Origin of the sequence: Aquibium oceanicum (assembly GCF_001889605.1) — a bacterium.
GTDB lineage: Bacteria > Pseudomonadota > Alphaproteobacteria > Rhizobiales > Rhizobiaceae > Aquibium > Aquibium oceanicum.
The window spans coordinates 2082482-2136417 of sequence record NZ_CP018171.1; the positions used below are offsets into that span (position 1 = coordinate 2082482).

At 65.2% G+C, this 53936-nt stretch carries 60 protein-coding genes (2 of these 60 running past the window's edge); 34 read left to right on the plus strand and 26 right to left on the minus strand.

Annotation, left to right across the window (positions count from 1 at the left end):
• The 3 genes from BSQ44_RS10300 to BSQ44_RS10310 all read right to left on the minus strand — a co-directional run.
• Positions 1-270: the 5' portion of an MFS transporter gene (locus tag BSQ44_RS10300; RefSeq protein WP_072603738.1), read on the minus strand. 969 nt of this gene lie to the left of the window's left edge; only the first 270 of its 1239 coding nucleotides appear in the window; it begins with the start codon at positions 268-270; the stop codon falls past the left edge of the window.
• Between the two features lie 201 nt (positions 271-471).
• Entirely contained in the window at positions 472-732 is a 261-nt protein-coding gene (locus BSQ44_RS10305) for a DUF1344 domain-containing protein (RefSeq protein WP_072603740.1), read from the minus strand.
• A 250-nt stretch (positions 733-982) separates the two neighbouring features.
• The gene (locus BSQ44_RS10310) at positions 983-1861 is read right to left on the minus strand and encodes a mechanosensitive ion channel family protein (RefSeq protein WP_072607985.1); all 879 of its coding nucleotides are present in this window, start codon (positions 1859-1861) and stop codon (positions 983-985) included.
• Positions 1862-2155: 294 nt separating this feature from the next.
• Between BSQ44_RS10310 and BSQ44_RS10315 the strand changes: the two genes are divergently transcribed.
• Positions 2156-3262 (plus strand): GNAT family N-acetyltransferase/peptidase C39 family protein, encoded by a 1107-nt coding sequence (locus BSQ44_RS10315; RefSeq protein ID WP_072603742.1) that lies wholly within the window; start codon positions 2156-2158, stop codon positions 3260-3262.
• Positions 3259-4722 (plus strand): RimK family protein, encoded by a 1464-nt coding sequence (locus BSQ44_RS10320; protein ID WP_072603744.1) that lies wholly within the window; start codon positions 3259-3261, stop codon positions 4720-4722. Before BSQ44_RS10315 ends, BSQ44_RS10320 begins: the two co-directional genes overlap by 4 nt.
• A gap of 19 nt (positions 4723-4741) precedes the next feature.
• Here the strand turns inward: BSQ44_RS10320 and minE are convergent, their stop codons facing one another.
• The 10 genes from minE to BSQ44_RS10370 form a co-directional block, all read right to left on the minus strand.
• The gene (gene minE / locus BSQ44_RS10325) at positions 4742-5011 is read right to left on the minus strand and encodes a cell division topological specificity factor MinE (protein WP_072603746.1); all 270 of its coding nucleotides are present in this window, start codon (positions 5009-5011) and stop codon (positions 4742-4744) included.
• The gene (gene minD / locus BSQ44_RS10330) at positions 5008-5823 is read right to left on the minus strand and encodes a septum site-determining protein MinD (protein ID WP_072603748.1); all 816 of its coding nucleotides are present in this window, start codon (positions 5821-5823) and stop codon (positions 5008-5010) included. The genes minE and minD overlap by 4 nt, the downstream gene beginning before the upstream one ends.
• 21 nt (positions 5824-5844) lie before the next feature.
• Entirely contained in the window at positions 5845-6570 is a 726-nt protein-coding gene (gene minC / locus BSQ44_RS10335; RefSeq protein WP_114579949.1) for a septum site-determining protein MinC, read from the minus strand.
• Positions 6571-6750: 180 nt separating this feature from the next.
• Positions 6751-7218 (minus strand): hypothetical protein, encoded by a 468-nt coding sequence (locus BSQ44_RS26860; RefSeq protein ID WP_157894573.1) that lies wholly within the window; start codon positions 7216-7218, stop codon positions 6751-6753.
• Between the two features lie 377 nt (positions 7219-7595).
• Positions 7596-8216, minus strand: a complete 621-nt coding sequence (locus BSQ44_RS10345) for an HD domain-containing protein (RefSeq protein ID WP_072603752.1) — start codon at positions 8214-8216, stop codon at positions 7596-7598.
• Positions 8216-9130: a CAF17-like 4Fe-4S cluster assembly/insertion protein YgfZ gene (gene ygfZ / locus BSQ44_RS10350; RefSeq protein WP_072603754.1), complete on the minus strand. Its 915-nt coding sequence runs from the start codon at positions 9128-9130 to the stop codon at positions 8216-8218. The genes BSQ44_RS10345 and ygfZ overlap by 1 nt, the downstream gene beginning before the upstream one ends.
• Before the next feature lie 81 nt (positions 9131-9211).
• On the minus strand, positions 9212-10087 hold the full coding sequence (locus BSQ44_RS27275) for a hypothetical protein (protein ID WP_072603756.1): 876 nt from the start codon (positions 10085-10087) through the stop codon (positions 9212-9214).
• A gap of 79 nt (positions 10088-10166) precedes the next feature.
• Positions 10167-10424 (minus strand): hypothetical protein, encoded by a 258-nt coding sequence (locus tag BSQ44_RS10360; RefSeq protein ID WP_072603758.1) that lies wholly within the window; start codon positions 10422-10424, stop codon positions 10167-10169.
• Positions 10425-10559: 135 nt separating this feature from the next.
• Positions 10560-10934 carry a TIGR02301 family protein gene (locus BSQ44_RS10365; protein ID WP_072603760.1) on the minus strand — a complete coding sequence of 125 codons (375 nt, stop codon included), beginning with the start codon at positions 10932-10934 and terminating at the stop codon, positions 10560-10562.
• A gap of 47 nt (positions 10935-10981) precedes the next feature.
• Positions 10982-11425 carry an NUDIX hydrolase gene (locus BSQ44_RS10370; protein ID WP_072603762.1) on the minus strand — a complete coding sequence of 148 codons (444 nt, stop codon included), beginning with the start codon at positions 11423-11425 and terminating at the stop codon, positions 10982-10984.
• A gap of 207 nt (positions 11426-11632) precedes the next feature.
• On the opposite strand from BSQ44_RS10370, the gene BSQ44_RS10375 reads away from it, so the two are divergent.
• Positions 11633-12403, plus strand: a complete 771-nt coding sequence (locus BSQ44_RS10375) for an SOS response-associated peptidase (RefSeq protein ID WP_072603764.1) — start codon at positions 11633-11635, stop codon at positions 12401-12403.
• Positions 12404-12407: 4 nt separating this feature from the next.
• Here BSQ44_RS10375 and BSQ44_RS26565 read toward each other — a convergent pair whose 3' ends face one another.
• Positions 12408-12584: a transcriptional regulator gene (locus BSQ44_RS26565; protein WP_114579950.1), complete on the minus strand. Its 177-nt coding sequence runs from the start codon at positions 12582-12584 to the stop codon at positions 12408-12410.
• A gap of 441 nt (positions 12585-13025) precedes the next feature.
• Between BSQ44_RS26565 and cysS the strand changes: the two genes are divergently transcribed.
• The 8 genes from cysS to BSQ44_RS10410 all read left to right on the plus strand — a co-directional run bounded on the left by cysS (position 13026) and on the right by BSQ44_RS10410 (position 21363).
• On the plus strand, positions 13026-14555 hold the full coding sequence (cysS, locus tag BSQ44_RS10380; protein ID WP_072603766.1) for a cysteine--tRNA ligase: 1530 nt from the start codon (positions 13026-13028) through the stop codon (positions 14553-14555).
• Between the two features lie 300 nt (positions 14556-14855).
• Positions 14856-15281, plus strand: coding sequence for an endonuclease domain-containing protein (locus tag BSQ44_RS10385; protein WP_072603768.1), 426 nt, complete (start codon positions 14856-14858; stop codon positions 15279-15281).
• Positions 15278-15772: a GFA family protein gene (locus BSQ44_RS10390; RefSeq protein WP_072603770.1), complete on the plus strand. Its 495-nt coding sequence runs from the start codon at positions 15278-15280 to the stop codon at positions 15770-15772. The genes BSQ44_RS10385 and BSQ44_RS10390 overlap by 4 nt, the downstream gene beginning before the upstream one ends.
• Entirely contained in the window at positions 15769-16728 is a 960-nt protein-coding gene (gene pip, locus BSQ44_RS10395; RefSeq protein ID WP_072603772.1) for a prolyl aminopeptidase, read from the plus strand. The genes BSQ44_RS10390 and pip overlap by 4 nt, the downstream gene beginning before the upstream one ends.
• Positions 16725-18338 (plus strand): citramalate synthase, encoded by a 1614-nt coding sequence (gene cimA / locus BSQ44_RS10400; RefSeq protein ID WP_072603774.1) that lies wholly within the window; start codon positions 16725-16727, stop codon positions 18336-18338. The genes pip and cimA overlap by 4 nt, the downstream gene beginning before the upstream one ends.
• A 78-nt stretch (positions 18339-18416) precedes the next feature.
• A complete protein-coding gene (locus BSQ44_RS26865) occupies positions 18417-18935 on the plus strand; it encodes a hypothetical protein (protein WP_157894574.1) in 519 nt (172 codons plus the stop codon).
• Between the two features lie 807 nt (positions 18936-19742).
• Positions 19743-20675: an EamA family transporter RarD gene (gene rarD / locus BSQ44_RS10405; protein WP_072603776.1), complete on the plus strand. Its 933-nt coding sequence runs from the start codon at positions 19743-19745 to the stop codon at positions 20673-20675.
• 1 nt (position 20676) lies between these two features.
• Entirely contained in the window at positions 20677-21363 is a 687-nt protein-coding gene (locus BSQ44_RS10410; protein WP_072603779.1) for a glutathione S-transferase family protein, read from the plus strand.
• A gap of 230 nt (positions 21364-21593) precedes the next feature.
• On the opposite strand, the gene BSQ44_RS10415 is transcribed toward BSQ44_RS10410, so the two are convergent.
• Positions 21594-22073 (minus strand): tautomerase family protein, encoded by a 480-nt coding sequence (locus tag BSQ44_RS10415; protein WP_072603782.1) that lies wholly within the window; start codon positions 22071-22073, stop codon positions 21594-21596.
• A gap of 99 nt (positions 22074-22172) precedes the next feature.
• Between BSQ44_RS10415 and BSQ44_RS10420 the strand changes: the two genes are divergently transcribed.
• From BSQ44_RS10420 to BSQ44_RS10430, 3 genes are all read left to right on the plus strand, one after another.
• Complete coding sequence (locus tag BSQ44_RS10420; RefSeq protein WP_072603784.1) at positions 22173-23042, plus strand: LysR substrate-binding domain-containing protein; 870 nt, start codon at positions 22173-22175, stop codon at positions 23040-23042.
• 163 nt (positions 23043-23205) lie between these two features.
• Positions 23206-23766, plus strand: a complete 561-nt coding sequence (locus BSQ44_RS26870; RefSeq protein WP_162276738.1) for a hypothetical protein — start codon at positions 23206-23208, stop codon at positions 23764-23766.
• Between the two features lie 265 nt (positions 23767-24031).
• Positions 24032-24685: a hypothetical protein gene (locus BSQ44_RS10430; RefSeq protein ID WP_072603789.1), complete on the plus strand. Its 654-nt coding sequence runs from the start codon at positions 24032-24034 to the stop codon at positions 24683-24685.
• A 246-nt stretch (positions 24686-24931) separates the two neighbouring features.
• On the opposite strand, the gene BSQ44_RS10435 is transcribed toward BSQ44_RS10430, so the two are convergent.
• Positions 24932-25420 carry a cupin domain-containing protein gene (locus tag BSQ44_RS10435; protein ID WP_083534680.1) on the minus strand — a complete coding sequence of 163 codons (489 nt, stop codon included), beginning with the start codon at positions 25418-25420 and terminating at the stop codon, positions 24932-24934.
• Between the two features lie 200 nt (positions 25421-25620).
• On the opposite strand from BSQ44_RS10435, the gene BSQ44_RS10440 reads away from it, so the two are divergent.
• Together BSQ44_RS10440 and BSQ44_RS10445 are read left to right on the plus strand one after the other, a co-directional pair.
• On the plus strand, positions 25621-26259 hold the full coding sequence (locus tag BSQ44_RS10440) for a winged helix-turn-helix domain-containing protein (protein WP_072603792.1): 639 nt from the start codon (positions 25621-25623) through the stop codon (positions 26257-26259).
• A gap of 82 nt (positions 26260-26341) precedes the next feature.
• On the plus strand, positions 26342-27169 hold the full coding sequence (locus tag BSQ44_RS10445) for a tetratricopeptide repeat protein (protein WP_157894577.1): 828 nt from the start codon (positions 26342-26344) through the stop codon (positions 27167-27169).
• A 353-nt stretch (positions 27170-27522) separates the two neighbouring features.
• Here BSQ44_RS10445 and BSQ44_RS10450 read toward each other — a convergent pair whose 3' ends face one another.
• Positions 27523-28134, minus strand: a complete 612-nt coding sequence (locus BSQ44_RS10450) for an LOG family protein (protein WP_072603797.1) — start codon at positions 28132-28134, stop codon at positions 27523-27525.
• Positions 28135-28248: 114 nt separating this feature from the next.
• On the opposite strand from BSQ44_RS10450, the gene BSQ44_RS27490 reads away from it, so the two are divergent.
• From BSQ44_RS27490 to BSQ44_RS10470, 4 genes are all read left to right on the plus strand, one after another.
• Positions 28249-30390, plus strand: a complete 2142-nt coding sequence (locus BSQ44_RS27490) for a LysM peptidoglycan-binding domain-containing protein (RefSeq protein WP_072603799.1) — start codon at positions 28249-28251, stop codon at positions 30388-30390.
• Positions 30391-30496: 106 nt separating this feature from the next.
• Positions 30497-30823, plus strand: a complete 327-nt coding sequence (locus BSQ44_RS10460; RefSeq protein ID WP_072603801.1) for an ArsR/SmtB family transcription factor — start codon at positions 30497-30499, stop codon at positions 30821-30823.
• 44 nt (positions 30824-30867) lie between these two features.
• Positions 30868-32763 (plus strand): ABCB family ABC transporter ATP-binding protein/permease, encoded by a 1896-nt coding sequence (locus tag BSQ44_RS10465; protein WP_072603803.1) that lies wholly within the window; start codon positions 30868-30870, stop codon positions 32761-32763.
• A 400-nt stretch (positions 32764-33163) separates the two neighbouring features.
• A complete protein-coding gene (locus BSQ44_RS10470) occupies positions 33164-33475 on the plus strand; it encodes a hypothetical protein (RefSeq protein WP_072603805.1) in 312 nt (103 codons plus the stop codon).
• 181 nt (positions 33476-33656) lie between these two features.
• On the opposite strand, the gene BSQ44_RS10475 is transcribed toward BSQ44_RS10470, so the two are convergent.
• From BSQ44_RS10475 to kaiC, 3 genes are read right to left on the minus strand one after another with little or no spacing between them, the layout of a single operon-like run.
• The gene (locus tag BSQ44_RS10475; protein ID WP_072603807.1) at positions 33657-35144 is read right to left on the minus strand and encodes a sensor histidine kinase; all 1488 of its coding nucleotides are present in this window, start codon (positions 35142-35144) and stop codon (positions 33657-33659) included.
• Entirely contained in the window at positions 35141-35440 is a 300-nt protein-coding gene (locus tag BSQ44_RS10480; RefSeq protein ID WP_072603809.1) for a circadian clock KaiB family protein, read from the minus strand. The genes BSQ44_RS10475 and BSQ44_RS10480 overlap by 4 nt, the downstream gene beginning before the upstream one ends.
• Entirely contained in the window at positions 35440-37125 is a 1686-nt protein-coding gene (kaiC, locus tag BSQ44_RS10485; protein ID WP_072603811.1) for a circadian clock protein KaiC, read from the minus strand. The genes BSQ44_RS10480 and kaiC overlap by 1 nt, the downstream gene beginning before the upstream one ends.
• Positions 37126-37465: 340 nt before the next feature.
• Here kaiC and BSQ44_RS10490 point away from each other — a divergent pair, with 340 nt between their 5' ends.
• Together BSQ44_RS10490 and pssA are read left to right on the plus strand one after the other, a co-directional pair.
• Entirely contained in the window at positions 37466-38161 is a 696-nt protein-coding gene (locus BSQ44_RS10490; protein WP_072603814.1) for a phosphatidylserine decarboxylase, read from the plus strand.
• Positions 38162-38164: 3 nt separating this feature from the next.
• Positions 38165-38971, plus strand: a complete 807-nt coding sequence (pssA, locus tag BSQ44_RS10495) for a CDP-diacylglycerol--serine O-phosphatidyltransferase (RefSeq protein WP_072603816.1) — start codon at positions 38165-38167, stop codon at positions 38969-38971.
• A 15-nt stretch (positions 38972-38986) separates the two neighbouring features.
• Here pssA and BSQ44_RS10500 read toward each other — a convergent pair whose 3' ends face one another.
• Entirely contained in the window at positions 38987-39868 is an 882-nt protein-coding gene (locus tag BSQ44_RS10500; RefSeq protein ID WP_072603818.1) for a DMT family transporter, read from the minus strand.
• Between the two features lie 209 nt (positions 39869-40077).
• Between BSQ44_RS10500 and BSQ44_RS10505 the strand changes: the two genes are divergently transcribed.
• Both BSQ44_RS10505 and BSQ44_RS10510 read left to right on the plus strand, forming a co-directional pair.
• Entirely contained in the window at positions 40078-40422 is a 345-nt protein-coding gene (locus tag BSQ44_RS10505) for a RidA family protein (protein ID WP_072603820.1), read from the plus strand.
• Between the two features lie 73 nt (positions 40423-40495).
• Complete coding sequence (locus tag BSQ44_RS10510; RefSeq protein ID WP_072603822.1) at positions 40496-41431, plus strand: MBL fold metallo-hydrolase; 936 nt, start codon at positions 40496-40498, stop codon at positions 41429-41431.
• Positions 41432-41435: 4 nt separating this feature from the next.
• Here the strand turns inward: BSQ44_RS10510 and BSQ44_RS10515 are convergent, their stop codons facing one another.
• From BSQ44_RS10515 to BSQ44_RS10525, 3 genes are all read right to left on the minus strand, one after another.
• A complete protein-coding gene (locus BSQ44_RS10515) occupies positions 41436-42533 on the minus strand; it encodes a YeeE/YedE family protein (protein WP_072603824.1) in 1098 nt (365 codons plus the stop codon).
• Positions 42534-42598: 65 nt separating this feature from the next.
• Complete coding sequence (locus BSQ44_RS10520; RefSeq protein ID WP_072603826.1) at positions 42599-42946, minus strand: ArsR/SmtB family transcription factor; 348 nt, start codon at positions 42944-42946, stop codon at positions 42599-42601.
• Between the two features lie 19 nt (positions 42947-42965).
• A complete protein-coding gene (locus BSQ44_RS10525; RefSeq protein ID WP_072603828.1) occupies positions 42966-43337 on the minus strand; it encodes a thioredoxin domain-containing protein in 372 nt (123 codons plus the stop codon).
• 105 nt (positions 43338-43442) lie between these two features.
• Here BSQ44_RS10525 and BSQ44_RS10530 point away from each other — a divergent pair, with 105 nt between their 5' ends.
• From BSQ44_RS10530 to BSQ44_RS10570, 9 genes are all read left to right on the plus strand, one after another.
• Positions 43443-44177 (plus strand): cytochrome c biogenesis CcdA family protein, encoded by a 735-nt coding sequence (locus BSQ44_RS10530; RefSeq protein WP_072603830.1) that lies wholly within the window; start codon positions 43443-43445, stop codon positions 44175-44177.
• A 14-nt stretch (positions 44178-44191) separates the two neighbouring features.
• Complete coding sequence (locus BSQ44_RS10535; protein ID WP_072603832.1) at positions 44192-44776, plus strand: thioredoxin family protein; 585 nt, start codon at positions 44192-44194, stop codon at positions 44774-44776.
• Between the two features lie 152 nt (positions 44777-44928).
• Positions 44929-45390 (plus strand): sulfur oxidation c-type cytochrome SoxX, encoded by a 462-nt coding sequence (soxX, locus tag BSQ44_RS10540; protein ID WP_072603834.1) that lies wholly within the window; start codon positions 44929-44931, stop codon positions 45388-45390.
• A gap of 24 nt (positions 45391-45414) precedes the next feature.
• Positions 45415-45870, plus strand: coding sequence for a thiosulfate oxidation carrier protein SoxY (soxY, locus tag BSQ44_RS10545; RefSeq protein ID WP_072603837.1), 456 nt, complete (start codon positions 45415-45417; stop codon positions 45868-45870).
• 21 nt (positions 45871-45891) lie between these two features.
• On the plus strand, positions 45892-46218 hold the full coding sequence (gene soxZ / locus BSQ44_RS10550) for a thiosulfate oxidation carrier complex protein SoxZ (protein WP_072603839.1): 327 nt from the start codon (positions 45892-45894) through the stop codon (positions 46216-46218).
• A gap of 65 nt (positions 46219-46283) precedes the next feature.
• Entirely contained in the window at positions 46284-47126 is an 843-nt protein-coding gene (soxA, locus tag BSQ44_RS10555; protein WP_235633383.1) for a sulfur oxidation c-type cytochrome SoxA, read from the plus strand.
• Positions 47127-47239: 113 nt separating this feature from the next.
• On the plus strand, positions 47240-48931 hold the full coding sequence (gene soxB / locus BSQ44_RS10560; protein ID WP_072603844.1) for a thiosulfohydrolase SoxB: 1692 nt from the start codon (positions 47240-47242) through the stop codon (positions 48929-48931).
• Positions 48932-49032: 101 nt separating this feature from the next.
• Complete coding sequence (soxC, locus tag BSQ44_RS10565; RefSeq protein WP_072603846.1) at positions 49033-50313, plus strand: sulfite dehydrogenase; 1281 nt, start codon at positions 49033-49035, stop codon at positions 50311-50313.
• Positions 50297-51403: a c-type cytochrome gene (locus BSQ44_RS10570; RefSeq protein WP_072603849.1), complete on the plus strand. Its 1107-nt coding sequence runs from the start codon at positions 50297-50299 to the stop codon at positions 51401-51403. The genes soxC and BSQ44_RS10570 overlap by 17 nt, the downstream gene beginning before the upstream one ends.
• Positions 51404-51408: 5 nt before the next feature.
• On the opposite strand, the gene BSQ44_RS10575 is transcribed toward BSQ44_RS10570, so the two are convergent.
• Entirely contained in the window at positions 51409-52503 is a 1095-nt protein-coding gene (locus BSQ44_RS10575) for a YeeE/YedE family protein (RefSeq protein WP_072607988.1), read from the minus strand.
• A gap of 216 nt (positions 52504-52719) precedes the next feature.
• Positions 52720-53481: an SDR family NAD(P)-dependent oxidoreductase gene (locus tag BSQ44_RS10580; protein WP_072603851.1), complete on the minus strand. Its 762-nt coding sequence runs from the start codon at positions 53479-53481 to the stop codon at positions 52720-52722.
• 175 nt (positions 53482-53656) lie between these two features.
• Here BSQ44_RS10580 and sugE point away from each other — a divergent pair, with 175 nt between their 5' ends.
• A protein-coding gene (gene sugE / locus BSQ44_RS10585; protein WP_072603853.1) for a quaternary ammonium compound efflux SMR transporter SugE crosses the window boundary here: on the plus strand, positions 53657-53936 show its 5' portion. 38 nt of this gene lie beyond the right edge of the window; only the first 280 of its 318 coding nucleotides appear in the window; its start codon is at positions 53657-53659; the stop codon falls past the right edge of the window.

The following is a 53936-nucleotide window of genomic DNA, read 5'->3' on the forward strand; positions in this document are numbered from 1 at the left end:
GACGCCCGAAAGCGCGAGGATGCGCCAGGTGCCGAACTTGTCGGCCAGCGCGCCGAACACCGGGGTGCCCAGGCCCCAGGCGAGGTTCTGGATCGCCATGGCGAGGCCGAAGGTGGTGCGGTCCCAACCTTTCTCTGCGAGCATCGGTAGCTGGAAGAAACCCATCGCCGAACGCGGTCCGAAGGTGATCGCGGCAATCAGGCAACCGCAGATGATGATCAGCCAGGGGAGGGAGGGGGCGGTGCGGTGCGGAACGGCGGCCTGCGACATGTCTGGTGCTCCTCGAAGGCGCGCAGACTAGGAGGACCGCCCGATGCTGAGAAGCAAATTCTTTGCGAAGGATCGTTCAAGCTTGTTGATGGATCGCCGTTCCTTGGGGGAGTGCCGAGGAGAGAGAATAAACGGATGCGGCGGGAGTTTCGGTTCCCGCCGCCCGGCGTCGATCGGGGCACGGCGCCAGCGGTGACCGGCCTACTTGAGGATGGTCACCTTCTGTGCGGAGTGCATCCCGTCCTTCATCTGCCAGGAGATGCGAACCCGCTCGCCGCTCTTCAGGGCCGGATTCTCGTAGCCGGGGGCGAGGTGGTAGATCACGCCGTCATTGAGGGTCAGCGTCTCCGCCTTCTGGTCGAAATTGCGGACGACGCCGGTTGTGTCCTGCGTCGCGGCGAGCGCGAACGGGGCGGCGGCGAGAAGGGTTGCGACGGTGGTGGGGATGAGAAGAGCACGCATTGGTGACACTCCTTTTTCTCGGATGTTGAGGGAGTGGAAACTCCCTGGGAAGCCGTCCGAAAGCGTCGCGTCGCGGCGTTGATCGTCGCCGGCGCTTCCCGGCTTCGATAGGAAGGCTAGCCCCGCGCTCCCCGCCCTTCGAGTTAAAAAAAGATAATGTTGCGAGCCCCGGTCCTTGCCATGATTGCCGCAATCGGCAGCCCTCTGGAGCGGAAGCGCGGCATGAGCCACCCGCTCACGGTGGCCATGTCTAACCGCGAGCCTGGCGAGCCGTCCCCCGCGATTTGGACGGGAATTTGGGAGCCGCACCCTCGCCGATGAAATGCAGGTCCCGCTGCGGGAAGGGAATGGTGATGCCGTTCTCGTCGAAGGTCAGCTTGGCGGCCTTGGTGAAGTCGAGCTTGGTGGGGAACCAGTCCGGCGACTTCGTCCAGTAGCGGATCGACACGATCACCGAGCTGTCGCCCAGGCTGGAGACGAAGCAGTTGATCGGCGGGTCCTGGAGGATGCGCTCGTCCTTGGACGCGAGATCGGCGTAGATCGATAGCGCCAGCGCGATGTCGTCGGCGTAGCCGATGCCGATGGCGATCTCGTTCATGCGGACAGGATTGCGCGAATAGTTCGTCACCGGCGAGTTCCACAGCTCGCTGTTGGGCGCCAGAACGAACAGGCCGTCATAGGTCTTCAGTTCGGTGGCGAAGAGTCCGATCTCCTGGATCGTGCCGGCGACGCTGCCCGCGTTGATGTACTCGCCGACCCGGAACGGCCGCAGCACGAGCAGCATGATGCCGGCCGCGATGTTCTGCAGCGTTCCCTGCAGCGCCAGGCCGATCGCCAGGCCGACGGCGCCAAGCGCTGCGATGATGCTCGTGGTCTGCACCCCGAACTGGGCGAGCACCGTGACGCCGACGAGCACCAGCGCGCCGTAGCGCACCACCTTCGCGAAGAATTTTCGCAGCGTCTCGTCGAAGGCCTTGAAGCGGCCGAGACCCCGATAGGTCGAGCGCTCCAGGAAGCCCGACAGCATGTAGCCGACCACGAGCACGATCAGCGCGCCGAGGATCGAAAACGAATAATAGATGATCAGTGAGCTGGCGTCCGTCCAGATGGTCTGCGCTGCATTCACCATCCGGCCGGCACCGTCTTCGAGATTTCCGATGGGGTCCAAATCATCTTCTCCGTTGAATCGCCCGCATTAGAACGCAGCGCCGGTCATTCACAAAGAGGCCCCGCGAAAAAGATGCGGATACGGCTGCTAGCCGCTTGCGTGGGCGATGGCGTTCTGGCCAGATGATCCGCGGCGAAAGCCACAATTCCGTCATCTTTCGGGCGCGATGGCAATCCGGACCCGTGGCCGGAAGGCTCGCCGCGGGTGCCCCGGCAGTGGCGCACCAGCCTTCATCCAAGGGATTTCCCGCCACCGATGTCCGTTCGCATCCGTCCGGCCCATGCCAGCGACATCGGCGCGCTGGTGGCGATCGAGAATGCCGTGTTTTCGACCGACCGCATCTCCCGCCGGTCCTTCCGACAACTGATCGAGCGCGAGACCGCCGAGACGCTGGTCGCTGAGGCCGACGGCGCGATCGCAGGCTACTGCATGGTGCTCTTTCGCAAGGGCAGCGGCGTGGCGCGGCTCTATTCCATCGCGGCCGGTCCGCACTTTGCCGGAAGCGGCATCGGCCGGGCACTCCTTCTTGCCGCCGAGGAAGCCGCCTTCGAGAACGACCGCCTGATGCTGCGGCTCGAGGTGCGCGAGGACAACGCCCGCGCGATCTCCGTGTACGAGCGCAACGGCTATCGCCGCATCGGCCGCGAGACCGACTACTACGCGGACGGCATGGCGGCCCTGCGCTACGAGAAGACGCTGCGCGGCAACGTGCCGGTCAACACGCGCGTGCCCTTCTACGAGCAGACCTGCGAGTTCACCTGCGGCCCATGCTGCCTGATGATGGCGATGGCCTATTTCGATCCCTCGTTCGTGCCCGATCCGGTGCGCGAAATCCGCCTGTGGCGCGAGGCCACCACTGTCTTCATGATGTCGGGACCCGGCGGCTGTGAGCCCTTCGGTCTCGCGGTCGCGGCGCGAGAGTTCGGGCTGTCGGCCGAAATCCTCGTCTCCTTCCATGGCGCGCTCTTCCTGCAATCGGTGCGCAGCGAGGAGAAACGCCGGGTGATGGAACTGGCACAGGTGGATTTTCGTTTGCGCGCCGAGGAATTCGGCTTGCCCGTTAGCTATCGCTCATTCACCTTGGATGACGTTCGCGGGGCGCTCGGGGAGGGGAAACTGGTGATCGTGCTCGTGAGCGGGTTCCTCATGTTCGGCAAGAAGGTGCCGCACTGGGTGCTTGCGATCGGCGACGACGGCGACCACATCATGCTGCACGATCCCTGGGTCGAGGACGAGCGCGGCGAGACCAAGGCGGATGCGGCCAACATTCCCGTTCCCTACGACATCTTCATGAACATGGCGCAGTTCGGGCGCGACGGCCTGCGCGCGGCAATCATCATCGGGAAGCTCGACAAGACATGACCTGGGTCATCCTTACCGGACGCCAGAACGACATCGACCCGTTCGCAACCCCGCACAAGATCATCACCAACCGCGATTACCTGGCCCATCCGGCGTTGTTCAAGGGGCAGCGCCCGAAGGTCATCAACCTGTCCAACAGCTACGCCTACCAGACCCGCGGGTACTACGCCTCGCTGCTCGCCTCCTCGCGCGGCCACAGGGTCATCCCGACGGTCGAGACCATGATCGACCTCTCGGAGCGCAAGCTCTACGAGCATGCGCTGCCCGAACTCGAGGTGGCGCTGAACAGGTGCCGCAAGGATCTCGGCGGCAGCTTTCCGGGCAAGCTTGCCGTGTTCTTCGGCATCGCGCCCTCGCGCGCGACCGACCGCTTCGGCCGGCTGCTCTTCGACTGGTTCCGTGCCCCCGCGCTGGAAGTGACGATCGCCGACGACGGCAAGTGGGCGACGATCCGCAAGATCGGCTTCCTGCCGATCGGTCGCATGAAGCCGGAGGAAGAGGAACGCTTCCTCAAGTGCCTTGAAACCTATACGCAGCGCGAATGGCGCGATTCGAAGGGCCGCACCCCCTCGCGCTACAGCTTCGCCACGCTCGTCGATCCCAACGAGGAACTGGCACCGTCCATGGTCTCCTCGCTGCGCCACTGGGCCAAGATCGCCGAAAAGATGGGCGTCGAGGTGGAGCCGATCGGCAAGCGCGACCTCGCCAAGCTCGCCAACTACGACGCGCTCTTCATCCGCGAGACGACGTCGATCTCCAACCACACCTACCGCTTCGCCCGCCGCGCCCAGCAGGAAGGGATGCCGGTCATCGACGACCCGCTGTCGATGATCCGCTGCACCAACAAGGTCTACCTGAACGAGCTGATGACGGCCAACAAGGTGCCGGTGCCGCCGACTGTGATGATCGCCGGCCCGGCCGATTTCGAGGTCGCCGCCCAGACGCTCGGCTTTCCGCTGGTGCTGAAGATCCCGGACTCCTCATTCTCGCGCGGAGTCAAGAAGGCGGCCAGCCTGGCCGAGCTGAAGACGCTCGCCACCGAGTGGCTGGAGGATTCCGACCTCCTGATCGCGCAGAAATACCTGCCGACGGAATACGACTGGCGCGTCGGGGTGCTGGGCGGCCAGCCGCTCTTCGCCTGCCATTACCTGATGGCCAAGAAGCACTGGCAGATCGTCAACCACGACCGCGCCGGCAAGCCCGACCAGGGCGGCATCAAGCCGTTCATGCTGAAGGACGCCCCGCAGGCGGTGGTGGACACGGCCATGCGCGCGGCGCGCTGCATCGGCGACGGGCTCTACGGCGTCGATCTCAAGGAGACGCCGGACGGCGTCTTCGTCATCGAGGTCAACGACAACCCCAATCTCGACCACGGCTACGAGGACGCGGGCGAGAAGGACGAGGTCTGGGTCCGGCTCACCCAGTGGTTCCTCGACCGCCTGGAACGCACCGGGCGGTAGAGGACGTCACCCACAACCCTTACATCGCCATCGCGAGGGCGTGTTTGTCGTTGGGAATCTGGATGTCGATCTCCAGGGTCGACATGGAGGCACCGCGATCCATGCTGACCTGCACCTGGTCGTGGTCGACCTGCACGTGCCGGGCGATCACCGCCATGATCTCCTCGCGCAGGACGGCCACGAGGTCCGGCTTGTCGCGGTTGGAGCGCTCATAGGCGAGCAGGAGCTGCAGGCGCTCGCGGGCGACGGGAGCGGAGCCCCGGCGCTTGAAGAGCTCGAAGATGTTCATGCCGCTTTCCTTCTGAACAGTCGGTCGAAGATACCGCGCTTGTCGAAGGGAAGGACCACCGGCAGGACCTCTCCTTCGAGCCGCCTCGCCGCATCGATGTAGGCGCGGGCAGCCGCATTCGTGGGTTCGCTGAGCGTCACCGGCGAGCCGACATTGGAGGCGCGCAGGACACCCTGGCTCTCGGGAATGATGCCGAGCAGGGGTACCGAGAGAATCTCGAGCACGTCGTCGATCGCCAGCATCTCGCCCCTGGCGGCGCGCTCGGCGTCGTAACGCGTCACGAGCACGTGCTTGGCCATCTCCTCGCCGCGCTCGGCCTTCATCGTCTTGGCGTCCAGCAGGCCGATGATGCGGTCGGAATCGCGCACGGAGCTGACTTCCGGGTTGGTGACGATCACTGCCTCGTCGGCGAACCGCATGGCGAGCTGGGCGCCACGCTCGATGCCGGCCGGGCTGTCGCACAACACGTAGTCGAACACCTGCTTGAGCTTGGCGATCACGTCGGCCACGCCTCCCTCGGTCAGTGCGTCCTTGTCGCGCGTCTGCGAGGCCGGCAGCAGGAACAGGGTCTCGATGCGCTTGTCGCGGATAAGCGCCTGCGACAGCTTCGCCGTGCCTTGGATGACGTTGACGAGGTCGAACACGACCCGCCGCTCGGCACCCATGACGAGGTCGAGATTGCGCAGCCCCACGTCGAAATCGACCAGCGCCACCCTCTTGCCCGTCTGTGCCAGCGCCGCTCCCAGCGAGGCAGTGGAGGTCGTCTTGCCGACGCCTCCCTTGCCCGACGTGACCACTATGACCTTCCCCATCTCGGTGTCTCTCCAGTTCGGTTACTTGATCGGCGCGACCCAGAGCGCGCCATTGTCCAGATAGGCCTGCGCCGGAATGCCGCGCGAGGACGCTTCCATGTCCTCCGCAGTCCGGTACCAACCGTTGATCGCCACCAGCTCGGCCTCGTTTCGGCGGCAGAAGATGCGCGCCTTCTCGTTCCCCTCGGCCCCGGCGAAGGCGCTGCCGCGCAACGTGCCGTAGACGTGGATCGATCCCCCTGCCACGATCTCCGACCCCGAGGCCACGTGCCCGAGCACGATGACGTCGCCTGCCAGATGGATGATAGACTGGCCGGAACGCACCGGCGAATGCACAGTCAGCGTCTCGCCCGTCCTGCGGTCCTCGACCGGCGCCGGCTCATCCTGATCGGCGCCGGCTTCGACGCGTGGCAGCAGCCCTTCGATTGTCGCCTCGCGCGCGCCGGTCAGAAGCGGCGGAAGGTGCGGCTCAAGCGTCTCGATGCCCTCGGCCTCGATCGCGTAGACCCGGATCTCCCGCGCCGCGAGCTGGCCAACCAGCTCCCCGATCGCCTCCGCTTCGGGGCGCAGGAGGCTGAGATCCAGGATCACCGGACGCCCCTTGAAGTATCCCGGCGAGTTGTCGATCCAGCGGTCCAGCCCCTCCAGCCAGTCGTCCAGCGGCGCCTCGGGCGTCAGCGCGAACGCGACGAAGGAGCGGGCGCGAAAGCGGATCGATTTCTTCTCGATGGGAGCGACACAGTTCACGATGGGCGAATCCTTACCGGCTCGTTAAGGTTTGGACCCGACGTGATTAACAAAAGGTTAACGGACTGGCGCCCGGATGATAGGCACTCCGGCGAAGAGCGACCCGCGCGCCTTCTTGCATTTCATGCATCGCGCGCGTACGGGTCGGATACGATGCACGCGAGAAGGTGCGGTTAATTTTTAACGTGTACTGTAGAAGAAATACACTTTATACGGGAATACTCCGGGGTCTATTTCTCGAAAATCTAAGGCGAATGTGCCCCGAGAGAGACATCGCTTGAGAATATCGCCCGTCGTTATTTCAAAAACATCTAATCTTCTGTTGTCGGCCTGCTGACCTGCCGCTAAGGAACCCGCGGGGCACTTCAGCGCCATTTCATCGGGTGGACAATGAAAACATATGCGATAGCGGTTTATTACCGCTTCGACGGCAGCTATTTGGAACGATACGACAGGCTGTTGAAGCTTCTCGCCACCTATCCCGACGTATGGATGGAAGCGCCGTCCCTGTTCATCCTGCGAACGGACGAGCGGATAGGCGTTGTGGAAGGCAAGGCCCGCGCCGCCGGCTTCCAGCCCGGTACGGATATCATCCTGGTCATAGACGTGACGGGACAGGAGGCGATGTTCGCCGGTCAAATCGAGCATCTGGTACAGCTCCAGAGCATGCTTCCGGCGGGGATCCCGGTACCGGCAAAGAAGGCGGAGCACCCTTCGGGAACATCGGTTCTCGAATCCTGGAGAGCGCTCGCTGGCGGAAAGCCGATACAGGCCGGATTCCTGACGCCTCCCCGGCCTGAATTCGGATTCAAGGGTTTTCGCCGTCCGACGTAGTGCCGTCCGCGCATCGTCGCGGGCATTGGTCGAGTAGGCCATGCGCCGGCGAGAAGCAGTTCGATATCGGCCCCCGCGAGCGGTAGGTTCTTCACGCACACTCCTCGCGGGGCCGGGTGTGCCCACGTCGGAGCGCGGGTCGGTGACATGGCGCGTCACACGGCACACCGCTGCGCCGAGGTGGATCGAGCCTATCCGGCCCGAACACCCTCGACCAACGCGAGAATCTCCGCGAATCGCGCCAGGAATAGCTCCTGCACCGCGCCCGCCGGCTTCGGTTCCAGGTCCAGCTCTCCGTCCGCGATTCCCCGCGGCCGGCCGAAGAACCGCGTCGCCTCCTCCTCCGAAAATCCGGCGAGCTGCGTAGCCTCGTAGTAGGCCGCCACCATGTCGGCCTTCTTGATAAAGGCCTTCACGCGCTCGGCGCGGCCCGGCAGGGCGAAGCGGATGTGGATGGCGTTCTGCAGCCGCTCCTCCACCGCCTTGTACCCGCCGCCCACGACCGCCTTGAACGGCGAGATCATGTCGCCGATGACGTATTCGGCCGCGTCGTGGAGCAGCGCGGTCAGTTGCGCCTGCGGCGTCGCCGAGGGATTCTGGAGGCCGAAGATCCGTTCCACCAGCAGCGAATGCTGGGCCACCGAGAAGGCATGGTCGCCGCGCGTCTGCCCGTTCCAGCGCGCCACGCGCGCCAGCCCATGCGCGATGTCGGCGATCTCGACGTCGAGCGGGGAGGGGTCGAGCAGGTCGAGCCGCCGCCCCGAGAGCATACGCTGCCAGGCGCGCGGCGGCGCCCCCGCGCGATCGGCCATCACGCGTCCCCGCCGGAAGCGGCCTGCGGGAACGAGAACCCCATTCCGGGCGGGATCGACAGGCGGAGCGCCACGTCGCCCGCCGTGATCGCCTGGCCGGCGTCCAGCGCGTCCTTCACCTTGTCGATGCGCACCAGCGCCAAGCCTTCATGGCCTAGTACCGTGCCGAGCGCGCCGACAGGGCGGCCGTCGACCAGCACCGGCGTCCCCGTTGTCGGCAGGTCGGCATCGGCTTCAGCGATCAGGATGCGCCGCCGCGCGGTGCCGCGATGCTGCATGCGGCTGACCACCTCCTGGCCGACGAAGCAGCCCTTGCGCAGGCCCACCCCGCCGTTCTGGTCGAGCAGCACGTCGTGCGGAAAGGCGTCGCCGAGCTCGTAGTCGGCCCCGCTCTCCGCCACGCCATGGCGGATGCGCAGCCGCGTCCACTCGTCCGCTTGCCCGCCGTCGCTGGAGAAGTCGCCCCACCGGCGGCGCACGTCGAGCACTTCGGGGAAGCGAGTATCGCGCACAGGCTCGGCCCCGGTTGAATCGATGCTCGAAGATGCTGAAGCAGTGCCCGAGCCCGTTGAATCACTTCCTGACGTCACGGAATCATCCCGCCACGAAACGGCCGCAACACCTTGCTCCCGCTTCGTAATCTCAGCTTTGGCCCGCAGCTTGTACATCGTCAGCCGGCGGGCGAAATCGTCCGCCACGTCCGCCCGGCACTCCAGTGCGAAGCTCTCGGGGCCCGTGCGCCAAACCAGGAAGTCGAAGAGGATCTTGCCCTGCGGCGTCAAGAGCGCGCCGGGTTTGGCCGCGCCCTTCGGCAGGGCGGCGAGGTCGGTCGTTACGATGTTCTGCAGGAGATGCTCGGCATCGGGACCGGCGACTTCGATGACGGACCGGCCGTCCAGGCGAACGAGGGGCATTGTCTTCGACCTGTTTCGGTGTGGAGGAAGGTTACCTATGTGGCCCGCGCGGCGGGAGCAAGAGCGGCCGCGTCGCTCCTGCTAGTCTCCCGCCACGAAGAACAGCCAGCGACCGTCGGGCGCGATGCCGACACGGTAGAAATTATAGGCGCCGTAGAGCTTCATCTCCTCGTAGTCGCCGGCCGTCACGATCTCGAAGAGTTCCACCCGCTGGCGCGGCGTCAGCGTCTCCACCGGCACGGCGAAGAAATACGGCCAGCCGTAGATCTCGTTGGGCGTGCCTGGCTCCAGGTGGACGTAGCCCGCCTCCAGCACCTCGAGCAGGATCGCGAGGATCTCCTGGCCCTCGTCGTCGCCGGAGATGTCGCGCAGATAGGCGATCGGGTCGTCCACCGGGCCGCCGAATGAAAGCTGCGTCGCGCCGTCGCCCGTGCCGATCAGCGGCCGCAGTCGTTCCAGGTCGCCGCTCCGCGCCGCGTCCATCAGGAGCGCACGCATGCGCCGGACCTCCTCGGGAAGCCGCTCCAGGTCGTATTGCACTTCCGGAGCGGGCTGTGCGGGCACAGGCGCGGGCGTGTCGGGCATCGCGTCGTCGATCGGATCGGATATCCCGGGTTCCTGCTCCTGCTCCTGCTCCGGCCCCGGCTCCTGCGGAGCGGCATCCTCGATCAAGTCGGGTTCACCCGGTTCGGGCGAAGCGCTGGGCACGTTGGGGGTATCGGGCAGCGGCAGGCGCAGGACGGGATCGGGGAAGGGCACGGTGTCGCTCGGTGCCGGCGCGGCATCGTCTTCCGGCTGGGCCTCGTCCTCGACGGGAAGCTCCTGCTGCTGGATCTCGCTCAGCGCGAGCAGCACCCGCGCCGCGTTCGGTTTCGCGAGAGCCGGCGAAGCGGCTCCGGCCGCAAAAAGGCAGGCTGATACAAGGAAGACGAAGATCGTCGCGAAGAGCCTGCTCATGGCCGTGCTCCTCGAGCTGCTGTTTTGTGCATGTGGTGTGGGGCGAAGTTCCGCAAGCCCGCCGCCGGTCGGTCCGGCCTCAGTGATGATAGGGGTTCACGTCGAAATCGCCGCCGATGACCTTTTCCCGCATGACGTCCAGAAGGGTCAGGGCCGCTTCTTCGCTGCAGGAGCGCAGCAACTCCGCGAAAGCGGTGGTGAGCGCCGCCTCGGCGATGATTTCCGGTTCTATCCCGGCAGAGAGCCCTTCGGCCCAGGCCTCGGTCTGGCTTTCCACCGCGGTCAGGCGTTTCTCTTCGCGGATGAGCGCGTCGATCTGGCCGATACCTTGTCCCATTGGTTACACCACCCTTTTCGGCGGCTGTGCCGATTTGAGCGACGCGCCGCCTCTAGTCCCTTAATGTCCCGTTAAGCGTTCTAGCACAGGTAGCGCGGCTTGCACGCCGCCTTTCCGATAAAAGTTAACACAAACCTAATTCCCGAACGTGGCGGCGGTCTCCCGCGCCAGCGTCTCGCCCTCCTTCATGTAGCGCGCGATCGCCTCGGCGGCGGCCGGCGTACAGGCGATGTGGATCTCGGCATAGCTGCGATAGCCGCGGTTGAAGCTCGCCACCAGCCGCTTGCGTTTTTCGGGCGACGGATCCTCGCTGACGATCAGCGCTTCCATCTGCTCGCGCCATGCATTGCCTTCCTCGCCGCACAGGTTGCGCAGATAGTGCAGAGAGCCCAGAATCTCGCCCAGCCTGTAGAGCCGCGCCTCGTACGGCGCGTCCACCGCCCGTGCCGTGCCGGGCAGCGTGGCGAAGAGGGCGAGCGCTACGGCGAGAATGCGCGGTTTCGGGGCCATGATCGCCTTCCTGTCGCAGGATTTTGTCGCGAGCAAGACCGTTGTCCTCACGTCTCGCGGTCGATGTCGACCCAGGAGGCGGGCGACACGCCCGTCAGGATTTCCCGCGCCGCGGCGAGCGTCGACCGCGTGATCGGGATCGTCTCCATTTCGTCCAGCGTGAACCACCCCGCTGCCTCGGCATCATCCCCGGCCACCGGTTCGCCCGATACATGATCGGCCCGAAACACCGTCAGCCGGTAGACATTGTCCCGCGCCGTGCCTTCCAGTTCGAGCTCCAGGTGCAGCGACAGGGGCCCGGCGCGCAGCCCCGTCTCCTCGAAGAGTTCCCGCGCCGCCGCTGCCTCCAGCGTCTCGCCCGGCTCTACCCGCCCGCCCGGAAAGGCATGCAGCCCCTTCGACGGCGCGCGTCCCCGCCTGACCAGCAGCAACCGGTCGCCGCGCCTCATCGCCACCGATACGGCCGGAATCGTCGTCTTTCGTGCGTCCATGGAGAGCAGTGCTAAGCCCCACCGCCCGCTTCGGCAACGCCCGAACGCACAACCCAATACGAGTTTCCTCTCCCCCGTCGATCGGCGGAGAGGTGGCTCGCGATGCGAGACGGAGTGGGGGTCGACCCTGCGTCTCAAACCTGAGATCGCCCAAGTCCCGCACATCCCCGCTTGACCTTCGCCGCTTCCGCCGCCAACTCTCTACCCATGTGCGGACGTTTCACATTGGCGGCGACGCCCGAAGAGGTAGCGGCTTTCCTGGCGCTCTTCGATCTGGAGGATTTCCCGCCGCGCTACAACATCGCGCCGACGCAGCCGATCCTGATGGCGACAGCCGGCCCGCCACGCGAGCCGGGGTCCAACCTGCCGGACCGCATCGCGCTGCTGGTGCGCTGGGGCCTGATCCCCTCCTGGTGCAAGGATCCGAAGAAACTGCCGCTGCTCATCAACGCGCGTTCCGAAACCGCGGCGGAGAAGAACGCTTTCCGCGCCGCCATGCGCCACCGCCGCGCGCTGGTGCCGGCGACCGGATTCTACGAATGGAAACGGCAGGGCGCGAAAAAGCAGCCCTATCTCATCCGTCCGAAAGGGGGAGGGATCGTCGCCTTCGCCGGCCTGACGGAGACATGGTCGGAGCCGGGCGGCTCGGAAATCGACACCGGCGCCATCCTGACCACGGCGGCCAACGAGCAGATCGCGCACATCCACGACCGCATGCCGGTGGTGATCCGTCCGGAGGATTTTTCGCGCTGGCTCGACTGCCGCACGCAGGAACCGCGCGACGTCGCCGATCTCCTGCGCCCGGTCGAGCCCGGTTTCTTCGAGGCGATCCCGATTTCCGACAAGGTCAACAAGGTCGCCAACATGGGTCCCGAAATCCAGGAACCCGTCGATCCGGCGATATCCCCACCGCCGCCAACTTCTCCCGCCGCGAAGCGCCAGCCGCGCGGCGAGGAGGATCAGTTGAAGCTCTTGTAGGCGATCACGCCGCCTCGGCGGAAAGCGGCTTCTGCGCGGGCTCGGCCTGCGTCTGTGCGGACTTGCGATGAGCGCAAACCAGTGCCGCGAGAATGGCGGCCGGTCCGATCTCCCTGAACTTCTGGGTCAGGTGGCCGGACTTGGCTCGGTCGCGTTCGGCCTGCATTGGGGTAGGCTTCATTTCATGATCCCCTGTGGGTTCCTCTCTGGTCGCGGGCGCCTTGGCCTGCGGGCGGCGCAAGTGCTGCCCGATTTGGACCGAAACATGGCTTCTCGCGCCATCGTTCCCAATAAAGCGACATCTAATGGTCTTCAGTGAAATCTTGCACTGAGCTGTTGCAGCACTGTCACAGATTCGGTCCCCTGCGGCTCGTGCGAACGCGGGGCGGCAACGTCAGGTGACACCGGCGGACGCTTGACGCGGATGCGGACCGGCGGCATAAGACGCGCCATGAAAACGTCGTTCGCCATTATCGGCATCAGGATTTGTGGCTAGCGCACGCGCTGGTCCGGACGTTTTCGCCCTTCTCCCAGGAATAGAAAAACGCCCCGGCCAGCCGGCTGGGATTTTGTCTGGCCGCCGCCCGCGCGGCCGGGCCTCTGAGGGAACGGGAAGGATCGCATGTCCGAAGGACTTCGCCTCTACAACACCCTGACGCGGACGAAGGAGCCCTTCGCGCCCATCGATCCGAAAAACGTGCGCATGTATGTCTGCGGCCCGACGGTCTACGACTTCGCCCACATCGGCAACGCGCGGCCCGTCATCGTCTTCGACGTCCTGTTCCGGCTCCTGCGTCACCTATACGGCGCCGACCACGTCACCTACGTCCGCAACATCACCGACGTCGACGACAAGATCAACGCCCGCGCCCTGCGGGACTTCGGCGACGACATCGCATCGGGAAAGCTTTCGCTCAACGAGGCGATCCGAAAGGTCACCGAAAAGACCGCCAACCAGTACCACGCCGACGTCAAGGCGCTCGGCTGCCGGGAGCCCACCGTCGAGCCCCGCGCCACCGAGTTCGTCATGCCGCGCGCCGACGGCAAGGCCGACATGATCACGCTGATTCAACGCCTCATCGATCGCGGCCATGCCTATGTCGCGCAAGGCGAAGTTCTCTTCGACACCGCCTCGATGAAGGACTACGGCCAGCTCTCCAAACGCCCCCTCGACGAGCAGCAGGCCGGCGCCCGCATCGCCGTCGACGCCCACAAGAAGAACACCGGCGACTTCGTCCTGTGGAAGCTCTCCTCTGCCGAGGAACCCGGCTGGGAAAGCCCCTGGGGCCGCGGCCGCCCCGGCTGGCACATCGAATGCTCCGCCATGAGCGCCGCCTATCTCGGCGAGGTCTTCGACATCCACGGCGGCGGCCTCGACCTCATCTTCCCCCACCACGAAAACGAAATCGCCCAATCCCGTTGCGCCCACGGCACCGACGTGATGGCGAACGTCTGGATGCACAACGGCTTCGTCCAGGTTGAGGGCCGGAAGATGTCGAAGAGCGAGGGCAACTTCGTCACGATCCACGATCTGCTGCACACGGAGAAGTTCGGCGGGAGGAAGTGGCCGGGCGAGGTGCTGCGGCTGGCGATGCTGATGACGCACTATCGCGAGCCCATCGACTTCAGTGTGAGGAGACTGGAGGAGGCGGAGGTTAGCATCCGGAAGTATCAGCAGACGATCGATGAATTGGTGCGAAGGGGGATTGTATCGATAGATGGGAGTGCACGAGCCTACGTGCTAAACGATCGATTTTCTGTCGTAGAACCAGCCAGTATCTATGCAACTCATATAGGGTTGACTCTGCTGGACGACCTCAACACGAGCGGATTGAAGGCAGTACTTGATCATACCGGGAGAGGTATACGTGAGGGGCATTTTACCGAATCCGACGAAAATACCTTTCTCAATCACATCGTGTTCCTGAAGGCGATGGAACTGCTCGGCCTTTTCCTCCATTCCGAAGATCTCGGATTGGACGAAGTTGCAATCAGCGACTCTATCCAACGCCGCCTCGCCGTCATCCGTGAAAAGAACTGGCCCGAGGCCGACAAGATCCGCGACGAACTCCTCGCCCAGGGCATCCAGCTCAAGGACGGCAAGGACCCCGTTACCGGAGAGCGGGTCACGACGTGGGAGGTGAAGCGGTGAGGGCGGCAACAGAAAACGCGCAATATCTCGCGAGGCGCCCCCCTCTGTCGGCTGCGCCGACATCTCCCCCACGAGGGGGGAGATCGGCAGCGTCGATGTCCCCGCTTCTCCTGCAAATTCGAAGGCTGGCGCCAATAGTCGCGACGCCTGATCTCCCCCCTCGTGGGGTAGATGCCCGACAGGGCAGAGGGGGGCGCCTCGCGAGATGTTTCTACACCCGTCGCCTAAAGGAGTCCCTTGCGAGAGGCATGAACATAGACATGCCTCCAGCGCAAACCCTTGTGACTTCGGAGGCATGACATGCCGCACACACCTCCGCCTCCAAGCAACCGTTCCCGCGCCCGGTCGATGCGCAAACGCATGACCGACGCCGAACTGAAGCTCTGGAACGAAGTCAGGGCGCACCGACTGATGGGTCTGGGCTTTCGTCGCCAGTTTCCGATCGGCTCCTACGTGGTCGACTTCGCCTGTCCGCCGAAGCGGCTGATCGTGGAGATTGACGGCTCGCAGCACGGCGAAGATGAAAACGCGCGCCGGGATGCGGTCCGCACGCGGTTTCTGGAGCAGGACGGCTGGACCGTGCTCCGCGTCTGGAACTACGACGTGCTGCGCGACATCGACGGCGTCTGCATGCATATTGTGACGATGGCCGGCCTCGCAGCACCGCGACTGCCCGGCGGCCGTCCTTCCCCCGAGGGGGAGGGGAACAGGGAGAGCCATCCATGAGCCTCGACAACACCCCGCGCTATTCCGGCGGCTGCCAGTGCGGCGCGGTGCGATTTCGCGTCACCGGCGCGCTCGGCGATGCCTCGGTGTGCCACTGCCGCATGTGCCAGAAAGCCGCCGGCAATTTCTACCTGCCGCTGGTGGCCATCGGAAAGGCCAGGCTCGAATGGACGCGCGGCGAGCCGAAGAAATTCCGCTCCTCCAGCGAGGTCTTCCGAGGCTTCTGCGCCGAGTGCGGCACGCCGCTCACCTTCGAGGCGCCGGACGGCGTCGCCCTGGCCATCGCCGCCTTCGACAAGCCCGAGGAGATCGCGCCGACGATCCAGTGGGGCACGGAGGGCAAGCTGCCCTACGTCGACACGATCCACGAACTGCCGGGAAAGGACACGATGGCCGACCTGCCGTCAGCCCACTACCTCAGCGATCTCGTCTCCTACCAGCACCCCGATCACGACACCGACGAGGGCTGGCGCCCCGGAGACGACAAATGACCCTGCGAACGCTCTATCCCGAGATCGAGCCCTTCGAGACCGGCATGCTGGAGGTCGGCGACGGCCACACCATCTACTGGGAGCGCGCGGGCACGAAGGGCGCCAAGCCCGCCGTCTTCCTGCACGGCGGCCCCGGCGGCGGCATCGCGCCGGCGCACCGTCGGCTCTTCGATCCCGCTCGCTACGACGTCATCCTGTTCGACCAGCGCGGCTGCGGCCGCTCCACCCCGCATGCCGAGCTCGAGGCCAACACCACCTGGCGGCTGGTGGCCGACATCGAGCGCCTGCGCGAGATTGCCGGCTTCGACAAGTGGCTCGTCTTCGGCGGCTCCTGGGGCTCCACGCTGGCGCTCGCCTATGCCGAAACCTATACGGAGCGGGTCAGCGAACTCGTGCTGCGCGGCATCTATACGCTGACGCGCGCGGAACTCTCCTGGTACTATCAGTTCGGCGTCTCGGAAATGTTCCCCGACAAGTGGGAGCGCTTCCAGGCGCCGATCCCGGAAGACGAGCGCCACGACATGATGGGCGCATACCGAAAACGCCTCACTAGCCCCGACAAGGCCGTGCAGCTCGAAGCCGCGAAGGCCTGGAGCCTGTGGGAAGGCGAGACCATCACGCTGCTGCCGGAGCCCGCGACCAGCGGGAAGTTCGGCGAGGACGACTTCGCCATCGCCTTCGCCCGCATCGAGAACCACTTCTTCGTCCATTCCGGCTGGCTGGAGGAAGGTCAGCTGATCCGCGACGCCCATAGGCTCGCCGGCATCGCAGGCGTCATCGTCCACGGCCGCTACGACATGCCCTGTCCGGCGCGCTATGCATGGGCGCTGCACAAGGCCTGGCCCGACGCCGAGTTCCACCTGATCGAAGGCGCCGGCCACGCCTACTCCGAACCCGGCATCCTCGACCGGCTGATCCGGGCGACGGACGAGTTCGCGGGGAAAGGCTCGGCATGAAATCCCGCCTCTACCTCTTCGACACCACCCTCCGGGACGGCCAGCAGACGCCGGGCATCGACTTCTCCGTCGAGGACAAGATCGCCATCGCAGCCATGCTCGACGCCTTCGGCATCGACTATGTCGAGGGCGGCTATCCGGGCGCCAACCCGACCGACACGGCCTTCTTCTCGGGCAAGCGCACGACCCGCGCGAAGTTCGTCGCCTTCGGCATGACCAAGCGCGTCGGCGTGTCGGCCTCCAACGATCCAGGGCTCGCCGGCCTCCTCCAGTCGCAGTCGGACGCGATCTGCTACGTCGCCAAGAGCTGGGACTATCATGTCCGCGTCGCGCTAGGGTGCACGGAGGACGAGAACCTCGACGCCATCCGCGCCTCCGTCGAGGCCGCGCGCGACGCCGGCAAGGAGGCGATGGTCGACTGCGAGCACTTCTTCGACGGCTACAAGGCCAATCCCGGCTATGCGCTCGCCTGCGCCAAAGCCGCCCATGAGGCCGGCGCGCGCTGGGTGGTGCTGTGCGACACCAATGGCGGCACCTTGCCGTCGGAGGTGCGCGCCATCGTCGCCAGGGTGATCGCGGAAGGCATTCCGGGCGAAAACCTCGGCATCCACGCCCATGACGACACCGGCCAGGCGGTGGCCAATTCGCTGGCCGCGGTCGAGGCCGGCGTGCGCCAGATCCAGGGCACGCTGAACGGCATCGGCGAGCGCTGCGGCAACGCCAATCTGATCACGCTGATCCCGACCTTGGTGCTGAAGCCCGCCTTCGCCGACCGCTTCACCACCGGCATTTCGGCCGAGGCGCTGAAAGGCATCTCGCGCCTGTCGCGCGCCTTCGACGAACTCCTGAACCGCGCACCCGACACGCAGTCGCCCTATGTCGGTTCCTCCGCCTTCGCCACCAAGGCCGGCATCCATGCCTCGGCCATCCTGAAGGAGCCGGAGACCTACGAGCACGTGCCCCCCGAGACGGTCGGCAACCGCCGCCGGGTCATGGTCTCGGACCAGGGCGGCCGCGCCAATTTCGTCGCCGAGCTGAAACGCCGCGGCATCGAGGTCGCCCGCGCCGACCATCGGCTCGACACGCTGATCGCTCTGGTTAAGGAGCGCGAAGCGCAGGGCTATGCCTACGAGGGCGCCGACGCCTCCTTCGAACTCCTGGCGCGGAATACGCTCGGAACGGTGCCGAAATTCTTCGACGTCACGTCCTTCCGCTGCATGATCGAGCGCCGCTTCGACGCCAACGGCCAGCTGAAGACGGTCTCGGAAGCCATCGTGAAGATCGAGGTCGATGGCGAGGAGCGCATGTCGGTCGCCGAAGGCCACGGCCCGGTCAACGCCCTCGACATTGCGCTGCGCAAGGATCTCGGAAAACTCCAGGCCGAGATCGAGGACATGGAGCTGGTCGACTTCAAGGTCCGTATCCTCAACGGCGGCACCGAGGCCGTGACCCGCGTCCTCATCGAATCCCGCGACGCCACCGGCGCCCGCTGGTGGACCGTCGGCGTCTCCGACAACATCATCGACGCCTCCTTCCAGGCCCTGATGGATTCGATCGTCTACAAGCTGATGAAGAACCGCGAGATGGCGGGGCTGGTCGCGGCGGAGTAAATCAGCCTTGTTGTTAGACTTGAAAATACGTGATAATCTTTTCTGATATAAAAGAGTTCCCTATGGAGGTGATTTACGATGCGCATCTGGAGACTTATCTTATTTGTCGCCGTTGCGATCATTAGCTCGATTGATATCGCCTCCTCGCAGGATCGCGTTGCAGTGATCGTAGACGCGACTGGCCTGTACAGCTCGGCGAACAGATACAACAGAGTAAAGGAGCTTTGCTCCGAAGCGCAGATAAATTGCTCCATCATCGATACGGGGTCAGATATCAAACTTTTATTTCAAAACATAGAGGAGATGAAGCACGAAGGGTGGTCTCCGAGTTTGATCATTTTTGACTCGGTTTTATCAAGCATTATTAGTAATTCTCAGAAAGAGTATTTTTTGGAACAAGTTTCACGTGGAACTCCACTTATATTTATTAAAGACGCTGGAGTTTTTCGGACTATTGGGCAGATGGATGATGCTAATGATGCCCGGAAGGTCATAGAAGTAATTAAAAAGGGGCCATCTGTTCTTCAGTGTAATAAGGATTCGTGCGATTGCGGAGATAACACATGTGATTCGAATTGTTGCTTTTTAATAGAATAGGGATGATATTTACATGATAGCTGTTTGGAAATGGATTGGTAAAAATAAAGATCAAATCGGTCTGGTATTTATAGTAGTAGGAGGAATTGTTTTTATCTTTGAGTACTATTCAAATAAATATTCTGAAAGAATTTCAAGGGCATTCGAGACTGTTTCAATTTTAGACCGCTCTGAATATATTGTGTCTTCCTCGTACATGCAGAATTTTTGGATAAAAGGCGACAACGCCGAGTATTTTAGAGGAAAAAACAATCTCGAAGAATTGTATGATTTTATATACGAGAAAGCTACAAAAGATGAGGGGTACTTGAAAAATTTCTTAATCATGCATGATGCGTTTAGGGATATTTCTTGGTGCGCTAGATTGGGTTTGTGTGATTGGCAAACAACGTGCCGGCTGATCCGGTCACGGCTAATCCCGTTCCTCAATGAGAATGCTGCCGTCTATGGGTATTATCAAGAGATCAAAAAGACAGATCACAGAAACGTTTTTAAGCCATTTGAGGATCAATGTAGAAAGAATAATGTCCTATTCGTAGATTCTGCGCAGAATGATTTTATCTGCAGAAATTCTATATACATCAGGGGATTACTTAATCGTACACCGGGCGACTCGTGTCGTCGCTAAGAGTTAGCCGTGTCTCCGGGGCGATTGTTGGCTGGCGCAAATCCGGTTAGCTTCCTGCTCGAAGGAGGCGGCATGGGAACTTGCTGCGGCGAATAGGTTACTCCCAATCACCGCAAAATCCGTCCCCCTCTAAAAAAATCCCATTGGCGGCCGCCGCCCGCGCGGCCCATAGGAAGCCCATGACTGCCGAAACATCCTCCGAAGGCGCCGCGCGCGGCTTTGTCTATGCCCTTTTCGCCTATGGCTTTTGGGGCGCGCTGCCGCTCTTCATGAAGCTATTGGCCCATATCCCGGCGGTCGAGGTGGTGGCGCACCGCATCGTCTGGTCGGTGCCGATCGCCGGCGCGGTGATCCTGGCGCTGGGCCGCACCGCCGACCTGAAGCGCGCTTTGCGCTCCCCGCGCACCATCGCGCTGGCGGCGCTGACGGCGGGGCTGATCACCGTCAACTGGGGGCTCTACGTCTGGGCGATCGCCGTCGACCGGGCGGTGGAGACCTCGCTCGGCTACTACATCAATCCGCTGGTCAGCGTCGTTCTGGGTGCCGTGCTGCTCAAGGAGCGGCTGAGCCGGGCACAGATCGCCGCCGTGGCACTCGCAGCGGTCGCGGTTGTGATCCTGACGGTGGAAGCCGGCGGCCTGCCGTGGGTATCGCTGGCGCTCGCCTTCTCCTTTGCCGCCTACGGCTTCCTGCGCAAGACCCTGCCGATCGGTCCGAGCCAGGGGTTCTTCCTCGAAGTGCTGATCCTCGCTTTGCCGGCGCTCGCCTACGTGGTGTGGCTGGGCGCGACGGGGCAGGGGCATTTCGTGTTGTCGAACCCGAACGACGTCGCGCTGCTCCTCCTGTGCGGACCGACGACCGCCGTGCCGCTCCTGTTCTACGCCTTCGGCGCCAAGCTGCTGCGGCTCTCCACCCTGGGCATCATGCAGTACGTCGCGCCGACAGGCATCTTCCTGATCGCTGTCTTCGTCTTCGGCGAACCGTTCGGCCAGGCCCGCGCCGCCGCCTTCGGGCTCATCTGGATCGCGCTCGCGATCTACACCTGGTCCATGGCCACGCAGGCGAAATCGAACCGCGACGCCGCGCAGGCCTTCGAACATCGTGGAGGATAAAGTGTACGAACTCGTCATCGCCAACAAGAACTACTCGTCCTGGTCGCTGCGCCCCTGGGTGCTCATGCGGGCGAGAAACATCCCCTTCACCGAGCGCCAGATCCCGTTCCCCGGCGGCGACAGCTACCCGACCTACAAGCCGCTTTCGCCAAACGGCCGCGTGCCGTGCCTCATCGATGCCGGCCGCCCGGTCTGGGATTCTCTCGCCATCGTGGAATACCTCGCCGAGCGGCATCCGGGCCTCTGGCCGCAAGACGCGGAAGCCCGCGCCTGGTCGCGCTGCGCCGCCGCCGAGATGCACTCGTCCTTCCAGACGCTGCGTGATATCTGCACCATGAACTGCGGCATCCGCGTAAAACTGAACGACCGTCCCGCCGCGCTGGAGCGTGACGTCGCCCGCATCGGCGAACTCTGGAACGAGGGCCTGTCGCGCTTCGGCGGCCCGTACCTTGCCGGCGACACCTTCACCGGCGCCGACGCCTTCTACGCCCCCGTCGCCTTCCGCGCGCTCACCTACGGCTTGGCCTTCGAAGGCGCCGCGTCGGCGTATGTCGAGCGCATGCTCGCCGAACCGGCCATGCGCGAATGGTACGAAGCGGCGCTGGCCGAAACCTGGCGCGAGGAAGCCCATGAGGAGGAGGCGCACGCCGTCGGCGAATGGATCGAGGATCTTCGCGCGACGGCGTGAAGCGCGGGAGCGGCGGCCGGTCGTTCGCCACGAAACCACCGACGCTCACAGTGTTATTTTCGGGCCGCCCGGAATTTGGGGGAGCCGATCCCTCATCGCTCCGTTGCGAAAGGACTGCCGAGCGCAGCGCCGGCAGCCGTTTCCGCAACCCATTCCGTAGTGCAGGCGGGATAGCCGTTGCGTTGTCTGGCGATTTCACCGGCTTGATCTCGGTTCAACCTTCTCAACGGTTAGAAGGTCAGCAACCGCATCGCATCCCCCATCACAGCGGCGATGGCGAACAGGTCGTTCATGCGCGACCGTTCCGGCCGCGTCACCACGCTGTCCGCGGCCTTCTTGCGGGATGCTTGGGTGCGGCCATCATAGCCCCATGCGTCGGGGGCGATCTCGTCGACCACGACATAGGTCGCGACGGGCAGGGTCTTGCCCAGCACTTGCCCCAACAGGCGATGAGCCTGCTCGACGAACCGCGCCTTCTCGTCTTTCGTATTCGTGCCGGCGGTGACCTTCACCTCCAGATGGGCCTCAAGGAAAACGGGAACGCCGCCGATGCTCCAGCCGCCGACCTCCGGCTGCTCGACGAGAACGGCCGTGAGTTCGACTTTCTTGCGCATGATGTCGGCCATCAGCGTCGTCGCGCCGGCCTGAAGAACCCGTGTCTGATTTGACGAAAGCGGGCTTCCCGCGATGCGGATGTGGACGAAGGGCACGGCATGATCTCCTGCTCGATTGCTTGACGCCGGCAAGTTGGCAGAGCATGATCGTTTTGATAATCGCTTAGTTTACAACAGTTAGTTTTGGAAAACAGGATGGTTCGACCGTTCCTCAATCTCGATATGGATGTGCTTCGCACGTTCGTGACCGGCATGGATTTGGGAAGCTTCGCCAAGGCCGCCGATCGCCTTGGCCGTTCCACCTCCGCTATCAGCCTTCAGCTCCGCAAGCTGGAGTACCAGGTCGGTCAGCCGCTCGTGCGCAAGCAGGGGCGCCATCTCGTCTTGACCGAGGCGGGCGAAACGCTGATGGGCTATGCGCGCCGCATTCTCAGTCTCAACGACGAAGCGAGGCTGGCTCTGAGCGGGGTGGGTGCCCTGGAAGGATGGATCCGGGTCGGTGTCCCCCAGGATTTCGCGGAAACCTGGCTTCCGGCGCTCCTTGCCCGTTTCGGGGGGGCGCATCCGAAGGTTCGGGTCGAAGCGCGGGTTGAGCGTGGCTCGGTCATGGTCGAGGCCGTGCGTTCGGGAAAGCTCGATTTCGCGCTGACATGGGGTCGGCTGGACGACCCCGATTGCGAGATCATCGGCCGGCGCGACATCGTCTGGATCGGTGCGCGGGATGATTGGAAAGCGCCGGAGGGGCCGTTGCCGCTCGTGGCCTTCGATCCGCCCTGCGCCTTTCGAAAGGCCGCCACGCCCGCCCTGGATGCGGCGGGGCTGGAGTGGAGACACGCTTTCGCCAGCCCCAGCCTCGCGGGGCTCTGGGCGGCGGTCACCGCGGGGCTCGGTGTTACCCCCCGCACCATCGAGGGAATGCCGCGCCACCTCGGCGTTCTCGCGCACGAAACCTCGGGGCTGCCCGAACTGGGATCGATCGAACTGGCAATCCATCGCCACCCTGAAGGCATGAGCGAGCCCGCAGCGGAGCTGAGGGAACTCCTGGTCGACGTGATCAAGCGCTGACGTCGAGTGCTCATGGCTCTTGCAGGTCCCCACCCCGCCTGGGCAACTCTGGGGCTATCTCTCTGAGCGAGCGGGGTTTTTATCAGAATTTTTCCCAAGAACTTCCGCTTTTTCCGATTTCGACGATGACGCACCGGATGCCTGCCACCTAGCATGACGGAACTTGCTCGCCGCGATCGGGAAGGATGCGAAGCGACATGCGACTGACGATGTTCTCCGCGGTTTTTTGCGCGGCGCCCAAAAGGAGAGAAAAAGCATGAACGTGTTCCGAAGTGTCATCGGGCTCTCGGCCGCAGTTTTTCTGGCCGGCTGCGTCAGCGAGGGCGGCTCGCAAAACGCGCCGGCGACAAGTGTTGCGGCGTCGTCCGCCTTCAGGATTACGGGCGTCAGTGTTCCTTCCCTGAAAAAGGAGAACCTTTGCGCCTCCCTCGGTGGCGGAGGCGCAACGCCGTCGGTCGTGGTGCGTCACAGCGCAGTTGCGGGAGTTCCGATCCGGGTGCGGATGTACGACGTCCTGTCGACTGGCCGAGTGTTCGAACATGGGACCACGCGCGTCATGTCGAATGCCTCGGGCACCACGACGGTCACGCACCGGTTCCGACCGCCATGCAACACGAGCGGCGGGCGTCGCAATTCCAGCTATCGCTTCGATGTGACTGCGAGTGGCCAGACCGTGACGGAGCGCTGGGGCACGTACAATTCGGGAACGGGCAAGATCAACTGATCTTTCCGAAGCGCAGTGTGAGAGCAAAAAGGCCCGTCTGAAGCCATCCTCAGCCCTTGGGCGGAGCATGGCGAGGGCTTGCTGAACCGGCGACGCGCGAATGGTACGAGACGGTCCTGGCATAGCCTTGGCGCGACATGGAGGCGCGCGCCGTCGGTGATTGGATCGAGAACCTTCGCGCTAAGCCATAAAGCATCGTTGTCGTCGGTCGCGTTGCCGCGCGAAACTGCTATGTTTCCTGGCCACATTCCTCGGACCGACCTCGATGTGCCACCTTGCATCCTTCCGGACATTCCTGTCGTCGGGCGCGCTGGGTCCGCTGGATGCGGGCCGCACCCTGCTCGAGACCGCCGAACTTCTCGGTCCGCCGCAGGGGTGGATCACCGGTCAGGACGATCCAATTCCGCTCTACTGGCAATACGAGGATCCCGACGGAGGACCGTTGCTGGAGATTCGTTTCGGTGTCGAACCGCCCCACCGAATGGAATGGTACCAGCTGGAACATGCCAATCTGCTGTCCCGCGACGTTCACCTTTTCGGCGCGCATCTGGCGCTGGCCACGGACGGTTTCCATGGCGCGAGCAAGGCCTCGGAGCTTCTGGGCAGCGGCGTCTGGGACAAGGAATCGACCCGCATCTGCTTCGATCCGGAGGATCTCACCCTGACGATCACCGCGGGAAAGATCGTGGTGATCATGGCGGCGGTCGAAACCACGGGTATCGAAAGCGGTCGGCGCGGCGAACTCCTCGATGCGTTCGGCACGGACCCGCTGTTCCTGGAGTTCGAACGGTCATGCGAGATCGACAGCATCTACGCCCATGCGCAAGAGCAGGACCGGAGCGCCGCCAGCACGGGCGCCAAATGCTGTTCCGGCGAACAGTATCTCGCATCGCTCCGCGCAGTTGGCGGAGTGCCATGAAACGTGGAACGCGCCGATTTCCTCACTAGGAACTGTGGCTCCGCGGATGTCTTAAGGGGCGTCGATGCCGGACTGACCGGTTCTGAAGAGAGGTACCGCGAAGGCGGCCTGTCGGGTGAGCGGAGCGCTTCGGCCACCACGCGCCCTCATATATACCGGCTGCTGTTTTAGTCAGAGTATCCCAAAGTATTCGTTCCCGGTATTGAAGGCGGCCCCGAAAGAACGCGGCCGCCGCCAGGAACTTCTCTATTCCGCCGACAACGGTGGGGCGATGTTGCGCATATTGTAGTCGGCGGCGAGTTCGTTGATGCGCTCCATGTCCTCCGGCAGCTTCAGGCCTTTCGCCGCGACCTGCGCGAAAAAGCCTTCGAAGCCGGCTGGCGTGACGATGATGAGCAGCTTCCCGCCTTCCTTGCTTGTCACCCGAAAGGTGTGTTCTGCCCCCTTCGGCACGAAGGCCAGTTCGCCAGTCTTCAGATTGCTTTCATGGCCGTCAGCAAGGACGCGCGCTTCCCCCTCGAGCAGGTAGAGGATCTCGTCGGCGTCGTGGTGAACGTGGACGGGCGGGCCGGCGGGCGCCGGCACAGTCTCCGTGAAGATGCCGATACTGCCGCGGCTTTCGTCCGCGTCGAGCAAGACCTCGAATTGCGACCCGTTCCAGGAAAGCGGTTCGTGCGCCAGCGCGGGGGCGCTCGCAGCCAGAGCGCAGGAAAGTGCAGTGAGGATTGTTCGCATGGATGGTCTCCTTTCGGTTTGTCGGCGCCGCAGCCGCGGGCCGGCCGGCTATATTGACCCCGTCTCGCTCCGGGAAAGGCAGATTTGCCGGTCCGGACGCGTGCTATAAGGTCACGTGGAGGAGGCTATCGGGAGTGGCGCCAATCAAACGAAATTCCCTGAAATCTTCTGAAATTCGCCTTGGCGGCTGCGTTCTCGACATGGATGCGCGCACGCTGACGGGCGCGGCGGGTGAGCCGGTGGACCTGCGCTACCAGTCGATGAGCGTACTGCTGGCGCTCGCACGCAGGCGCGGCGAGACTCTGTCGCGGCAGGCGCTGATCAAGACGGTATGGCCTGCAGCGCATGTGAGCGACGACAGCCTGTCGCAATGTATCGCCGATATCCGCCGGGCGATTGGCGACGACGGCAGGCGGCTTTTGGAAACGGTGCCGCGCGAGGGCTACCGCCTGAACGAGGAGGTCGTGACAAATCCACGCCGATGGCGCCTCGCCGCGATTGCGACGGGCGCGATGCTGGTCGTCGTCGCGGCAATTGTCGGCGACCGGTTTGACTTCGGCCCGGCCGCCGACAGGGGGGCGGCCGTCGTCGCGGTCCTTCCCTTCGACGATGTGAGCGACGCCGACCATGTCGGATTTCTAAGCGACGCGCTCGCCGAGGGGATCATCACCGACCTGGCGCGGTTTCCGCAGTTCAGGGTCATCGCGCGCAATTCGAGCTTCCAGTTTCGCAAGGGTCGACGGACATCCGCGACCTCGGCGCGAAGCTTGGCGCTGACTACGTGGTCGAAGGCAGTCAGCAGTATGACGGCACGTCGGTGCGGGCTACCGTTCAGCTGATCGAAACCGACAGCGGCACGCATGTTTATTCGGGCCGCTTCGACCGCGCACTGACCGGCCTGTTCGCCGTCCAGGACACATCGTGCGCCAAGTCGCCTCGGCGGTCGGGGGAATGGTGCTGGGCCAGATACCCGCACGGAATACAAGGGGACAGGTCGGCGCGATGTTGCGCGGGCTGCATGCGCGCAACCTGATGACGACGCCGACACGGGAGCATTGGCAAGAGGCATTCGCGCTGGAACAATCCTCGATGCGCGACTTTCCGGATTCGCCATGGGGTTACATCGGGTCGGCCCTGATGCTCCTCAACGGCTCTTTCCAAGGCTTTATCGACCGGCCGCGAGACGAAGTTCTCGATGAGGCAGAAGACCTCGCGGAACGGGCACTTGCCATGGCGCCGGATAACTACATGGGCCACTATACGGCAGCACGGGTGCTCGCCACGCGCGGGCACTTCCGCGAGGCGCTGCGGCAATTCGAAGAAGCGGCACGGCTCAACCCATCCGATCCGCTCGTCCTGATCGCGATGTCGATGCCGCTGCTGTTCACAGGCGACACGGAGCGGGCGAAGGCGATCCTCGAGCACGCGCGTTCCGTCGACCCGCTGCACGGCGACTGGCTGCTCGTTCAGCTCGGATGGGCGCATTGGCAGGCGGGCGAATGCGAAAAGGGACTGGATGCCATGCACCGGATGGCCTCTCCGCCTGTCTCGTCACTGACCATGCTGGCCAGTCTCCAGATTTGCACCGGCGATACGGCTCAGGCGCGCGAAACGATCGCGGCATTGCTTGAGGCGCGGCCCGACTACTCCATTCAGGAGGAGATCAGGATCAACCCGTCCGACTGGAAGCCGGACGGCACGTTGGAACGCTGGCTCGACGGTCTGCGCCAAGCCGGCCTGCCCGGCTAATTGGAGGAAGCAAGTCAAAACACCGTATGCTGCTGCTCGCATAGGCGAGGACGGCGGGACGCCGAAGTCTTCGAGGTAGTCTGATCAATGCTGTTCCGGTCGCTCGACAGAGCCCCATGGGACCGAGTCCTTCCGAGGTGTGAGCGTGGAGATCAGATCGAGCGCTGGTGTGCCACAGCCAACAGTCCGCAATCGGCCCCGTTCCAAGCCAAAATCCGAATGCTCTTCGAATGGCCGTTTCGAGCGGCGGCAGCAGTACGAACGGCCGCAAGGGGGTCGAAACGCGACCCTCACCTCGTTCCTACCCGACCCGCCGCCACACGACCTCGGCGCCAGTGGCTCTCCCGCAGCCCTCAAAGCCGCTCGATCACCGCCTCGTCCCCTTCCGCCTCGTCCGCGATCGGTCGCCCCGCCGCGATCAATCCCGGCACGATGTCCTCCACCGCGTCGATGATCAGCGGCTGCACCAGGTGGCCGGTGTGGACGAAGCCTTCCTCGCGCATGTGGTCGAGCAGCGTGATCATCGGGTTCCAGAAGCCGTCGATATTGGCGAAGACGATCGGCTTGCGGTGCCGGCCGAGCTGCGCCCAGGTCATGATCTCGACGATCTCCTCCAGCGTGCCGATGCCGCCGGGCAGCGCGACGAAGGCGTCGGATCGTTCGAACATCAGGTGCTTGCGCTCGTGCATGTCCTCGGTGGTGATGAGTTCGTCGAGCCGTTCGAGTTCGTCGGCCGTGCGTTCCTTGTTGATCAGGAAGCGCGGGATGATGCCGGTGACGCCGCCGCCGGCCGACAGCGCGCCCTCCGCCACCGCGCCCATGATGCCCTTGGTCCCGCCGCCGTAGACGAGGCGCATGCCGGCCTCGGCCATTGCGCGGCCCAGCGTATGGCCGGCCTCGGTGTAGACGCCGCCCCTGCCGGGGGAGGAGCCGCAGTAAACGCAGACGGATCGAATCGTGTTCATGAAACTCACTGGTGGTGCAGCCCGTATATCGGGTCAAGGCCCTCCGGGCTTTTTCTTGTGGCACTGCAAAAAACGCGCTAGACGGAAGCAAATCGGCAAAGGAAAGTTCCCGCGATGGTGATTTCGCCCTGGAAAGCGCTGCTTTTCATAGCAGGAGGCACGGCCGCCGCGGCCGTTGCCGGCTATGCGATCGGCGCGTTCGACGGTGTGTTTGCACCTGCGCCGCCCATGGTGGCCGCGTTGCCCGAAAAGACGGCGCCGGCAGTCGGCGAATCGGCGCCCGCCGCGACGGACGTTCCGCTCCCCGGGACAGAGAAGCCGGCGGAAGGATCGAACCCCGTCGCGGACGCCAAGGTGTCTCCGCCCACCTTCGACGTGCTTCGCGTGGAGAAGGACGGCTCGGTCGTCATCGCCGGCAAGTCGGCTCCGCAAGCGAGCGTGGAGATCATCAACGGCACGGCTGTGATCGCCCAGACGGTATCGACCGGCGATGGCGATTTCGCCGTGGTGCTCGACGAACCGCTGAAGCCCGGCGACTACCAGATCGTGCTGCGCGCCACCACGCCGGCCAACGTCGCCGCGACCTCGGTGGAAACCGCGCTGGTCTCTGTCCCCGATTCGCCCGAAGGCGAGGTGCTGGCGCTGGTCGAGGAACCCGGCAAGCCGAGCAAGCTGATCACGGTACCGGAAGGCGGAGACGTTCTGGCGGACTTGCCGGAGGGCGACATCGCCCCGGCCGGATCCACGGACACCGCATCGCAGGAAAGCAATGTCGCTGTCGCGGAGCCATCGTCGGGATCGGCTTCCGACGCCGTGACCGGCGCAGGGACGAACGGCGAATCGTCCGTCACGACCGACGTTGCCGGATCGCAGGCTCCGGCCGGGGGTGACGTTGCCAGCCAGCCCGCGAGCCAGGACGTCGCCACCCTGCCTGCGGGTGGGCAGGATGCCGCTGCGACCGCGCGCGAAGACGTCGCCATCCTGGACGAGAACGCCGCCGCACCCACTGATGGTGGCAGCGCGCAGCCGGCACCCGCCGCCGCGTCTTCGTCCGAACCCGGCGCTGCCGCGGCCGAGCAGACCATGGCTTCCGCCGACGGCACAACGGATCAGCCCTCCGCCTCAGCGGCCCAGGACGCCGCCGCGTCGGCCGCGGGCGCACCCGACAACGCTCCGGCGGCCGGCACCGCCGATCCGGCCCGGACGGTAGCCGAGAATGCTCCTCCCGTTGCCGGTTCGCCCGCCGAGGCGAGCGACGGACAGGCAACGGCTGCCAAGCCCGCCACCGCCAGCGAAGGCCGGGAAGAGCAGGTCGCGCTCGCGACGCCTTCAGAACCGGCCATCGACCGCGCCGCCCAGTCGGCTCCGCGCGCGACCGCACCGGCGCCTTCCGCCAACCAGCCCACGGTCCGCGTCGAGGCAGTCGAGATCGAGGGACGCAAGGTGTTCGTCGCCGGCCAGGCCTCCCCCCGCATGGTGGTGCGCGTCTACGCCAACGAATACCTGCTCGGCGAGACGGTGGCCTCCGAGGGCGGCCGCTTCCTGATCGAAACGGAGCGCGACCTGCCCGTCGGCGACTACATCATCCGCGCCGACCTGCTCGACGACGGCGGCCGCAAGGTCGTCGCGCGCGCCGCCGTGCCGTTCCAGCGCGAGGAGGGCGAAGCCATCGCCGCCGTCGCGCCCGCCGCTCCCGTGGCGGACGCCGCGGAGCGGCCCTTGCCGCCGCCGCTGCCGTCGAACGCGCCCGCCGACGCGCCGGAGCAGACCGCCGGCCAGCCCTCCGCGCCGGTCGCATCCGCTCCGGCCTCGGAGACCCCTGCACCGGCCGTCGCTGAAGCCGCGCCGCCGGCCGCCACGACGAAGCCCGCCGCGACCGAAGATCTCGCCGCTGCCAACTCGGCGGAGAAACCGCCTGTCGCGCAGGACGCCGAGCCCGCGCCGGCGCAGCGGACCGCCTCGGCCGACAGCGGAAGCACGCCCGGAACCGCCGCGAGCCACGAGATCACCGCGCCAAAACTGCAGTCGGTGCAGGGCGCCGTCATCATCCGCCGCGGTGACACGCTGTGGCGCATCTCGCGCCGGGTCTATGGTCGCGGCGTGCGCTACTCCACCATCTACGTCGCCAACCGGGACCAGATCGCCGACCCCCACCGCATCTGGCCGGGCCAGGTCTTCCGCGTCCCCGAGAAGTCGACGGAAGGCGAGGCCGCCGATCTGGAAGCGATGGGCGAACAGATGACCACGGTGGAATAGGCGGCCGCGCGCGTCCGTCAGCCTGCTTCCCGCTCCAATGTCCTTTCACCGCTAGGCCGAGCATAGACTTGCATGAGGTGAATTCATCGTATATCGACGATGAACGATGAACCTAGCAACACTCAACGATCCGGCCAGCCCTGACGTGCGCGGCGAAGCGCTGGCCCGCGAACTCGCCGCGCTCGCCCATCCGGCCCGTCTCAAGATCCTGCGTCATCTCTCCGCGCAGGATGCCTGCTGCTGCCGCGAGATCGTCGAGCAGATCGACCTCGCCCAATCCACCGTCTCGCAGCATCTGAAGGTGCTGGTGGAAGCCGGCCTGGTGCTCTACGAGCCTCAGAACCGCCGCTCGCGCTACACGGTAGACCGGCCGGCGCTGGCGCGGCTGTCGCGGGAGGTGGGGTCGCTCCTGTCCTCCTGCTGCCAACGCTAGCAACTAAAAAGACCACCCGAGGAAAACGACCCAGGGAGCCAGAATTGGCCGAAAAGACCGTCTCCGCCGATACCGGCTCGATCACTTCGACGCTGGCCAACCTATGGCCCTATATGTGGCCGGCCGACCGCGCCGATCTCAAGATGCGCGTGGTCTGGGCCACCGTCTTCCTGGTGGTCGCCAAGCTCGTGCTGGTCATCGTGCCCTATTTCTTCAAATGGGCGACCGATGCTCTGTCGGGCGACGGCGCGCCGCTGCCGGACCTGCTGCCGACCTTCCTGCTGGCACCCGTCATGCTGGTTGTGGCCTATAATGTCGTGCGCATCGTGCAGGTGGGCTTCAACCAGCTGCGCGACGCGCTGTTTGCCCGCGTCGGCCAGCACGCGGTTCGCCAGCTCGCCTACAAGACCTTCGTGCATCTCCACGGCCTGTCACTGCGCTTCCACCTCGAGCGCCGCACCGGCGGCCTCTCGCGCGTCATCGAACGCGGCGTCAAGGGCATCGAGGCGATCGTGCGCTTCACCATCCTGAACACGCTGCCCACGGTGTTCGAGTTCGTGCTGGTAGCCATCATCTTCGGCTTTGCCTACGGCCTCGTCTACGTCGTCGTCATCGCCGTCACCGTCGCGCTCTACACCTGGTTCACCGTGCGCGCGAGCGACTGGCGCATCACCATCCGCCGCGAGATGAACGACTCTGACACCGACGCCAACACCAAGGCGGTCGACTCGCTCCTCAACTTCGAGACGGTGAAGTACTTCAACAACGAGGCCATGGAGGCGCGCCGCTTCGACCGCTCGATGGAGCGCTACGAGGCCGCCGCCACCCAGATCTGGACCTCGCTCGGCTGGCTGAACTTCGGACAGGGCGTCATCTTCGGCACCGGCATGGCCATCGTCATGTGCCTGTCGGCCTGGGAGGTGACGCGCGGCACTCAGACCATCGGCGATTTCGTCTTCGTCAACGCCATGCTCATGCAGCTTGCCGTGCCGCTCAATTTCATCGGCTTCATCTACCGCGAGATCCGCCAGGGCCTGACAGACATCGAAAACATGTTCGAGCTGCTCGACGTGAAGCAGGAGGTCGAGGACCGGCCGGGCGCGAAGGAACTCCAGGTTCGCGAGGGCGCCATCCGCTTCGACGAGGTGCATTTTGCCTACGACCCCGAGCGCGCCATCCTCAAGGGCATTTCCTTCGAGGTGCCGCCCGGCAAGACGGTGGCGATCGTCGGCCCCTCGGGGGCGGGCAAGTCCACCATCTCGCGCCTGCTCTTCCGCTTCTATGACATCCAGTCGGGCAGCATCACGATCGACGGCCAGGATGTGCGCGACGTCACGCAGAAGAGCCTGCGCGCGGCCATCGGCATGGTCCCGCAGGACACGGTGCTCTTCAACGACACCATCGCCTATAACGTCCGCTACGGCCGCTTCGACGCCAGCGAGGACGAGATCCGCAAGGCGGCCGAGCTCGCCCAGATCGGCCCCTTCATCGAGAGCCTGCCCGACGGCTACCGCACCATGGTCGGCGAGCGCGGGCTGAAGCTGTCGGGCGGCGAGAAGCAGCGCGTGGCCATCGCCCGCACCATCCTCAAAGCCCCGCCGATCCTCATCCTCGACGAGGCGACCTCCGCGCTCGATACCCACACCGAACAGGAAATCCAGGCGGCGCTCGACATGGTGAGCCGCGGCCGCACCACGCTGGTCATCGCCCACCGCCTGTCCACGGTCATCTCCGCCGACGAGATCATCGTTCTGAAGGACGGCCGCATTGCCGAGCGCGGCACCCACCGCGCCCTGCTCGATTCGGGCGGCCTCTACGCCCAGATGTGGGACCGCCAGCGCGAAGCCACCGAAGCCGAGGAGCGCCTGCGCATCGCCCGCGAAACCGACGAAATGGGCGTCATCGTCCGCCGCCGCACGGCGGAGGTGGGGGAGAGCTGAGGGAACGGCGCCGCAGCTTCAATTGCGACGCTCCTCCTGCACCTTCGAAGATTGAGGAAAACCGCCGCGCCGCCCGATCCGCCTCGTGGGAAGATGCCCGCCCCGGAACCCATTCCGTGACGTGGCCATGCGTTGGCGGCGATACTCGCAGTGATGACGGAATGGGTCCCGGCTCTCCCTCCGCTGCCCTGCGGTCGGCCGGGATGACGCTGCGGAGGGAGCTGCGCCAGAATTTTTTCGCCGAAATCTGTCCACGCCCTCCGTTCCTCTCCCATAATCCCTCCGCCGATACGAAAGGAGGCAGACCGAATGGATTGGGGCAGGAAAGCGGAAGGAGACGTGCTGGAGCGGATCCTGGCTCTGCTCGTCTCGTTTCGCCGCTCTTGCCGATCGCGCAGCGATGATGCCGCTTTGCTTCCAGCTGCCCGGGCTCGCCTACCTTGTGGAGGCGGAGGCCGTCGCGCGGTCCTTCGTCGTGGGCTTGCCGTTCGGCGCGCCTGCGGCCGTCACGCTTTCGCAGTCCGAAGACCGGGCCACGCGGCTCGCAACGGACTTCCGCGCGTTGGCGGTGATGCTACGCGCCTTCCTGGCGCTGGCACGCCGCCGTGCGCGCCTCCTCGCCCGCGTGGCCAGCCCGTCGAAGCCCCCGCGCATGCCTTCCGGTCCGCAAGGATTCCATGTGGTGCGGGTGCCCGCGCCCGACACGTCCTGAAGAACGCACCGAGCGAAGAGCAGATTGCTTGAACCAATCGATCGAACGGTCGCGCACCGTTTCGCCTCCCGCGCTTTCGCGCGCGCCGGAGGGTCTTGGCGCACCGCATCCCAGCAAATAGCCCGGCCTCTTTCAGGAGGCGCGGGGACGACGGCGTTCGCGCGGACGCCGCCGGCCGGGCTTATGCGCTCTTGCCGGCCACGTCCTCGCCGGGGATTGAGATGCGGCACACGATGCCCTCCGGCTCGAAGGAAATTTCCGCGCCGCCGTCCTTGGAGTACTGCATGGAGCGGGTGATCAGCGTGCGACCGAAACCCTGGCGCTGCGGCGGCGTCACCTGCGGCCCGCCGCGCTCTCGCCACTCGATCTCGAGCGACGAGCGGCCGTCGACCGGCAGTGCCACGCGCGTCACTTCCACCACGCCGCTCTGCCCCGTCAGCGCGCCGTACTTCACCGCGTTGGTGGCCAGTTCGTGCACGATGAGACCAAGCGCGATCGCAGCACGCGGGCTGATCGGTTCGTCGAGGTCGTGCAGCGACAGCCGCGGGCTGTCGCCCGGCACGAAGGGCGCGAGTTCGGCCACCACGATGTCGTGCACCGTCATGTCGGTCCACGAGTTCTCCGACAGCAGCGTGTGGGTCGCGGCGAGTGCCTGCAGGCGGCCGTTGAACGCCTTCTGGAAACCTTCCAGCGTGTCCTCGTTCATCAGCGTGCGGCTGCTGATCGACTGGACCAGCGCCAGCGTGTTCTTCACCCGATGATCGAGTTCGCGCATCAGGAGCATCTGGTGCTTTTCGGCGGCCTTGCGGTGCGTCAGGTCGACCAGCGTGACGACGCAGCCGCTGACCCGCTCGCCCACGACCCTCAGCGGCGCCGCGCTGACCAGGTAGTCCTTCACCTGCAGCGCGTTCGGTGCGATGGCCTCGATGCCCTGCACCGCGGTGCCGACGATCGCCATCGCGACGATGTCGTCGGCCTGCACCAGCCCGGTCGCGCCGGGGAAGGAGAGGGGCACCGCCTCGGCGAACTCGCGGCCCACCAGGTCGCGGTCAGACAGCGCCGCAGCGGCTGCATTGGCGTGGGTGATCACGCCCTCGCGGTCGCACACGATCACCGCCTCGTTGGCCGAGGCTATCACGGCCCGCGCCGCCCGCTCGCTCTGCTCGGCCGCTTCCGCCCGCACGCGTTCGGTCACCTCCGCAAAGGTCACCGCGTAGCCGTTGATCGTGCCGATCTTCAGCGGCACTACGGAGACGAGGAAGTGCAGGTCGCCGCCACGCGCCGGTATCTGGATGGTGCCGCTGCGCCGGCCATTCGACGGCTCGCCGAGCAGCGTCTCGACCGTGCCCCGCGCCGCGGGGTCGAGCAGGTCGACGAACGGCTTGCCCGCCTCCTTCTCGCCGTCGACGTCGAGCAGGTCGCGCAGGGTCGCGTTGAGGTAGAGCACGCGTCCACTGCCGTCGAGCGCGGCTGCGCCCGGCTCCATCGCCTCCATGAAGCTGCGGTACGAAGCGGTGTCGCCTTCGAGTGTGAACACCTCCTCGCTGGCGCTGCCGCGCACCACCAGCGCATCGACCTCGCCCTCGCGGATCGCGCGCAGCGTGTCTTCGGCCTCCGCCAGCCGCCGCCTCAGTTCCGCGAGGTCGGTGTGGGTATCCGGCCCGCTCATTCGTCCTCGATCTTCAGGCTCACGAGCACCTTCTGTTCGTCCGAAAGGTCGCCGATGATCTTGCGGATCGGCACGGGCAGTTCCCGCACCAGCGTCGGGATCGCCACGATCGAGTGCTCGCGCGCCAGCTTGGGGTTCTGCTTGAGATCGATAACCTCGATCTCGTACTTGCCCGGCATGTGCGAGGCGCAGATGCGCTCGAGGTTGGAGATCGCAGCGAGCGACTTGGGCGTCTGCCCGGCGGTGTATAGGATGAGTTTGCGCGGCTTGGCGCCCTGCGGTTCCTGGTGCGTCATCAATCGGTTGCCTTCCGGCTTCTCTCCATCTCCAGGCGGTCTTCCGTCGCCTGTTTGCGGCGTGCTTCCTCATCGGCGATCAGCGTGCGCAGCGTCAGTTCCTCGGCCGCCAGCTCCGCTTCGAGCGCGGCGATCTCGGCCTGCGTGCGCCGCCGGCGCTGGTCGATCTGCTGCTGCGCAGCGGTCAGCTGCGACAGGCGCTGCGCTTCCTGGCGCCGCGCCTCGGCTTCGGCGAACTTCCGCGCCGAGCCCGTCAGCGCGCCGTTCTCGCCGATATGTGGCCGGGCCAGGCTGATGCCGTTGCTGCTCATGACGAACTCGCGCACCTGGTTGGAGTGCGACAGGCCGCGCGCCTTGAGGAGGTATAGCTCGCGATTGAATTCGCCGCCGAACTCGCGGTTGAGAAGCAGCACCCACGCGTCCATCAGCGATGACATCCCCGCGTCCGTCGCGACGTTGCCCTCCTGTCCGTGCATGAGATGGGTGAAGACCGCCGTGCAGCCGCGGAACTTGAGGAAATCGACCATCCGCAGGAGCATCGACTGGATTTCCAGCCGCTCGCCGCTCTCCATGAAAGCCGAGATCGGATCGAGCACGACCAGCGACGGCTCGAACCGCGTCACCTCGCGCAGCATGACGGCCAGATGCATCTCGAGGCTGTAGAAGGTTGGCCGGGCGGCGATGTAGCGAAGGTTGCCGCTGTCCAGCCACGCCCGCATGTCGATGCCGATCGACGCCATGTTGCGGACGGCTTGGTCTGCCGATTCCTCGAACGAGAAATAGATCGCGCGCTCGCCCGCCGAGCATGCCGCATTGACGAAACTCGCCGCCAGCGAGGATTTGCCGGACCCGGCGACGCCGGAGAGCAGGATCGAAGAGGCGCGATGGAAACCGTTGCCCGAAAGCATGGCGTCGAGATCGGGCACGCCGCTGGAGATCCGCTCGTGAAAGACCTTGTGGTCGAGACCGAGGGACGAGACCGGCAGCACCGAGAACCCGTCCTCGTCGATCAGGAAGGGGTATTCGTTGGTGCCGTGCGCGGTGCCGCGATACTTCACGATTCGCAGCCGTCGCGTCGAGATCTGGTTGTGGACGCGATGGTCGAGAAGGAGCACGCAGTCGGATACGTATTCCTCCAGGCCCTGCCGCGTCAGAGTTCCGTCGCCGCGCTCGGCGGTGATCACGGTCGTCATACCCTTGTCCTTCAGCCAGTCGAACAGCCGGCGGATCTCGGCCCGCAGGATGGCCGGATTGGAGAAGGCGGAGAAGAGGCTCTCGATGGTGTCGAGCACGACGCGCTTTGCGCCCACCGTGTCGATCGCCAGTTCGAGCCGCAGGAACAGGCCTTCGAGGTCATAGTCTCCGATCTCGGCGAGTTCGGCCGGGTCGACGGCGATGTGCTCGAAGGCGATCTTCTCCTGTTCCACCAGCGCGTCGACGTCGAAGCCGAGCGAGGCGACATTAGCCGCGATGTCTGCCGGCCGCTCCTCGAAGGTCACGAACACTCCGGGCTCGCCGAGGTCGCGGGCGCCATGGATGAGGAAGGTGGTCGCAAACAGCGTCTTGCCGCAGCCCGCTGTGCCGCACACCAGGGTCGGCCGGCCGGTCGGCAGGCCCCCGAGCGTAAGTTCGTCGAAGCCGGCTATGCCGGTCGGCGATTTCGAAATGCCTGCGAGTGCGTCCATGGGAATCCAATAGCCAAGTGGGCGATTCTTATGCGATGCCGCCTTGCTTGCCAATTGCATAAGGTAGGCCGGCGCGGAAGGGGTACAACGACGTACCCGTCCGTTTGTGCGCATGGTGAGGATTGGACGGCACAGAAGCATCCCGACAGCAGCGTCACTCTGTCGGCTGCACCGGCGGCTCCCCCGCGAGGGGGAACCCGGCACCATCAATATCCTCCGGCTGCTGGTTGCCGTTGCCGACTCCCGTCCTTCCGGAACACCCGGCGACCCGGCGCGTTGCGGCTGAGATGTCTTTCCGATAATCATCCGCCCTTCGACAAATGGAAAACCCCGCCCGCCGATGAGCATCCAGGAATCGATCCGCAACGCGCTGGTCCCCGTCCACCGGGAAGGCTGGCCCTTCGTCGCCGCCTTCGCCGGCGCGTCGATCATCCTCGGCGTGTTCTCCACCAGCCTGTTCTGGATCGGCATGATCCTCACCGCTTGGTGTGCCTACTTCTTCCGCGATCCCGAGCGCGTGACGCCGGTCGACGACCGGCTGGTCATCAGCCCGGCCGACGGCATCGTCTCGGCCGTCGGGCCCGCGGTGCCGCCGCGCGAGCTCGGCCTCGGCGACGCCGAGATGCTGCGCATCTCGGTCTTCATGAACGTGTTTTCCTGCCACGTGAACCGCGCCCCGGTGCGCGGCCGCATCAGCCGTATCGAGCACCGCGCGGGAAAATTCCTGAACGCCGAACTCGACAAGGCGAGCCAGGAGAACGAGCGCAACGGCATCGTCATCGACAGTCCCAACGGGCAGGTGGCGACGGTGCAGATCGCCGGGCTGGTGGCGCGCCGCATCCTGTGCTTCGTCGAGGAGGCGACCAACATCTCGGTCGGCGACCGCGTCGGCCTCATCCGCTTCGGCTCGCGGGTCGACGTCTTCCTGCCGGCCGGTGCCGTTGCCAAGGTCTTCCAGGGCCAGACGGCGATCGCCGGCGAAACCGTGATCGCCGAATTCGGCGGCCAGGCGACTTCCCTCATGCGGGTGATCTGATCGATGGCGGATGATCCCAAAGCCGCCGACGCCAGGCCGGGAGGCGATGCCCGCGGCCCGCGCTTCCGCGAGATTCCGCTGCGCATGGTCATGCCAAACCTCGTCACGGTGCTGGCAATCTGCGCGGGGCTGACCGGCGTGCGGCTGGCCTTCGAGCAACGCATCGAGATGGCTGTCGTGATGGTCCTGCTCGCCGCCTTCCTCGATGGCGTCGATGGCCGCGTGGCGCGCGCCCTGAAGGCGACGTCGAAGTTCGGCGCCGAGATGGATTCGCTCGCCGACATCGTCAATTTCGGCGTTGCGCCCGGCCTCGTGCTCTATGCCTTCGTGCTCGATCAGACCGGATCGCCCGGCTGGATCGCGGCGCTGCTCTTCGCCATCGCCTGCGGCCTGCGGCTCGCCCGTTTCAACGTCATGGCGCCGCCGCCGGAAAAGGATAACTGGCGCTCGGGCTATTTCGTCGGCGTGCCCGCGCCGGCCGGCGCGATGCTCGTGCTCCTGCCGGCCTACCTCGGCTTCCTCGGGGTCGAGCAGACGCTGGCCTTCGCCTGGTTCGCCTGCGGCTTCACCATCCTGGTGGCCTTCCTGCTCGTCAGCCGCATTCCGCTTTGGTCGGGCAAGAACATGGGGCGCGTTCGTGGCGACCTGATGCTGCCGCTGATCCTGGTGATTCTTCTCTACGTGCTGCTCCTGATCAACTATCCTTGGCAGGCCATGTCGGTGACCGCGATCGCCTACCTGATTTTCATTCCGCTGAGCTGGATGAGCTATCGCCGGCGCGAGAAGGAAGAGGAGGACGCCGGCCTCTGAGATAGCAGGCCGGGCTCACGCCCGCCTGCGCTCGGCCAGGATGATGATCACGCCCGCGGCGAAGATGAGAATGGCGCCGGCGAAGACGCCGATGCGCGGTACGTCGTTCCAGATCAGCCAACCGAGCGCGAAGGCCCAGATCAGCGACGTGTATTCGAACGAGGCGACGACGGACGCTTCCGCCCGCCTCATGCCTTCGAACAGGGCGTACTGCCCCATCCCGCCGACCGCGCCGGTGCCGACGAGGAGCGCGAGGTCGAACGCTCCCGGCGTCTGCCAGAACCAGATCATCGGCAGGCCGGCGATGATCAGGAAGAAGCAGTTGTTGAGCATAAGCTGCACCAGCGTGCGCTCGCCGAGCGCGATCTTGCGCATCAGCACGATCGCCAGCGCCCACAGGCAGGCCGCCGCGAGTACGAGGATGACCGGCAGCGAAAACCCGATCCTCACCGGGTTGCAGGCGATGAAGACGCCGACGAAGCCGGTAAAGACGGCCACCCAGCGCACAGGCGGTACCACTTCTCCGAGCAGCCAGATCGATAGCAGCGTCACGACGACCGGCGCTGCGAAATAGATCGTGGTGAGCTCGGCGAGCTGAAGGTCGCGCGCCGCCGTGTAGAAGCACAGCCAGGCCGAGAGGATGACGAAGCTGCGCAAGAGCATGGCGCCGAGGACGGGAGACCGGGCCGTGTCGGCTACCACCTTCCGCCCGCCGATGGCGAGGACCAGCGACACGATGGTGGCGGAGCGGAAGAAAAGGATCTGCCAGACGGAAAAGCCGACGACCATCAGCTTGATCGATGCGTCCTGCAACGAGAACAGGAAATAGCCGACGCTCGTCAGAAGGATACCGGTGAGGACCCGTTCGCGCGCGCTCGATACGATCGTCGGTTTCATCGGTAAGCCGGGGGTCCAATCGGAGAGGGCGGAGCTGAGGGCCGAACAGCCGCGGAACCTAGTGTGCCCGCCGGTCCAGCCTGTGCGCCACACCCGCAATTGGATGGGGCCAGCGGCGTGGTGCGAAACGGTGATCCTTGCCGGCCCTATCCCGCCACGCCGCGATTGGCTAGAACGCGCCGACCGCATTTAACGCAGGAGACTTCTACATGACCATCCGTCGCATCGAGCCCGGCAAGCGCATGAGCCAGGCCGTCGTCCACGGCGACACCGTCTATCTCGCCGGCCAAGTCGGCACACCCGGCAAGCCGGTTGCGGAACAGACGAAGGAGGTGCTCGCCTCCATCGACCGCCTGCTCAAGGAAGCCGGCACGGACAAGTCCAAGCTGCTGCAGGCGACCATCTGGCTCGACGACATGCGCGACTTCGCCGCCATGAACGAGGTCTGGGATGCCTGGGTCGATCCCGCAAACACGCCGGCCCGCGCCACGGGCGAGGCTAGGCTCGCGACCGCCCAGCATCTGGTCGAGATCATCATCGTCGCTGCGCTCTGATCGGGTTTGCCCTTCCGCCCCGCACAAATTCATGCAAGAAATTGAATGTATGAACCGGAACGGGAGGAAAGAGATGCGCCACGGATGGTCACTCGATCGCCGCGCGTTGCTGCGCGGCGGCGCGGCGGCGGCCGGTGCGCTGGGGCTCGGCGCCTGGCCGCGCCGGGCCTCGGCAATCGGGAACATCGCGGTCGGGGATGGGGAGCTGACGGTCGTCAGTGACGGGCATCTGTCGCTGTCGATGAATTTCTCGTTCCCCGACGTCGACAAGGCGGAACTGGAAGAGATCCTTGCCGCCCACGGCCTTCCGGCCGACGCCAACGACCCGGACTGCAACGTCACCTTCCTGCGCCGGGGCGACCGGCTGGCGGTGTTCGACGTCGGCTCGGGTCCGAACTTCATGCCGAGCGCGGGCAAGCTCCTGGAGAATTTGGGTGAGGCCGGGATCGATCCGTCGGAGGTCACGGACGTGATCTTCACCCATGCCCATCCCGATCACATCTGGGGCCTGGTCGACGATTTCGACGAACTGGTGTTTCCCGATGCCGCCTATCACATGGGTGCGGCCGAATGGGATTTCTGGCGCGCGCCGGGAACGCTCGACGCCATGCCGGAGGAGCGCAAGACCTTCGTCGTCGGGGCGCAGAACCGCATGGCCTATATCGAGGACCGGATCGAACTTTTTGATCCCGGCGCCGAGATCCTGCCGGGGGTGGAGGCCGTCGCGACACCGGGGCATACGCCCGGCCACACGTCGTTCATGATTCATGGCGGTACGGAGCCGGTCTTCGTCACCGGCGACGCCATCACGCATGCCGCCATTTCCTTCGCCCGGCCCGACTGGCCGTCGGGCAGCGACCAGGACAAGGAACGGGGCGCCGCAACGCGCGTGGCGCTGATGGACCGCCTGGCATCGGAGCGGGCGCGCATCGTTGGCTTCCACCTGCCGCACCCGGGCATCGGCAGGGTGGAGCGGGACGGCGCCGCCTACCGGTTCGCGGCCGGCTGAACGGCTATTCCGCCGGGCGGCGCGGGTAGCTCCTGAAGACCGCCAGCGGCGACCCTTCGATCAGATAGGCTAGCCCCATCCGCGCGCCGAGGGCGATCGAGGCCATGACGATCGGCGCCGAGATGGCGAGCACCGACACGGCCGAGACGCCCTGGCCGATCGTGCAGCCCATGGCGAACACGCCGCCCGTGCCCATGAGGAAACCGCCGGCGATGTGGCGCCCAAGTTCGCGCGCGTCGTCGCAGGCTTCCCAGCGCACGTCGCGTCGGCGCCAGGCGCAGGCCGCCGCGCCGGCGACCACGCCGAGGACGAGCCCCACGCCATAGTCCGGCAGGACGCCGGTGAAGGCGACGAACTGCAGGATCGCATCGCCGACGGGCACGACGAAGGATCCGGCTTCGATCTGCACGGGCTCGAAGGAGTTGCGGTAGGCTAGCGTTGTGGCGATCCAGCCGAAGCCGATCGCTGCGCCGATCACCGCGCCGACCGCGATCCGTCCACCCTGCCGGCGGAAACCGCAGTCGCGGAAGACCCACCATAGAAGCGCCGCGGCAACCGCCGCGAAGACCGGAAACCGCAGGTCAATGCCGGCGATGGCCGAGACGATCGCGCCGAGCGACTGGTCGCCGGCGAAGGAGAGGTCGAGCGCGAGGTCGTCCACCACCAGCACCCGCCCCTGGCCAACCAGGCCGCGCTGGGCCGCAAGTGCCGAGAGACCGAGCACAACGAGGACGACGAGTGATCTTAGGCTCCCGCCGCCGAGCCGTACCAGCGCGCCGAAGCCGCAGGTGCCGACCAGCGCCATGCCGAAGCCGAAGGCGAGGCCGCCGAGGATGGCGCCGGTCGGGGCGAAGCTCGGCGCGAGATAGAAGCTCATCGAGACGTCTGCGTGGCCGGCCGCGACCAGCGCCTGCGTCAGGACCAGGGCGACCGCTGCTGCCAGCATCCAGGTGCGCAGGCCGGCGCTGTCGCCGGCATACCAGTGGCGCTCCAGCGCCGACATGGTGCAGAAGTGCCGCCGCCGCGCCGCGAAGCCCATGGCGAAGCCCGCCACGAGCCCGGCGATCGGCAGGAACCAGAGCGAGCCTGCCAGTTCCGTCATCGTCTTTCCTCCCGCGGGCTCTTTGGCGTCCCGCTTCCTCCCTGTCCGCCGCCGCGCGGGCGCCGTCACTCCTTCCGGCGCACGGGCGCGCAAAAGAGCGTGTAGAGCGTCTCGATGACCGACGAGACCTCCGCGCTGGCGATGGAATAGTAGACGACCCGCCCCTCTCGGCGGGTGTTCACGAGCCGGTCGAACCGGAGCCGCGCAAGCTGCTGGGAGACGGCGGCCTGGGGCATGTCCATGATCTGCTCGAGTTCGGAGACCGATTTCTCGCCCTCGGCCAGGAGGCACAGGATCAGAAGACGGCTCTCGTGCGACAGCGCCTTCAGGAGATCGCTCGCCTTGCGGGCCTGCTCCAGCAGTTCGTTGAAGTCGGCTGGGTTCTGGCCGGGCTCGAGTTTCGGCAGGCTCATGCCGCGTCTCCGGGTCGTTTCAGTTCGATCTCCCTTCCGGAAGCTTCCCGATCATCTGGTCGAGAAGGTACCAGAAAAATTCGTCGCCGGGATAGCCGCGCAGCCGGTCGATCTCGCGGCCGTCCTCGACCAGCACGAAGGTCGGCGTGAAGCGCTCCTTCGCGACGAAGCCGAGATCGTCCGGCCAGTCCTGTGTGATGTCGACCCGGCGCAGCGGCGCGCGCCGGCCTTCCTCGGTATTGTGATAGCCCGGCGCGATCTCCGCGTTGAAGCGCGCGCACCAGGGGCAGCCCGGTTGCTCGAGCATCAACAGCTCCGCCGCTCCGAGCGGCAAGGCGCCGCACGGCAGGACGATCAGGACGATTTGCGCCACGGCGCGAAGAAAGCTCATCCAGCCGCTCTATTGTCTTTGCAACATATAGAATAATCCGCATATATTGCCAGCGAAATCGTACGCGATTCCGATGGCTGGTTTGCGCGCGGGGGAGGATACAAAATGCTGGATGTCAGCGTCTGGGGCGCGTTCCTTGCCGGGCTGCTGTCTTTCGTATCCCCGTGCGTCCTGCCGTTGGTGCCGCCTTATCTGGCATGGCTTGCAGGCGTCAGCTTCGAGGAACTGCGCGACGACAGCGCCGGTTCCCCGCAGAAGCGCCGGATCGTGCTCGCCGCACTCGCCTTCGTGCTCGGCTTCACCACCGTCTTCGTCGGGCTCGGCGCGACGGCCAGCGTCATCGGCAAGACCATCGCACAATATTTCGACACGCTGGCGATCATCGCGGGTGTCATCATCATTATCATGGGCCTGCATTTCCTCGGCGTCTTCCGCATCGGGCTTCTCTATCGCGAGGCGCGGGTGCAGGTGAACCGCAAGCCGGTCGGGCTGTTTGGCGCCTACGTGATCGGGCTCGCCTTCGCCTTCGGGTGGACGCCGTGCGTCGGGCCGGTACTGGCGGCGATCCTGTTCGTCGCCGGATCGGAGGGCACGGCCGCCCGCGGCGCGATGCTGCTCGCCATCTATTCGCTGGGGATCGGCATCCCCTTCATCCTGGCCGCGCTCTTCGCCAGTCGCTTCCTCGCCTGGGCGGCGCGGTTCCGCCGGCACATGCACAAGGTGGAAATGGCCATGGGCGGTCTTCTGGTCGTCACCGGCATCCTGTTCATCACCGGGCAGATGGCGACGATGTCCTATTGGCTGCTAGAGACGTTTCCCATCTTCCAGACCATCGGTTGAAAGGTATTGCCGTCATGCTGAAGAAACTCGTCGTCGCCTTCGCCTTCATGGTCCTCTCGCTGCATCCGGCGCAGGCCGAAATCGGCGAGGACGGTCTCCATAAGGAAGACTGGTTCGCGCTGACCTTCCGCGACATCGCCGATGACATCGCCACTGCCGCCGAGCAGGGCAAGCGGCTAGCGATCGTGTTTGAGCAGCGCGGCTGCATCTACTGCACCAAGATGCACGAGGAACTGCTCTCCGACCCTGAGGTACGCGACTTCATCCGGGAGCACTTCATGGTGGTGCAGTACAATATGTTCGGCGACGAGGAAGTCACCGATCTCGACGGGGAGGTGCTGACGGAGAAGACCGCGGCGCGCAAATGGGGCTTCGTCTTTACGCCGACCATCGCCTTCCTTCCCGAAGAGGCACCGGAAGGCAAGAGCGTGTCCGAAGCGGCGGTGGCGGTGATGCCGGGCGCCTTCGGCAAGTGGACCTTCCTCGACATGTTCCGCTGGGTCTCGGAGAAAGGCTACGAGGGCGAGGAGCACTTCCAGAAGTATCACGCACGCACGATCGAGCGGCTTCGCGAGCAGGGCCGTCTTGACGCGGAATGAAAAAGAACGGACGAGGTCGATACGGTCCTCGCCAATACATTCAAAAAAACCTATTTATGAATTGATCGGAACGGGCCGAACGTCTACTGTGTATCGAGGGAGAAGGAAGCGGGATCGAACCCGCTTCCGGTGAATTGGAGGAACTGGCGCCTATGTTTGGGGGAAGAAAGCTGCTGGCTGCGTCGATCGCGGCCGCCATGACGATGCCGGTCCTGGCCGCCGAAACCGCGCCCGCCGACGTCGTGTTCGACGATTTCGCGGTGACGTCCTCGCTAACCGGCGCGCCGGGCAGCCCAGAGGAGGGCGCGAAGGTTTTCAAGAACCGCTCGCTTGGCAACTGCCTGGCCTGCCACGCCAACGCCGACATGCCCGACGATCTCTTCCACGGCAATGTTGGGCCGGAGATGAACGGCGTGGCCGACCGCTGGTCGCCGGAACAATTGCGCGCCATCATCGTCGATTCGAAGAAGGTTTTCGGCGAAGAGACCGTCATGCCGGGATTCTATTCTCTCGACGTCGGCATCAATGTGCGGAAGGATCTGGTCGGAAAGACGATCCTGACCGCGCAGCAGGTCGAGGACGTCGTGGCCTATCTCGGCACCCTCAAGGAATAGTCGAATAACGCAGGGAGAACCCGCATGAACATCAACAGACGCCAGGCGCTCGGTCTCGCGGCCGGCGCGGCCGCGATCCCCTTCATTGGCCTGTCCGCGCGGTCGGCGCTCGCGGCGGCCGCCGAGGCCGACCAGCGCATCATGGAATTCACCGGCGGCAAGACGCCGGAGACGGGCAAGATCACGCTGACCGCGCCCGAAATCGCCGAAAACGGCAACACCGTTCCGGTCTCCGTCTCGGTCGACAGCGCCATGGAAGGCGACGACCTGGTCGAATCGGTGATGATCGTCGCTGACGGCAATCCGAATCCGGCTGTGGCGACCTTCCATTTCACCCCCATGAGCGGCGAAGCGGCCGCGACCTCGCGCATGCGCCTGGCGCAGACCCAGAACGTCATCGCAGTCGCCCGGATGAAGGACGGCTCGGTGTTCATGGACAAGAAGCTGGTCAAGGTGACCATCGGCGGCTGCGGCGGCTGACCGGACAGGGAAACGACAAACATGGCTACTCCAAAACCACGCGTGAAGCTTCCGAAGTCCGCCAGCGCGGGCGAGGTCATCACCATCAAGACGCTGATCAGCCACACGATGGAATCCGGTCAGCGCAAGGACAAGGATGGCAACACCATCCCGCGCCAGATCATCAACAAGTTCACCTGCGAGTTCAACGGTCAGACGGTGTTCACCTGCGACATCGATCCGGCGATCTCTGCGAACCCGTACTTCGAGTTCACGGCCAAGGTGCCCGAGAGCGGAACGTTCAAGTTCACCTGGGTGGACGACGACGGATCGACCTACACGGACGAGCAGGCCATCGAGGTAAAGTGACGACCGAGCGACGGCCAACCGCCGGCCGGTTACCGGGAATGGGAGGGGACGACGTGAAAAGAACAATGACCGCCATCGGTCTGTCGGCGCTGATGATCGCAAGCCTCGGCCTTGCGGCACATGCCGATCCGGTCGACGACACGCTGGAAATCGACGGCGAGCCGATGATCACCGTGGCGCCCGCGCCCGAGGGGCATCCCTTCGACACGGTCTATTCCGGCTGGCTCTTCCGCGAGCCGGAAACCCGCGCGGTCGAGGCCGACTCGTTCGAAAACCCCGGCATGCTGGCGGTCGAACTCGGAGAGTCGATCTGGAACACGGTGGATGGCACGGCTGGAAAATCCTGCGCCTCCTGCCATGACGACGCCGCGCAGACGATGTCGGGGGTTGGCGCCCACTATCCGAAGTGGGATGCGGATTCGGGCAAGCCGATCAACGTCGAACTCATGATCAACAAGTGCCGCACCGAGAACATGGGCGCCGAACCCTACAAGTTCGACCAGGAAGAGCAGAAGGCGCTGACCACCTATATCAAGCACCAGTCCCTCGGCGAGCCGGTGAAACTCGACCTTTCAGAGGGCGAGATGCAGAGCTGGTGGAATCGCGGCAAGGAAGTCTACTACACCCGTACCGGGCAACTGAACCTCGCTTGCGCATCCTGCCACGAGGCGATCATGGGCAAGAACATCCGGGCCGATCATCTGAGCCAGGGACAGGTCAACGGCTTCCCGACCTACCGCTTCAACACGTCCGGAATGGTCTCGCTGCACAACCGCTTCCGCGGCTGCATCCGCGACACGCGCGCCGAGTTCCCAGCCGCTTTCTCGGACGAACTCATGGCGCTTGAGGTCTACGTGACCTGGCGCGGCACCGGCCTTTCGGTCGAGACGCCGGCGGTGCGCCAGTAGACGGATCGGGAGGGGCAAGCCCTTCCCGCGAGGCAAGACGCTACGCTCAGCCCGGATCCCTCCGCCGTCCTTCGACGGCGGACCGGGCATTCTTTTGCCGGAGGCAACCGACGATGTTTTCCCGCCGCGAATTCCTGATGGCCACCGCCGCGCTCGCGGCGATAGCCGGGCCGGGCATAAATGGGCGCTGGACGCGCGCGGCGGCGCAGCAGCGGCTGAGCGAGGCCGACCTCCTGGACTTCGAGAGCTACGGCAACGTGACGCTGGTCCACCTGACCGACATCCACGCCCAGCTGGTGCCGGTCTATTTCCGCGAGCCGTCGATCAATCTCGGCGTCGGTCCGGTCGCCGGACTGCCGCCGCACGTGACGGGCGCCGATTTCCTGAAACTCTACGGAATAGAACCGGGCAGCCCCGCCGCCTACGCGCTGACCTCGGAAGACTACGTCGCGCTGGCCCGGACCTACGGCAAGATGGGCGGGCTCGACCGCATCGCGACGATCGTCAAACGCATCCGTTCCGAGCGCGGGGACAACACGCTTCTGTTGGATGGCGGCGACACGTGGCAGGGCAGCTACACCTCGCTCCAGACCGCCGGGCAGGACATGGTCGACGCCATGAACGCGCTGTCGCCGGACGCCATGACGGGCCACTGGGAATTCACCTACGGCGCTGACCGCGTCCAGGAGATCATCGACGGCCTGCCGTTCCCGTTCCTCGGCGGCAACATCTACGATGCGGAATGGAACGAGCCTGCCTTCGACGCCTACAAGATGTTCGAGCGGGGCGGGGCGAAGATCGCAGTGCTCGGCCAAGCCTTTCCCTATACGCCGATTGCCAACCCACGCTGGATGTTTCCCAACTGGTCGTTCGGCATTCGCGAGGAAGACATCGTCAAGAACGTCGAGGTGGCGCGCGAGGAGGGGGCCGACCTCGTGGTGTTGCTGTCGCACAACGGCTTCGACGTCGACCGCAAGCTGGCATCGCGGGTGCCCGGCATCGACGTCATCCTGACCGGCCACACGCACGACGCGCTGCCGGAACCGGTGGTCGTCGGCAAGACGCTGCTGATCGCGTCCGGTTCGCACGGCAAGTTCGTCACGCGGCTGGATCTGGAGGTCACAGGCGGCGAGATGAAGGGGTTTCGCCATCGGCTGATCCCCGTCTTCTCCGACGTGATTGCGCCGGATGCCGACATGACGCGGCTGGTGACGGACCTGCGAGCGCCCTTCGAGGCGGAATTGAAGCGGGAACTGGCGACGACCGAGACGCTGCTCTACCGGCGCGGCAATTTCAACGGCACGTTCGACGACATGATCTGCCAGGCGCTGCTCGACGTGCGAGAGGCCGACATCGCGCTGTCGCCCGGGTTCAGGTGGGGGACGTCGGTCCTGCCGGGCCAGACGATCACGGTCGAGGACCTCTACAACGCATGCGGCATGACCTATCCGGAAGCCTATCGCTCCATGATGACCGGGCAGATGCTGAAGGACATCCTGGAGGACGTCGCCGACAACCTCTTCAATCCCGATCCCTACTACCAGCAGGGCGGAGACATGGTGCGCGTCGGCGGCATGGGATACGCCATCGACCCTTACGCGGCGATGGGCAGCCGCATCTCGTCGATGACGATGCTGAAGACGGGCGAGGCGGTCTACCCGGCGAAGGAATACGCCGTGGCCGGTTGGGCTTCGATCAACGAGGCCACCGAGGGACCGCCGATCTGGGACGTCGTCGAGGCGTGGCTGGCGGCCAATCCCGTCGTTTCCCTGCCGGAAAACAGGTCGGTCACGATCATCGACTGAAAGCGCGAAGGCGCGGTCGATTCCGGTTCGACAAAGCCGGATCGGCATGATACATAGAAATAATCGAATGTATCTATGCATCCGCTGTCCGGGAGGAGCCGATGGCGAAAAGCGATGATCCGGCGCGCAAGTCGACGCGCCGAAGTTTCCTGAAGGCGGGACTGGGCGGAGGGGCTGCCCTCGCAGCGGCCGGCGTCTCGGGCGGAGCCCGGGCGGCCGGCGACCCGCTGATTACCGAAGTCCAGGACTGGAACCGCTACTCGGGTGACGGGGTCGACAGCCGCCCCTACGGACGCCCCTCGGACTTCGAGAGCCAGGTCGTGCGGCGCAACGTTGCCTGGCTCACGGCCGACCCGATCTCGTCGGTCAATTTCACGCCCCTGCACGAGCTCGACGGCATCATCACGCCGAACGGGCTCTGCTTCGAGCGCCATCATTCCGGCATCGCCGAGATCGCCCCGCAGGATCACCGGATCATGGTGCATGGCCTGGTCGACACGCCGTTGGTCTTCACCATGGCCGACCTGATGCGGTTTCCGCGCGAGAACAGGATCTACTTCCTCGAATGCGCCGCCAATTCCGGCATGGAATGGCGCGGGGCGCAGCTCAACGGCTGCCAGTTCACGCACGGCATGCTCCACTGCGTCATGTACACCGGGGTGCGGCTGCGCCACCTGCTCGAGGAGGCGGGGCTCAAGGCGAATGGGACATGGCTCCTCGCCGAAGGCGCCGACGCGTCGGGCATGGCGCGCTCGATCCCCATGGAAAAGGCGCTCGACGACTGTCTGGTCGCGTTCCGCCAGAACGGCGAGGCGCTGCGGCCGGAGCAGGGCTATCCGGTGCGGCTCGTCGTTCCCGGCTGGGAAGGCAACATGTGGGTGAAATGGCTGCGCCGGCTGGAAGTTGGCGACCAGCCCTGGGAACTGCGCGAGGAGACGTCGAAATACACCGATCTCATGGCCAACGGAAAGGCCCGACGCCACACCTTCGCGATGGACGTGAAGTCGGTGATCACAAGCCCGAGCCCGCAGGCGCCGCTGATGCACGAGCGGGGCCGCACTGTTGTGACCGGGCTGGCATGGTCGGGACACGGCACGATCGAAAGGGTCGACGTGACGATCGACGGCGGCCGTAACTGGCACACGGCGCGGCTCGACGGACCCAGCCTGCCGATGGCGCTGCACCGCTTCTATTTCGACTTCGACTGGGACGGCTCGGAACTGTTCCTGCAGTCGCGCGCGATCGACGAGCGGGGCCTGGTGCAGCCGACCAAGGACGCGCTGCGGGCGGTGCGCGGCGAGAACTCGATCTATCACAACAACGGCATCCAGACCTGGCATGTCGGCAAGGACGGGACCGTGGAGAATGTCGAGATATCGTGACGCGGCAATCGCGGCGGCGGCCATCCTGGCGGCGGTGATTATCGCCCCCGCACAGGCACAGGACGCGGCTGCCGGAGAGAAGGTGTTCAACAGGTGCAAGGCGTGCCACGCGGTGGGCGAGGGCGCCAAGCACAAGGTCGGCCCGCACCTGAACGACGTGTTCGGCCGCACCGCCGGAACCGCCGAGGGCTACAAATACTCCAAGTCGATGGTCGAAGCGGGCGCCGGCGGCCTCGCGTGGAGCCACGAGACGCTCTCCGAGTACCTCGCGAGCCCCCGCAGCTACGTGAAGGGCACCAAGATGGCCTTCGCGGGACTGAAGAAAGACGAGGAGATCGCCGACGTCATCGCCTATCTGGAAACCTTCTCGAAGCCCGAGGAAGAAGCCGGGGACGCGCAATCGCCGCCTGCGGCGCAGCAGGAGGCCAAGGCGGAGCCCGAAGCCGCCGCCGCGGCGGAGATGCCGGAGAGCATGGCCGGCGCCGAGCGCGCGGGAGCGGTCTTCGGGCTCGGGCGCGCCGCCACGGCCGACGAGATCGCCGCGTGGAACATCGACGTGCGCCCCGACGGCGAGGGCTTGCCCGAGGGACGCGGCACGGTGATGCAGGGCGAGGGGATCTATACGGAACGCTGCGCCGCCTGCCACGGCGACTTCGGCGAGGGTATCGGCCGCTGGCCGGTGCTGGCGGGCGGACACGATACGCTGAAGGCCGATCGCCCGGAAAAGACGATCGGCTCCTACTGGCCCTATCTCTCGACCGTCTACGACTACGTCAACCGCGCCATGCCCTTCGGCGATGCGCGCGGGCTGGAGAGCGATGAACTCTACGCGCTGACGGCCTATCTGCTCTTCCTGAACGACGTGGTGACGGACGAGGATTTCGAGCTGTCGAAGGAAAATTTCGCCACGGTGAAGTTACCGAACGAAGCCAACTTCTTCGAGGATGACCGGTTGTCCGAACCGCATTATGCCGACAGGACGCACCCCTGCATGACCGATTGCCGGCCGGGATTGCCGACCATCACGATGCATGCGGCAGTTCTCGACGTGACGCCGGAGAGCGAAGAAGGGAACGGCGGGATCGACTGAGAAGGTTATTCGGCAGCGACGGGGGAAGCCCCGATCGACGATGGCGCCAGTTTGCGGCCGTCGATCACCCGGTCGGCAATGGCAGCGCTGACGATCATCGATGCGAGGCCCAGAAGCGACGTGACGGCCAGCACCGATCCGCCGGTGAAGCCGGCTCCGATGGTGCAGCCGACGGCAAGAATGCCGCCGAAGCCCATCAGCGCGGCGCCGAGCGCGTAGCGCAGTACCGAAGGCGTGCCGGGCTCCGAGAAGGTGGCGATGCGGAACTGCCGGAACGCCACCGCGGCAATGAAGGCGCCGGCGAGGATGCCGACAAGGAGGCCCTGGTCGAGCCCGGCCGCGCCAGCCGTTCCCGTGCCGAGGCCGATGGTGGTGGCAAGCGGGCGGACGTAGGAAAGGCTCTCGGCCTGGATCGGCTCGAAGACCTGCAGCGACAATTGCCAGGTGAAGTACCAGCCGCCGACGATGGTGAGGCCGACGATCACGCCGCCCGTGAAGCGGGCAGGGGAAAGTCGGGTGGAAATCGCCAGCGCGAGCGCTGCGACCGCGAGAACGACGCCGATCGCCACGCCACCGAAGTGGTCTAGCCCTGCATGGGCGAGCAGATCGTTGCCTCCGATCGCAGCCGAGTTCCACAGGCCGCCGATCGCATCGCGGGCGGGGACGAGGAAGCCATCATAGGTGGCGAGCGCGAAGACCGCGAGGATCGCCAGCGTGAACAGCGCGCGCAGATTGCCCGAGGCGCCGAGTACGAGAAGCCGCGACACACATCCGCGCGCGAGTACCATGCCGAGCCCGAACAAGGCACCGCCGATCAGCGCGCCCGACAGGCTCTGCGGTGTCGAGAAGAAGCGGGTCTCGGTAACCTCGAGCGATCCGGTGTAGAGGAGGAGCTGCACGCCCAAGACGGCGGCGGCGAACCCGGCGGCCCACGTGGCGAGCGCGGCGTTGCCTCGGCCGCGCACCAGATCGAGAACGGCGGTGCGGGTGCAGAAGGCCGTCCGCTGCGCGAAGAACCCGAACACGAGGCCGAGAACCACGCCGCCCGCGAGGGCCGCGCCGTTTTCACCGACAGCATCGATCAGCGGAACGAGATCCATGGTGTATGAACTCCAAAGAACACTCTGATACGCCGTCGCGGCGGTGCTTTCGCCGATCAGAGATGCGAAGGAGGAGCAGCCGGCGGAATTCTTTCCCTCGCAGAAGGCGTGGAGAAGAAAATCGTTCCGCGCGCCTCTCCGACCTCCGAAGCAGTGGAAGTTCGCCGGTGCATTGCCCGGCACCAAGTGCCGGATCACGCTTGTCGCGAGGTGCTGCTACCTGGGCATCTGGTAGGAAAGAAAAGTCCTTTCGCGGGCATCGAAGATCAGCCCGGTCTCGGTGAGCGACGGGCTCGCCAGCGGGACGATGTTGGCGGCGATCTCGGAGGGATGCGGCAGGGTCGCGGGGTTCTCGCCCGGCATCGCCTGCGCGCGCATCGCCGTTCGGGTAGCCCCCGGATTGACCGAGTTCACACGGAGCGGCGTGTTCTTCGTCTCGTCGGCCCAGGAGCGCGCGAGCGCCTCCACGGCGGCTTTCGATGCGGCATAGGGTCCCCAGTAGGCGCGTGCGTTGTGGGCGGCGCCCGACGACATGATGATGGCGCGGCCGGCATCCGAGTTGCGCAGCAGCGGATCGACGGAGCGGATCAGACGCCAGACGCCGGTGACATTGACCGCCATCACCTTCTCGAAGACCTTCGCCTCGATATGCGCGAGCGGCCCGATGACGCCCAGCACGCCGGCATTGGCGACCAGGATGTCGAGCTTGCCCCAGCGCTCGTGAATGGCGCTGCCGAGGCGATCGATGCCCGGCATGTCGGTCAGGTCGAGCGGCACCAGCGTCGCCTCGCCCTTGCCCGAGCGGGCATGCTCGGCCTTGATCTCGTCGTCGAGTTCTTCCAGCCCGCCGACAGTGCGCGCGACCGCGATCACTTGCGCGCCCGCAGCCGCCATGTGCTTGGCGATGAAGTAGCCGATGCCGCGCGAGGCGCCGGTGACGAGGGCGGTGCGGCCGGTAAGGTCGGGATGCGCGTTCATGCGGGAGGTATCTCCAGAGAATATCGAGACCGGCTCTTAGAATGAATGTCTCGCGAACGAAACCCGGCGGCTTGCGGCGTCGGACGCGTTGGCTTATTTCCACACAGCGGGGACGGCCCTGCATCTGCGACAATCACTGATGGGGACGGCCTCATCGCCTGCAAGGGGGATGACGATGTCCTGGCTCATACTGTTTGCCGCTGGACTGTTCGAGATCGGCTGGGCGGTCGGCTTGAAATACACCGAAGGGTTCACGCGGCTGTGGCCCACTCTCGCCACCATCGTTTCCATGACGGTGAGCCTCGCCCTTCTCGGTCTCGCCCTCCGGACGCTGCCGCTCGGCACCGCCTATGCGGTGTGGACCGGCATCGGCACGATCGGCACAGTGGTTCTCGGCATCCTTCTCTTCGGCGAGTCCTCGGACGCGATCCGGCTCGCCTGCATCTGTCTCATTG

Excerpts from the sequence above, each read along its gene's own strand:
- BSQ44_RS10450 (WP_072603797.1), bottom strand. The coding sequence starts at position 28,134 with ATGAACACGATTCGATCCGTCTGCGTTTACTGCGGCTCCTCCCCCGGC.
- BSQ44_RS10505 (WP_072603820.1), top strand. The coding sequence starts at position 40,078 with ATGACCATCCGTCGCATCGAGCCCGGCAAGCGCATGAGCCAGGCCGTC.
- BSQ44_RS10580 (WP_072603851.1), bottom strand. The coding sequence starts at position 53,481 with ATGAACGCGCATCCCGACCTTACCGGCCGCACCGCCCTCGTCACCGGC.
- BSQ44_RS10435 (WP_083534680.1), bottom strand. The coding sequence starts at position 25,420 with ATGCGAACAATCCTCACTGCACTTTCCTGCGCTCTGGCTGCGAGCGCC.
- kaiC (WP_072603811.1), bottom strand. The coding sequence starts at position 37,125 with ATGGACGCACTCGCAGGCATTTCGAAATCGCCGACCGGCATAGCCGGC.
- BSQ44_RS10345 (WP_072603752.1), bottom strand. The coding sequence starts at position 8,216 with ATGGCCGATCGCGCGGGGGCGCCGCCGCGCGCCTGGCAGCGTATGCTC.
- BSQ44_RS27275 (WP_072603756.1), bottom strand. The coding sequence starts at position 10,087 with ATGAGCAGGCTCTTCGCGACGATCTTCGTCTTCCTTGTATCAGCCTGC.
- BSQ44_RS10305 (WP_072603740.1), bottom strand. The coding sequence starts at position 732 with ATGCGTGCTCTTCTCATCCCCACCACCGTCGCAACCCTTCTCGCCGCC.
- BSQ44_RS10475 (WP_072603807.1), bottom strand. The coding sequence starts at position 35,144 with ATGAGCGGGCCGGATACCCACACCGACCTCGCGGAACTGAGGCGGCGG.
- minE (WP_072603746.1), bottom strand. The coding sequence starts at position 5,011 with ATGAACATCTTCGAGCTCTTCAAGCGCCGGGGCTCCGCTCCCGTCGCC.
- pip (WP_072603772.1), top strand. The coding sequence starts at position 15,769 with ATGACCCTGCGAACGCTCTATCCCGAGATCGAGCCCTTCGAGACCGGC.
- soxY (WP_072603837.1), top strand. The coding sequence starts at position 45,415 with ATGAACATCAACAGACGCCAGGCGCTCGGTCTCGCGGCCGGCGCGGCC.
- BSQ44_RS10390 (WP_072603770.1), top strand. The coding sequence starts at position 15,278 with ATGAGCCTCGACAACACCCCGCGCTATTCCGGCGGCTGCCAGTGCGGC.
- BSQ44_RS10440 (WP_072603792.1), top strand. The coding sequence starts at position 25,621 with ATGGATGCGCGCACGCTGACGGGCGCGGCGGGTGAGCCGGTGGACCTG.
- ygfZ (WP_072603754.1), bottom strand. The coding sequence starts at position 9,130 with ATGCCCCTCGTTCGCCTGGACGGCCGGTCCGTCATCGAAGTCGCCGGT.
- BSQ44_RS26865 (WP_157894574.1), top strand. The coding sequence starts at position 18,417 with ATGCGCATCTGGAGACTTATCTTATTTGTCGCCGTTGCGATCATTAGC.
- BSQ44_RS10370 (WP_072603762.1), bottom strand. The coding sequence starts at position 11,425 with ATGGACGCACGAAAGACGACGATTCCGGCCGTATCGGTGGCGATGAGG.
- BSQ44_RS10515 (WP_072603824.1), bottom strand. The coding sequence starts at position 42,533 with ATGACGGAACTGGCAGGCTCGCTCTGGTTCCTGCCGATCGCCGGGCTC.
- soxZ (WP_072603839.1), top strand. The coding sequence starts at position 45,892 with ATGGCTACTCCAAAACCACGCGTGAAGCTTCCGAAGTCCGCCAGCGCG.
- BSQ44_RS10480 (WP_072603809.1), bottom strand. The coding sequence starts at position 35,440 with ATGACGCACCAGGAACCGCAGGGCGCCAAGCCGCGCAAACTCATCCTA.
- BSQ44_RS10310 (WP_072607985.1), bottom strand. The coding sequence starts at position 1,861 with ATGGTGAATGCAGCGCAGACCATCTGGACGGACGCCAGCTCACTGATC.
- BSQ44_RS10520 (WP_072603826.1), bottom strand. The coding sequence starts at position 42,946 with ATGAGCCTGCCGAAACTCGAGCCCGGCCAGAACCCAGCCGACTTCAAC.
- BSQ44_RS10460 (WP_072603801.1), top strand. The coding sequence starts at position 30,497 with ATGAACCTAGCAACACTCAACGATCCGGCCAGCCCTGACGTGCGCGGC.
- minD (WP_072603748.1), bottom strand. The coding sequence starts at position 5,823 with ATGGGGAAGGTCATAGTGGTCACGTCGGGCAAGGGAGGCGTCGGCAAG.
- BSQ44_RS10470 (WP_072603805.1), top strand. The coding sequence starts at position 33,164 with ATGATGCCGCTTTGCTTCCAGCTGCCCGGGCTCGCCTACCTTGTGGAG.
- BSQ44_RS26565 (WP_114579950.1), bottom strand. The coding sequence starts at position 12,584 with ATGAAGCCTACCCCAATGCAGGCCGAACGCGACCGAGCCAAGTCCGGC.
- BSQ44_RS10315 (WP_072603742.1), top strand. The coding sequence starts at position 2,156 with ATGTCCGTTCGCATCCGTCCGGCCCATGCCAGCGACATCGGCGCGCTG.
- pssA (WP_072603816.1), top strand. The coding sequence starts at position 38,165 with ATGGCGGATGATCCCAAAGCCGCCGACGCCAGGCCGGGAGGCGATGCC.
- BSQ44_RS10500 (WP_072603818.1), bottom strand. The coding sequence starts at position 39,868 with ATGAAACCGACGATCGTATCGAGCGCGCGCGAACGGGTCCTCACCGGT.
- soxC (WP_072603846.1), top strand. The coding sequence starts at position 49,033 with ATGGCGAAAAGCGATGATCCGGCGCGCAAGTCGACGCGCCGAAGTTTC.
- BSQ44_RS10510 (WP_072603822.1), top strand. The coding sequence starts at position 40,496 with ATGCGCCACGGATGGTCACTCGATCGCCGCGCGTTGCTGCGCGGCGGC.
- BSQ44_RS10525 (WP_072603828.1), bottom strand. The coding sequence starts at position 43,337 with ATGAGCTTTCTTCGCGCCGTGGCGCAAATCGTCCTGATCGTCCTGCCG.
- BSQ44_RS10365 (WP_072603760.1), bottom strand. The coding sequence starts at position 10,934 with ATGGCCCCGAAACCGCGCATTCTCGCCGTAGCGCTCGCCCTCTTCGCC.
- BSQ44_RS10535 (WP_072603832.1), top strand. The coding sequence starts at position 44,192 with ATGCTGAAGAAACTCGTCGTCGCCTTCGCCTTCATGGTCCTCTCGCTG.
- BSQ44_RS10385 (WP_072603768.1), top strand. The coding sequence starts at position 14,856 with ATGCCGCACACACCTCCGCCTCCAAGCAACCGTTCCCGCGCCCGGTCG.
- soxX (WP_072603834.1), top strand. The coding sequence starts at position 44,929 with ATGTTTGGGGGAAGAAAGCTGCTGGCTGCGTCGATCGCGGCCGCCATG.
- BSQ44_RS26860 (WP_157894573.1), bottom strand. The coding sequence starts at position 7,218 with ATGCTCGATTTGACCGGCGAACATCGCCTCCTGTCCCGTCACGTCTAT.
- BSQ44_RS27490 (WP_072603799.1), top strand. The coding sequence starts at position 28,249 with ATGGTGATTTCGCCCTGGAAAGCGCTGCTTTTCATAGCAGGAGGCACG.
- BSQ44_RS10530 (WP_072603830.1), top strand. The coding sequence starts at position 43,443 with ATGCTGGATGTCAGCGTCTGGGGCGCGTTCCTTGCCGGGCTGCTGTCT.
- BSQ44_RS10375 (WP_072603764.1), top strand. The coding sequence starts at position 11,633 with ATGTGCGGACGTTTCACATTGGCGGCGACGCCCGAAGAGGTAGCGGCT.
- BSQ44_RS10360 (WP_072603758.1), bottom strand. The coding sequence starts at position 10,424 with ATGGGACAAGGTATCGGCCAGATCGACGCGCTCATCCGCGAAGAGAAA.
- BSQ44_RS10320 (WP_072603744.1), top strand. The coding sequence starts at position 3,259 with ATGACCTGGGTCATCCTTACCGGACGCCAGAACGACATCGACCCGTTC.
- soxB (WP_072603844.1), top strand. The coding sequence starts at position 47,240 with ATGTTTTCCCGCCGCGAATTCCTGATGGCCACCGCCGCGCTCGCGGCG.
- BSQ44_RS10490 (WP_072603814.1), top strand. The coding sequence starts at position 37,466 with ATGAGCATCCAGGAATCGATCCGCAACGCGCTGGTCCCCGTCCACCGG.
- soxA (WP_235633383.1), top strand. The coding sequence starts at position 46,284 with ATGACCGCCATCGGTCTGTCGGCGCTGATGATCGCAAGCCTCGGCCTT.
- cimA (WP_072603774.1), top strand. The coding sequence starts at position 16,725 with ATGAAATCCCGCCTCTACCTCTTCGACACCACCCTCCGGGACGGCCAG.
- BSQ44_RS10420 (WP_072603784.1), top strand. The coding sequence starts at position 22,173 with ATGGTTCGACCGTTCCTCAATCTCGATATGGATGTGCTTCGCACGTTC.
- BSQ44_RS10575 (WP_072607988.1), bottom strand. The coding sequence starts at position 52,503 with ATGGATCTCGTTCCGCTGATCGATGCTGTCGGTGAAAACGGCGCGGCC.
- cysS (WP_072603766.1), top strand. The coding sequence starts at position 13,026 with ATGTCCGAAGGACTTCGCCTCTACAACACCCTGACGCGGACGAAGGAG.
- BSQ44_RS10570 (WP_072603849.1), top strand. The coding sequence starts at position 50,297 with ATGTCGAGATATCGTGACGCGGCAATCGCGGCGGCGGCCATCCTGGCG.
- rarD (WP_072603776.1), top strand. The coding sequence starts at position 19,743 with ATGACTGCCGAAACATCCTCCGAAGGCGCCGCGCGCGGCTTTGTCTAT.
- BSQ44_RS10430 (WP_072603789.1), top strand. The coding sequence starts at position 24,032 with ATGTGCCACCTTGCATCCTTCCGGACATTCCTGTCGTCGGGCGCGCTG.